Origin of the sequence: Lutibacter flavus (assembly GCF_900188355.1) — a bacterium.
In the GTDB taxonomy this organism is placed as follows: Bacteria; Bacteroidota; Bacteroidia; order Flavobacteriales; family Flavobacteriaceae; genus Lutibacter; species Lutibacter flavus.
In genome coordinates, this window is sequence record NZ_FZNX01000001.1 from 263,013 (window position 1) to 320,683 (window position 57,671).

Here is a 57,671-nt window from a genome sequence, read left to right on the forward strand (position 1 = left end):
ACCCAATTATCTAGTTTAAACACACAACTTACAGGTGATACTGAAATTTTAAGTGTTTTAAAGGATACTATTTTTATTGAAATAGGAAAAAATATAACTAAAAAAGTTCCTGTAAATGCAAAAATTGAAATTCAATTTAAATTAGGTTATAATTTTATTGAAAAATTGAAAGTTACTCCTGATTCTATACTTATTTCTGGACCTGAAAAATTTATTGATTCAATAAAGGAAATTTCAACTGGCATTTTTAAAATGAATGATGTTTATGAAAGCATAAATGAAGAATTAAGTTTGGTAATGCCAAAAAAAGCTAAGAATGTTTCACTATCAACTAATAAAATTAAAATTAAAGGTGAAGTAGATAAATTTACTGAAGGTAGATTTGTGATACCTGTAACTTTTATAAACGAACCACCTGAATTAAAAGTTAATCCTTTTCCAAAAGAAATTGAGGTTACTTATCAGGTTGGACTTTCAAATTTTGGTAAAATAAATGAGAATAGTTTTTTAATAGTTTTTGATTATAACCAATATAAAAATGATACTACAACTCAATTTTTAACTCCAATAATAAAGCAAAAAAGCGAGTATATTTCCTCATTAAAAATAAATCCAAGTCAAATAGAATTTTTAATACAAAAATGATAATTATAGGTTTAACAGGCGGAATTGGAAGTGGGAAATCTACGGTATTAGAAATGTTTAAAGGCCTTGGAGTTGAAACGTATATTGCAGATGTTGAAGCTAAAAGATTAATGAATACCAATCCTGAATTAATTACTGATATAAAAAAGCTAATAGGGGAAAAGGCATATATTGATCAGAAACTAAATAGAGCTTTTATTTCAAACGTGGTTTTTAATAATAAGGATACATTAACTGCACTTAATGCATTAGTTCATCCTAAAGTGCGGTCGGATTTTAAAAATTTTATTAAAAAATCAAGTTCTAAAATTATAATTTATGAAGCGGCTATTTTATTTGAAAGTGGCAGTGATAAATTTTGTGATTATATAGTTACTGTTTCTGCAAACTTTGAAGATAAAATAAAAAGAATTATTAAAAGGGATGGTGTTTCAAAAGAACAGGTTTTAGAAAGAATGCAACATCAACTCAATGATGAAAGTAAAATAAGAAAATCACATTTTGTTGTTAATAATTCAAATTTATCTGATACTAAAATACAAGTTGAAACCATTTTCAATATTTTAGTGAAATTGGATAAAAAATAGTATATTTCTTAATATAGTGTTAAAAAATTATATTTATTGTTAACTTTAGTTAAAAAAGAATCTTATTAATGTTAAAAGTTTAATTTTGAATAATGGGAAAGAGGATATTTATACTTATCATTGTATTAATGAGTATTGCATTGATAGGTATTATAACAGTGCAGGTTTTTTGGATAAAAAATACAATTCATATTACTGAAGAACAATTTACCTCAAATGTTCGATTTGCATTGGCAAAAGTGTCAGAAGATATAAAAGAACATGAATTTAATGAGTTTTATATTGATATAAGTGAACGATTTAAAGATGAAGGGAAAAAGCTGAAATATACGGATGTTAGAAATTATATTTATGAAAAAATAGATACCACTAACAAGGAGCGTTTCACCTATTCACAAAGTATAATTGAAGAGAATTATAAAGTTCCTTCTGAGTTCTTTGAAAATGATTCTGTAGATTTTAAAGAAATATTCAGTAAAGAAGAAATTGTAATTGTAAAAGATCAAACAATTGATAACCAAGTAAATGGGGTTGAAGCTCCTGAGGAGAGATACGTTAAAATTGGAAGATTTGATGGTGCAGAGAAATCTCAATTAGAAAGAGCTTTTGACATTTCTAGAAGTAAACTTCCAGTACATCAAAGAGTTAGTAATAAAGAAATTTCTTACAGGTTGGACAGGGAGTTGAAAAGTAAAGGAATTGATACGGATTTTAAATATGGTATTTATAGCAACGGATTAGCAACGCAAGTAAAGTCGGGATATTTTAGAAAAGAATTAGGTAAAAGTTATATGGTGCCTATGTTCGCAGATGCCGAAGGAAATAGTAATTTTCAGTTATTTGTAACATTTCCAGAAAAAAAAGATTATATATTATCTTCAATTTCTAAGCTTTTATTATTATCAGCATTTTTTATTTTAATAATAATTATAGCGTTTGTTACTGCATTGTATCAATTAATTAGGCAAAAGCAAATATCGGAGATAAAAACTGATTTTATTAATAATATGACTCACGAGTTTAAAACGCCAATTGCAACAATAAATTTGGCTTTGGATGCAATAAAAAATCCAAAAATTATTGGAGATGAAGAAAAAGTGAAGCGTTATGTTAAAATGATTCGTGATGAAAATAAGCGTATGCATACGCAAGTTGAAAACGTTTTGAGAATATCTAAACTGGAAAAAAACCAGTTAGATGTTGAAAAAGAAATGATTGATATGCATGACATAATTGATGAAGCTATTACTCATGTGGAATTGTTGATAAAAGATAAGGGAGGTTATATTAAAACACATTTTAAAGCAGGTTTTACTGAGGTATTTGGGAGTGAATTCCATCTAACAAATGTGATAGTTAATATATTAGATAATGGAATTAAGTATTCTGAAGAAGCTCCTAAAATTGATATTTCAACGGATAATTCAGAAAAATTTGTTGTTATAAAAATTAAGGATCAAGGTATTGGAATGAACAAAAATGTTCAAAAACTTGTATTTAAGAAGTTTTATAGAGAAGAGAAAGGAAATATTCATAATGTGAAAGGACATGGCTTAGGACTTTCATATGTTAAAAAAATAGTCGAAATTCATCAAGGAGAAATTTATGTTGAAAGTGAAAAAGGAATTGGAAGTACTTTCACTCTTAAATTACCCCTAATTTAATTTAAAAGAATATGGAAAATAATAGAATTTTATTAGTAGAGGACGATCCAAATTTTGGTACGGTTTTAAAGGATTACTTATCGTTAAACGATTACAATGTGACACATGCAAAAGATGGGTTAGAAGGATTAATTATGTTTAAAAATGATGATTTTGATCTTTGTATTTTAGATGTAATGATGCCGAGAAAAGATGGGTTTTCTTTAGCAAAAGATATACGCGCTACAAATTCTGAAGTGCCAATTATATTTTTAACTGCTAAAACTATGAAAGAAGATGTGTTGAAAGGCTATCAGGCGGGAGCAGATGATTACTTAAATAAACCATTTGATTCTGAGGTTTTATTGTATAAAATTAAAGCAATTTTACAGCGTAAAGAGTCTGAGCAAAGTATAGAAGAGGATACATTTGAATTTAAAATTGGTAAGTTTGAGTTCAATTCAAAATTAAGACATCTTTCTTTTGATGGACAAGAACCTCAAAAGCTTTCACCTAAAGAAAGTAAATTATTAAAAATGTTAGCTGTTCATAAAAATGATTTAATGCCTAGAGAATTAGCACTTACCAAAATTTGGAGAGATGATAATTATTTTACTTCTAGAAGTATGGACGTTTACATTGCAAAGCTTCGTAAATATTTAAAAAGTGATGAGAATGTTGAAATTTTAAACATTCATGGAGAAGGCTTTAGACTAATTGAGAAGACTTAGAAATTATAAATTTTTTTTAAAAAAAAGTCATTTTATTTTATTAGAATGACTTTTTTGTTATTGAAATTAGAAATGTTTTACTATAAAATTTTCTAATTTATTATAAGTGTCAGTTAACGCTGGACCTTCCCACCCGTGACCTTCGTTTTCGTATAAGGTAAATTCATTTATTATACCTAACTCATCTAATTTATTATGTAAGTCTATTCCTTGTGAAATTGGGACAAGAGGATCCATTCCACCATAAAACAATATTGTTGGAGGCGAACTTTCACTTGCAACATAATAAGGACTTAAAATACTGTAATATTCTGGATTGTCTATATAGTTAACTCCGGTTATAAGTTGAATTCCACTAATAATATCTGTAAAATCAGGATTATCATAATAATTTTGATCTAAAAAATTGGTAGGACCAATAATACTACAAACCATTTCAACATTATTTAATTCATCAAAACCGTAAGCGTATAGCATTCCTAAATGTCCGCCAGCGCTAATTCCAATAATCCCAATTCTAGTTGTTATTTCATATTCAGTTGATTTTGATTTTAAATGTTTAATAACTAACTGTATATCATTTATTTGCATAGGAAAAGGAGACTTTTCTAATGTAGCCAATTGATAGTTAATATTTACAATAGCATAATTTGGATTTTTATTTTTTAAGTAGGTTACTAAATAATTTAAATCATTTTTATCTCCACTAATCCAGCTACCACCATGAATTAACATAATTACTTTAGTAGTTGTAACTGATCTATTTTCGGGTAAATAAATATCGTATTTTTGTAGAGATGTAGCTCCATACGAAACATTTATTATTTCTTTTGAAGCTGTAATTTTTGGAACATCAATATAATTGCTGTTTATACAGGAATAAGTACAAATAACAATTATCAATAGAATAGTAAATTTATTTATTAGGTTTAATGTATATTTCATGCCGGTTAAAAGTAGATAAAAAAGATTATAAAAGATGGCAGAATTTATTAAAATATATGATGAAAATCCTAATGAACGAGAAATAGATAAAGTTGTTTCAGTTCTAAAAAAAGGAGGATTAATAATTTACCCAACCGATACAGTTTATGGTTTGGGGTGTGATATAACAAATATGAAAGCAATGGAGAAAGTTGCTAAAATAAAGGGTGTTAAATTAGAAAAAGCTAATTTTTCATTTATTTGTTACGATTTAAGCAATCTTTCTGATTATGTAAAGCAAATTGACACTTCTACCTACAAAATATTAAAAAAGGCCTTACCAGGTCCTTATACTTTTGTGTTGCCAAGTAATAATAATTTGCCAAAAGCCTTTAAAAGTAAAAAGACAGTTGGTATTCGTATTCCAGATAATAATATTATTAGAGAATTGGTAAAAAAATTAGGGAATCCAATTGTTTCTACATCTATTTATGATGAAGATGATTTGATAGAATATACAACTGATCCGGAATTAATTTTTGAAAAATGGGGTAATATTGTTGATGTTGTTATTGATGGAGGTTATGGAGACAATATACCATCTACTGTTGTAGATTTATCCGATGGTGAAATAACAGTTTTACGTAAGGGTAAAGGAAGTATTGATGATTTCTAAATTATAATTTATTAATAATATCATTATATTTTTTCTTTCCTAAAACAAAATGTTGCCAAACAATACTTTTAACTCTGTAATAATCAGTTATTTGATATTGATCTTTTCTTTTATGTAACATGTTGTTTAACTGGGAATAAAAACTAATATGGGCTTTTAAAATTGAAAAAGTATGAATTGGACGCATTTCAATTAAAAATTTTATTCCTGCAATTCCATCCAATACTAAACGTGTAAAAATAATAACAAATAATTGTTTTTTTGGTAAGTTTTTAACCAAAGTAAATAAGCTATTTCTAAAATTTAAAAAAGTTTTTTTAGGACTTTCTTCTTTTAAAGTTGCACCTCCAACATGAAAAACTGTTGAAGCACCTACATATTTTATAGTTTTGTTGGTGTTTTTGGCTCTCCAACATAAATCAATTTCTTCCTGATGTGCAAAATAATCTTCATCAAAACCATTTAGTTCATGAAAAACTTTAGATCTAATAAAAAAACAAGCACCTGAAGCCCAAAAAATGTCTTTTGTATCGTTAAACTGTTGATTGTCTTTTTCTAATTTTGAAAAAATGCGTCCTCTACAAAACGGATAGCCGTATTTATCTACAAATCCTCCACCAGCGCCAGCATATTCAAACAGCTCTTTATTTTTAAAATCTAAAATTTTTGGTTGAATAATTGCAGTATTTTCTTCATTCTCAAAGGCTGCTATAATTGAATTTAGCCAACCCTCAGTAACTTCTATATCTGAATTTACCAACCCATAAATATCAGCATTAATATGCTTTAAAGCGTCATTATAACCTTTTGCAAATCCGCCATTTTCTTTATTTTGAACTATTACAATGTTAGGGTAATTCTGTTTTATAAAATCTACAGAATCATCAGTTGAAGCGTTGTCAGCAACATAAATTTCAACATTGATTAAGTTACTGTATTTTACAATAGATGGAAGGAATTTTTCTAACAACTTTTTCCCATTCCAGTTTAATATGACGATGGCTATTTTCACAAGTACAAACTTAATTTAAAAATTGTAGAATCAAATTAATATTATCTTAATTATCTTTATAATTAGGTATGTTTTTTAAAAAAATATATTGCTCATTTTCGGTATCCATTTTACAATAAAAATGTTCTAAACCATTTGTAGTTATTAAATAATTTGCTTCAAGTTTTAAATTATATCTGGCTATCTGATCAAAAGTATCTTGAGTTATTTTTATTGAAGGTGCTTTACATTCAACAATAATATGTGGCAAGCCTTCCGAAGTGAATACCAAAATATCCGTTCGTTTGGTAAGTTTATTAATTGTAAGTTTTTTTTCAACAGCAATTAATGAAATTGGATAATTTTTTTCTTCAATTAAATATTGAACAAAATGTTGACGTACCCACTCTTCTGGAGTTAAAACAACATATTTTTTTCTGATGATATCAAAAATAAAATACTTATTTTCACTACTTTTGATTCTGAATTTATATATAGGTAAATTCAATTGCTGCATAGGGCAAAAATGCTAATTTTTTTTTATAAATGAGTGACGTTACTAAAATAGTTTCTGATATTAAAAACGGAAATATTAAACCTATCTATTTTTTAATGGGTGAGGAGCCATATTATATAGATAAAATTTCAGAATTTATTGAAAAAAATATATTGGCTGAAGAAGAAAAAGGCTTTAATCAAATGGTTTTATATGGTAGAGATGTTGCAATTGAAGATATTGTAGACAATGCTAAAAGATTTCCGATGATGTCTGATAGACAGGTGATTATTGTAAAAGAAGCCCAAGATTTGTCTAGAACAATCGAAAAATTAGTTTCCTATGTAAACAATCCTCAGCCTTCAACGGTTTTAGTTATTTGTTATAAATATAAAAAAATAGATAAACGAAAGGCTCTTTATAAAGCAGTTCAAAAGGTTGGATTGGCATATGAAAGTAAAAAGCTTTATGAAAATCAAGTAGCGGACTGGATTAGGAGAGTTTTAAGTGGTAAAAGATACACCATTGAAGCCAAAGCCACTTTAATGCTGGTTGAGTTTTTAGGAACAGATTTAAGTAAAATAAGTAACGAACTAGATAAATTAATGTTGGTTTTGCCAGCAGGCTCTGTAATTACACCAAAATCTATTGAAGAAAATATTGGAATTAGTAAAGACTATAATAATTTTGAACTTCGAAAAGCAGTTGGAGAAAGAAATGTTTTTAAAGTAAACAGAATTATAAATCATTTTGCTCAAAATCAAAAAGCGAATCCTATGGTAATGTCAATTTCGTTATTGAATAGTTTTTTTACACAATTACTTATTTTTCATAGCCTAAAGGACAAGTCTAAAAATAGTGTTGCAAAAGCATTAGGAGTGAATCCATTTTTTGTTTCAGATTATTCTATTGCTGCAAAAAATTTTCCAATGCGTAAAGTTTCTCAAGTTATTGGATTATTGCGTGATGCAGATGTAAAAAGTAAAGGAGTAGGTGCAAATGCTTTACCTGCAGGGGATATTTTAAAAGAATTATTATTTAAAATTATTCATTAATTTTTTTTGAATTATGTCATTCCTGTATTCACTGGAATGAAAAAAAATTAAGTTGTCATTCCTGCACAGGCATGAATCTGTTTTGTACATTATTAAAAATTCTTATTTTTCTGTGAATTTAATACTAATCTTGGTTAAATTTATATTTTCTAAAACTTTGGGTTTTTAAACAACGTTGTATAGATTCCTGTTTTCACAGGAATGACATTAAAGTAACAATTCGATGCAAAATTAATAATTACTTTCTTTGCCAACAGCCAACAGCCAACAGCCAACAGTCAACAGTCAACAGCCAACAGTCAACAGCCAACAGCCAACAGTCAAAAACTACTTATCTACAACAATTCTATTTTCTCTATTAGCAATTTCCCAAGCTGTATAAAAAATTAATTGAGTTCGTTTTTGCAAAATTTCATAATTAATTTTATCCGGAGTATCAGATGGTCTATGATAATTATCATGAGTTCCGTTAAAGTAAAAAATTATTGGAATATTATTCTTGGCAAAATTATAGTGATCTGAACGATAATAAAAACGATTTGGATCCTCTTCATCATTATATCTATAATCTAAAATTAAGTTTGTAAATCTTGAATTTATGTCTTCGGATAAAGAATGCAATTCTGAACTTAGTTTATAAGATCCAATAACATACACAAAATCAGGATTGTTTTCATGTGCATCATCAACACGACCAATCATATCTATATTTAAGTTTGTAACCGTATTTGCAAGTGGAAATACAGGGAAATTTGTATAAAACTTCGATCCTAATAAGCCTTTTTCTTCACCGGTAACATGTAAAAATAGGATTGAGCGTTTTGGCCCGTTTCCATTTATTGCTGCTTTTTTAAATGCTTCAGCAATTTCCATAATAGCTACATTTCCAGACCCATCGTCGTCAGCTCCATTATAAATTTCTCCATCTCTAATTCCAAGGTGGTCATAATGTGCAGATATTACGAGTATCTCTTCAGGTTTTTCAGAACCTTCAATAAATGCCAATACATTTTCAGAAGGATTCAAATCAGGTTTTAAATGTGCGGTTGGAATTTCTTGAAAGTAATCATCACCGCCAAAAGGTGAAGAAATATTTTGAGAAATATAAAAGTTTTTTAAATATTCTGCAGCTTTCTTTTGCCCAGGCTCTCCAGTTCCTCTTCCTTCAAATTCATCTGAAGCTATTATATATAAATGTGTTTTTAAATCGGAGGCAGTAATTGTATTAGCAAATTGAGTTGCTGTTGCACCTGTAACCTCCTTAACATCTGTAATATGGTTATTGCTTCCACAACCAAAAATTACAAAAGCGAAACCTAAAAGAATTAATTTTTTCATGTTTTTAATTAAAAGAATTTCAAATATATTAAAATATTTAAGAGTTGGTTATTGTAAACTGTTTTAAAGATTTATTAAAACTAATTAGTTTGGAATCAAATAGTTGATCTAATTCGTTTTTTTCAATAAGTTCTTCTGTTTTTCCGCTTACAAATTTTGATGGTGACATTAACCACAATTCATCCGCGAGTTGCAGTGCTAAATTGGCTTCATGTGTTGAAATAATAATGGTTTTATTAAATTCTGAAGCAAGGTTTTTTAATAATGAAAATGTATTTACAGTATGGTGTAAGTCTAAATGCGCAGTTGGTTCATCTAATACAATAATGGGTGTGTTTTGCGCTAATGCTCTGGCTATTAATACTTTTTGCAATTGTCCATCGCTCAATTCATAACATTTTGAATCCATTAAATGTTTTGTATTGGTTTTTTCAAAAGCCGATTGGATTATTTCCATATCTTCATTTGTTAAATAACCAATCCAATTTGTAAATGGCTGACGGCCTAATGCTACAAGTTCAAAAACAGTTAAACTGCTATCTGGTAATCGTTCAGTTAATACCAAACTTAAAGTTTTAGCTAATTCGTTATTGGTAAGTGTTTCTAATTTTGAGTTATTTATAAAAATTTCACCGTTTAATTCAGGTTGAACCTTTGTTAATGTTCTAAGTAAAGTAGATTTTCCTATCCCATTTTTACCAAGTAAACAAACCAAATTACCAGCATTTAAATTGATGCTTAAATCGCGGGCAACAGTTAATGTATCTTTTTTTGAAGTATAACCAATGCTTAAATTTGACGCTTTTATAATGTGTTTAGAAGTCTGTTTCATTAATAATAAATCTTACGTTTCCTAACCAATAACCAAATAATTATTGGAGCTCCAAATAGTGAAGTTATGGCATTTATTGGCAATGTAAATTCGCTAGTTGGTAATTGTGCAATGCTATCGCAAATTAACATAATTATTGCACCACTAATAGCAACTGCGGGTATTAAGGTTTTATGATTTGAGGTATTAAATAATAATTTTGTTAAATGTGGAACAGCCAAACCAATAAAAGCAATGGGCCCGGAAAAAGCAGTAATTACACCCGTTAATAAACTAGTTGAAATTAAAACAAAATTGCGAGTCCTTTTTACATTTACACCCATACTTTTTGCATAATTTTCACCTAAAAGCAAACTGTTTAGTGGCTTTATTATAAATATGACGAAAGAGATTCCAATAAGAAAAGTAACTAAAAGTGCAAGAATTTCATTCCAGCTTAAATTACCTAAACTACCAAAACTCCAAAACATGTATTGTTGTAATTGGCTTGCACTACTAAAATAAGCTAAAATGCTAATAACAGCTGAAGTTAAACTACCAAACATTAACCCAATAATTAATATCGACATAGTATTTCTAACTTTTATAGCTGCTAACATTACTGCAGAAAGCACTAAAAATGCTCCTAAACTTGCAGCAAACGCCAATCCAAAATTAGTAAATGCATAACTGGTAATATTTGCTCCAAAAAATGAAGCTCCTAAAATTAAAATGGCAACACCTAAACTTGCCCCAGAGCTAATTCCTAATACAAACGGACCAGCAAGTGGATTTCTAAACAAAGTTTGCATTAATAAACCACTTATTGATAATCCAGAGCCAACAATAATTGCTGTAATTGCTTTTGGTAGTCTGTAATTTAATACAATAGATTTCCACGATTCTTTTTCAACTTCTCCATTAAAAAGAGATGCAATTATTTGTTTTAGAGGAATATAAACAGAGCCTAAACTAATATTTACAAACCATATTAAAACCAACGTAAATAGTAGGATTATAAAAGTATTTCTATAAGATTTGGTTGGATTTATCAAGAATATGAATTTAAAAAAGTGATTAATTTACTAATTGCTTTTCCTCTATGGCTTATTTGTCCTTTTTCGCTCATTTCCATTTCTGCGAACGATTTATTAAAGCCATTTGGCATAAAAATAGGATCGTATCCAAAACCACTATCACCTTGTTTTTGTTTTAAAATTTCACCTTTGCAAATCCCTTCAAAAATAAATTGTTTCCCTTCAATATTAAGAGCAACAGCTGTTCTAAACTGTGCATTTCTATTGGTGTTTTCTCCAAGTTCACGTAATAATTTATTCATATTCTTTTCAGAATTGTTTTCTTCTCCCGCATAACGTGCTGAAAAAACTCCAGGAGCATTATTTAAAGCTTCAACTTCCAAACCAGTATCATCTGCAAAACAGTTTAAACCAAATTTTTCAGTAATGTAATTTGCTTTTAAAATAGCATTTCCTTCTAAGGTTTCAGCAGTTTCAGGAATGTCTTCAAAACAATTAATTTCAGCTAAACTAACTATTTCAAAATTGGTTAGCATTGCCTGTACTTCTTTTAACTTATTTTTATTATTGGTAGCAAATACCAATTTTAGTTTATTCATGATGATATGGTTCATTTTTTAAGATAGTAAATGCTCTATATACTTGTTCCACAACAAATAATCGAATCATTTGATGAGAAAACGTCATTTTTGAAAATGAAATTTTTCCTTTTGATTTTTTATAAACTTCATCAGAAAAACCATATGGTCCACCAATTACAAAAATCAATTGTTTAATTCCCGAATTCATCTTCTTTTGAAGATATTTTGAAAATTCAATAGATTTAAATTCTTTACCGTTTTCATCTAATAAAATTAGCTCATCCGTTGGTGCTAATTTTTTAAGGATTAATTCACCTTCTTTATCTTTTTGTTGCTGTTCACTTAAATTCTTAACATTTTTAATGTCGGGAATCACTTCTAACTGAAAATTAATATAATGTTTCAACCTATTTTGATAAACTTCAATTAAGGTTTGTAAATTTTTGTCATCTGTTTTACCAATGGCAAGTAGTTTAATTTTCATTCTGCAAATATAAAAAGAATTAAAGATGAATTTTTTGAAAATAAAAAAGTTATTTTTGTTTGAAAATACGAGTAAAATATGATTAGTAAAGAACAATTTGAAAAAGAACTTGATATAATAATTTCAAACGCAATTAGAGAAGATGTAGGTGATGGAGACCATAGTTCACTGGCGTGTATTCCAAAAAATGCTCAGGGAAAAGCAAAATTACTTGTAAAAGAGGATGGAATTATTGCCGGAGTAGAAATGGCGAAGAAGGTTTTTGCTTATGTAGATGCGGATTTAGGAGTGGAAACATTAATAAATGATGGTGAATTAGTTAAATATGGAGATATCGTATTTTATGTGACTGGGAAATCTCAATCAATTTTAAAAGCCGAGCGTTTAGTGCTTAATATAATGCAACGTATGAGCGCCATTGCAACTAAAACTAACCAATTTGCAAGGTTGTTAGAAGGTACAGAAACAAAGGTTTTGGATACTAGAAAAACAACTCCAGGAATTAGAGCTATTGAAAAATGGGCGGTTGTAATTGGAGGTGGAGAAAACCATAGATTTGCTTTGTATGATATGATAATGTTAAAAGACAATCATATTGATTTTTGTGGTGGTGTTGCCAAAGCGATTAACAAAACAAAAGATTATTTAAAAGCGAATAATTTAGATTTAAAAATTATTGTTGAAGCTAGAAGTATTGAAGAAATAGATGAAATATTGGCCTGCGGTGGTGTTCATAGAATTTTAATTGACAATTTTAATTATGATGAAACTCGCAAAGCTGTAAAAATAATTGGAGATCAGTGTCAAACCGAATCTTCTGGTGGAATTAATTTGGAAACTGCAAGAAAATATGCTGAATGTGGTGTTAATTATATTTCATCTGGTGCATTAACACACTCTGTTTATAATATGGATTTAAGCTTAAAGGCCATTTAATGTCTAAAGAAGTAGAAGACAAATTACTTAAAGTACCAATACTAAATTGGTTTGTAAAACTTGGAAAAAAGATAAAAATTCCTGGTTTACTGGGTATGTCACTCTACGATATTATTAAAATGTATTTTATTGGAATTGTAAAAGGTGCTTTAACATCAAGAGCGGGTGGTATCGCTTTTAGTTTTTTTATGGCGCTATTTCCTTTTATTTTATTCATTTTAACCTTAATTCCATATGTTCCTATTGAAGGATTTCAAGAAGATTTTTTGGTAATGATAGAACAAATGTTACCTCCAAATACAGCCGAATCTGTTTCTGAAGTAATAAATGATATTGCAAATAACCGTTATGGAGGATTGCTTTCATTTGGGTTTATTGCCTCAGTTTTTTTAATGACAAATGGAGTAAATGCCATTTTAGGCGGATTTGAATATTCTTACCACGTAACCGAAATGCGCAATATTTTACGTCAGTATTTTATTTCAATGGGAATGTCAATTTTACTTTCATTAATTTTAGTTGTAACTGTCGCAATAACTTTATATTTTGAAATTGGAATAAACGATTTAAAAGCAAAAGGTTGGCTGGAAGATGACGTTTTTTGGATAAAACAAGGACAATTTTTATTTTTTGTATTATTAATATTTGTTTCTGTTTCATTATTATATAAATATGGAACTAAAACAGTAAAACACTATTCTTTTTTTACGCCAGGGTCTATCCTAACAACAATTTTAACTATTGTAATGTTTAGGTTGTTTTCAATATATGTTTTAAAATTTGCAACGTATAATGAGCTTTATGGCTCTATTGGAACCCTATTAGTAATAATGCTTTTCGTTTGGATAAATTCTATAATTTTATTGTTAGGTTTTGAACTGAATGCAAGTATTAATAGTCTTAGAAGAATTCATTCCATAGAAAAAGATTTATAAATTGAGCTGGCTAAAAAGTTTATCATTTAAAGAAATGACAAATAACCAAAAGCATGTAACCATTAAAAAAGAATAATAGAGACTCATGAAAATAGTAGCAATGATTCCAGCTCGTTTTGAAGCTAGTAGATTTCCAGGTAAATTAATGAAAGATTTAGCAGGAAAATCGGTTATTTTAAGAACCTATGAAGCAACAAAAAACGCTGATTTATTTGATGAAGTTTATGTTATAACTGATAGTGATATTATTTTTAATGAAATTTCGTCAAATGGAGGAAAAGTTATAAAAAGTAAAAAAGAGCACGAATCGGGTAGTGATAGAATTGCTGAAGCAGTTGAAAATTTAAACGTAGATATTGTTGTAAACGTGCAAGGAGATGAGCCTTTTACGCAAACTAAACCTTTAAGAAATTTATTAGAGGTTTTTAAAAATGATGTTGATAAGCAAATAGATATTGCTTCATTAATGATTAAAATGGATGATTTAGAAGAAATAAATAATCCGAATAATGTAAAAGTAGTTACGGATGAACAAAATTTCGCAATGTACTTTTCACGTTCACCAATTCCTTTTCCAAGAGATGCATCAAAAGCAATTTATTACAAGCACATTGGAATTTATGCGTTTAGAAAAGAAGCCTTAATAAAATTTACTAAATTGCCAATTAATAATTTAGAAGCTGCAGAGAAATTAGAAAACCTTCGTTTTTTGGCACACGGTTTGAAAGTGAAAATGGTAGAAACAAATCAAATTGCTATTGGAATTGATACGCCAGAAGATTTAGAAAAAGCCAATGCAGTTTTTAAAAACAAAAACTAAATGAATTTAACGCCCGAAATAATAATTAGTATTTTAATAGGAATTGGGTTAGCAGCATCCGTTGGTTTCAGAATTTTTGTACCGTTATTTGCGCTAAGTTTAGCTTCCCATTTTAATATTATTCCATTAAATGAAAGTTGGCAATGGGTTGGCAGCTCTGTTGCAATTGTAACTTTAGGTGCTGCAACAATTGTGGAGATTTTAGCATATTTTATCCCATTTTTAGATAATTTATTAGATACAATAGCTGTTCCTTTGGCAGCAATTGCAGGTACAGCAGTAATGGTTGCCACAGTAAGTGATTTAGATCCGGCAATAACCTGGGCGTTAGCTATTATTGCAGGTGGTGGAACCGCAGCAGCTATAAAAGGCTCAACAAGTACCACACGTTTGGCATCATCAGCAACAACTGCTGGTATAGCAAACCCTGTAATTTCAACCGTAGAAACTGGAACGTCAATTGTAATGTCTGTTTTTTCAATTTTTATTCCTGTGCTAGCAATAATATTGGTTGCTTTTATATTTTGGTTGCTATTCAAAGTTTTTAAACTATTTAAACCTTCAAAATCAATAAAATGAATATTACAAATCAACAACCAAAAGACTTCATAAAATCTATGCAAATTATACATATTGCTTTAATGGCAAGTGTAGTTTTATTTGGTTTATATGTAGTATACAACGCAAAAGATGTATTGTATTTTTCTACTGAAGGAGATAAAATGTTTCTTTATTTAGCTATTCTTATCTCATTTTCGGGAAATTTGGCAAGTAAGTTTTTATATAAAAAAATGATTAAGCAAATACCTGATAAAGCAGATTTAAACGAAAAAGTTGTAAAATTTAGTTCAGCGCATATTTTTAGATTGGCAATGCTAGAGTTTCCAGCTTTTATGTGCGTCTTTTTTGCAATGCAAACTAACAATAGCTTTTATTTTATATTAGTTGGAATTTTAGTTTTTATGATGATTGCAATTTATCCAACTAAAAGTAAGTTTGAAAATGATGTGCCACTAACAAGTAAGGAAAAATCATTTTTAGAAAAGCTTTAATTAGTTTTATAATTTTCAGATATTTGCAAACTAATTTTAAAAAATGGCACAAAAACCAAGCATACCAAAAGGAACACGTGATTTTTCACCTACAGAAGTAGCTAAAAGAACCTATATTTTTTCAACAATAAAGGAAGTTTTTGAGGTATATGGATTTCAACCTATTGAAACACCTTCGTTTGAAAATTCTTCAACTTTAATGGGGAAATATGGGGAAGAAGGAGATCGCTTGATTTTTAAAATTTTAAATTCTGGAGATTTTTTAAAAAAGGTTGATGAGAGTTTATTAGCATCAAAAAATAGCTTAAAAGTTATTTCAAGTATTTCCGAAAAAGCCTTACGTTACGACTTAACCGTGCCTTTTGCACGTTATGTTGTGCAACACCAAAACGAAATTGAATTTCCTTTTAAACGTTACCAAATGCAACCTGTTTGGCGTGCAGACAGACCACAAAAAGGTCGTTTTAGAGAGTTTTACCAATGTGATGCAGATGTTGTTGGAAGTAAAGGTTTATGGCAGGAAGTTGAGTTTGTACAATTATACGATGCAGTTTTTAGTAAGTTAAAACTAACTGGTACGACTATTAAACTTAACAATAGAAAAATATTAGCTGGTATAGCTGAAATTATTGGGGCAAAAGATAAATTAATTGATTTTACAGTTGCACTTGATAAATTAGATAAAATAGGAGCAGAGGGAGTTACAACAGAAATGTTGTCAAAAGGGATTTCAGAAGAAGCAATTGAAAAAGTACAACCACTTTTTAATTTTTCTGGTAGTAATCAGGAAAAACTAAACCAATTACAAAATATGTTAGCTGAATCTGAAGAAGGTTTAAAAGGTGTTGAAGATTTAAGATTTGTAGTAAGTAATATTGAAGAGTTAGGGTTGGAATCTGCTAAATTAAATTTAGATGTAACTTTAGCAAGAGGTTTAAATTATTATACAGGAGCTATTTATGAAGTTTCTGCACCAGAAGGAGTTAAAATGGGCTCAATTGGTGGAGGAGGACGATATGACGATTTAACAGGGATTTTCGGACTGCCAGACGTTAGTGGTGTTGGTATCTCATTTGGTTTAGATCGTATTTATTTGGTGTTAGAGGAATTGAATTTATTTGATGTTGTAGAGTTACCAAAACCAAAAGTATTGTTTGTTAATTTTGGTAAAAACGAAGCAGCATATTGTATGAAAGCTTTGACTGAATTAAGAAAAAATAATATAAAATCTGAGTTGTATCCTGATAGTGCGAAAATGAAAAAACAGATGAATTATGCAAATAGAAGAGAAATTCCATTTGTTGTAATTGTGGGTTCAACAGAGGTAGAAAATAATAATTTCACATTAAAAAATATGCAAACTGGTGATCAGCAAGTATGTAGTTTAAAAGAATTACTTGAAATCACACTTTAATTTAAAAAACTAAGTTGTAAATTTGCAGGCTAAAGAATAGAAAATGTTTGAAGGTAAAGACATAATGACTAATAAAATTGATGAAAGAGGAGACGACCATGTTGGGTCTTCTGCTAAAACACCGTTAAGAGCAGATGCTTTTGATATATCGGACCTAGAAAAAGTAAAACGTATTCAAGAAAGTGTAAAAGATATTTTGGAAACATTGGGTATGGATCTTGAAGATGATAGTTTGAAAGGCACTCCTAAAAGAGTTGCAAAAGCTTTTGTTAATGAACTTTTTTCTGGTTTAAACCCAAACAATAAACCAAAATTATCAACTTTTGATAATAACTATAAATATGGTGAAATGTTGGTAGAAAAAAATATAACTGTTTATTCTACTTGCGAACATCATTTATTACCAATTGTTGGTAGAGCGCATGTAGCTTATATTTCAAGCGGTAGGGTTATTGGATTGTCTAAAATGAACCGTTTAGTAGATTACTTTGCCAAAAGACCACAAGTACAAGAGCGTTTAACAATGCAAGTGGTACAAGCGTTACAATTGGCATTAGGTACAGATGATGTAGCTTGTGTAATTGATGCTAAGCATTTATGTGTAAATTCTCGTGGAGTTCGTGATATTGAAAGTAGTACTGTTACTTCAGAATTTGGTGGAAAATTTAAGGATAAAGAAGTGCGAAGAGAGTTTTTAGATTATATAAAAATGGATACTGATTTCGAATAAGATTTTGGAAAATATATATAAAAAAAGCACCCAGTTGGGTGCTTTTTTATTTTTGATAATAAGAGTCGTTATTCCTTTTCTACTAATTTTTTTGACAATGTAAATCCTACAAATAAACCAACACCGGCCATTAAAAATATAGAGCCGGTATAACCAACTTCAGGTTGGATTAAAGTATAAGCTTCTAATATTGAACCAATAAAAATTCCGGAACCAATACCCATTAATAAAACGGCTAAGTTTAGAATTAAAATTTTCCAAATAGGTACTGATTTTTTGTTTTGAGGTGCTTTGGCACTAAAAAAGATACTGGCATCAGCTCCTTTTTCAATTAATGATAATCGTTCTTTGTTTCTAGTTGAATAGTGTAGATAAAAAATTCCAAAAACCACTACAAATAGTGATATAAATACAAGTACTGCTTCCATAATATAAATTTTAGTTTTTAATGTGTTTCATCCATATGACGAAGATTGTTTTAGTGCGGTTACAAAAAATATTAATTAAATTTATTTTCTGTAAGATGTAACCATTACAGTTAAAAAGTCGTCAAACAGTTAAAATGAACAACAAACCCGACGAGTATTATATAAAACAAACGTTGAACGGAGACGTTAATGCGTATGCTTTTTTAGTTGAAAAGTATAAGCATATGGTATATACCCTAACTATTAGAATTGTGAAAAATAAAGAAGAAGCAGAGGAAGTTTCACAAGATGTTTTTGTTAAAGCATATAAGAATTTAAAAAACTTTAAAGGGGAAGCAAAATTTTCAACATGGATTTATAAAATTGGGTATTATGCTAGTTTAGATGTTGTTAAAAGAAATAAAAGATATATAAATTCTGAAAATATTGATGAAATAAATGAAGGTGATATTGGAAATATGCAGGATGCAATTGTATATTTGGAAGATGAAGAACGAAAAAAAGTGATAAATGATGCGCTTTTAAAGTTAAATGAAGATGAGCGTACAATTTTAACATTGTATTATTTTGAAGAATTACCAATAAAAGAAATTACAAAAATTATAAATTTATCAGAAGATAATATAAAAGTAAAATTGTTTAGATCTAGAAAAAAATTAGCATCAATTTTAAAATATGTTATTGAACCAAGAACTATTGATTTAATATGAAGCAAGATAAAAACATAGAAGAATTTTCAAAATTCATTTTGAAAAAGGCTGGCACTGAGATGCCATCCAATGATTTTGTTAATAATGTAATGGATGCTATTAACTTGGAGAATTCTAAAAGTACAGTAACTATTTATAAACCATTAATTTCCAAACAGGGTTGGGGTTTAATTACAGTAAGTTTAATTGTACTAATTATTTTTATAATTACAAATACAGAAAGTTTATTGATGTTACCATCAATTGATTTTTCCTTTTTAAATAAATTTAATTCGATTAATGTATTTGAAAATATTAAATTTTCAAAAATCTTTACATTAAGTTTTGTATTATTTACTATTTATGTAATATTTCAATTGATAATTATTAAAAACTATTTTAGTAAAAGACATATTATTTAGATTCCATATCTATAATTTCTAAAAAAGGTTAATTTTGCATTCATAATTTAAATTATGAATGTAAAAACTCTTATTTGTATTTTATTAAGTTCTTTTTTGCTTAGTACTATAACTGCTCAAGAAAATAAAACAGAGAAAGAAACAATATTGGAAATGTTGAAATCCGATGGATCTTTAATTTTTGGAGGTATAAAGAATGCTTATACTAAACCATTCCAATGGAAAAAAGATGATTGGCTTACTTTTGGCGGAATTGCGGTTGGAACTTCATTAATGTATATCTATGATGAGCAAACAAGTGAGTTTTTTATTAATCAAGAAGAAAATGCTCCCCAAATGCTAAAAGAAATAGGCTGGTATTATGGAAGTCCACAAAATTTCTTTATGATTTCGGCTGGGATTTATGGATATGGCTTATTTGCTAAAAATGAAGAATTTAGGCATACTGGAGTTTTAATAATTTCTTCTGCTGTTGCAACCGGTTTAATACAAACAATTAGTAAAAATGCATTTGGTAGAGCAAGACCTTCTCAAGAAGTTGGAAGCAGAAAATTTAAATTTATGAGTAAAGAGTCTGGCTACCATTCATTTCCTTCAGGTCATTCAATTTTATCTTTTACAGCTTCACACGCAATAGCAAAACAATTTAAAAATATATGGGTTAAAGGTGGAATATACGCAGTTGGTTTAATTGCTCCAATTTCACGTTTATGGGCTGGTGCACATTGGTTAACCGATGTAACTTTAGGAATGGTTATGAGTGTTGTAATTGTAGATGGGATAGATAATTTTTTATCAGCAAAAAAGAATGAGGTTAAGGAGAAAAAAATAACTTGGAAAGTAAATGCAGGTGTTAGAACTATTGGGTTAGTTGGGGTTTTTTAGCTGAAATTATATTTCTTTAAAAAACGAGTTTAGCTGATGTAATTTAATAGCTTTTCTTGATAGCATAATTCCAACTAGTAATGATACAAATGCCCCAATTGCTATACCTGGAATAAAGTTTATAAATAAAAAGAAATCATAGGATCCGTGAAAAATAATGGCACCTAGTAACCCTATTAAATTCCATTTAGCCTTATTATTAGAAAACTTGGCTTTTCCCATATAATATCCCATAATAATAGCAAAAGTTGCGTGGGCTGGAATGGCTGTAAAAGCTCTTAATAAAGCTACGGATAATCCGCCTTCAATTACATAAAATATATTTTCAACTGCTGCAAACCCCATTGAAACCATTACAGCATAAATAATACCATCAAATGGTTCGTTAAATGCTTTTTTACGCTGTGTATAATAGCGAATAATGATGTATTTGCTAAATTCTTCAATTAAAGCAACCACAAAAAACGCTTTTAAAAATTGTTCGATTACGCTAAATTCATCCGATTTAGGTAAATATTTTTCATAAATATTGTAAAGCAATAAACTTATAATTACACTAAAAAAAGCTCCTAGTAGAAAGTTCTTCAAAAGAAATCTTTTAGACTCTTTTTCAAATTTATCTTTAATATATATGTATACAATTACTATAAATACTGGTGCTAATGAAGCAATTAATAAACTCATTTGGTATTTTTAATTAGATGCTAATATATTAAAAGAATACTAAGAAATGTTTTTAAACATTTAAATAACAATTAATGATCGTATCCAGTGTGTGTATTCGCTAAACTATAGAATGTTGCTTGTACATAATCGTTATCATCACCAGATTTGTTTTGATTGTAAACACCAGCTTTGTAATACATGTACTCATCAGCATAGTTACTACTGCTCATATCAATTTTTTTAGAAACATCACTTTTTCCTTCCCTACTAATGGTAACAGTTAGGTCATTATCAACAACTTTTATTGAATAACTGAATTTTTCATTTAAAGCAATACCATCCGAAGGATTTGAAGCGGAATTATCTTTGCTTCCAATTAACGCATGCCAGGATTCACTTCCACTTTCAGTTTCATGTGCAAAATAGATAGATCCATTAGAGTTTCCTTTTAATTTACGGTAGTATAAACGACAAGGTTCATTATTACTTGCGTGAATTTGACCAACAATTACACGACCAACTTGAGAATTATCACCGGTAGTTGTTACATAATTCACAGCTAATGTAGCAGTTAATTCACCATCATAACCTCCAGCTTTGGATTTATTACTTGAAGTAGAACTACCAAAAACCCAGTTGTTTAAATTAATTCCACTTGTAGAAATATTTGTATCACCTGCACGCATCATCTCTCTTAACTCAGTACGTGTATAAGAAGTGTTTGATGAGGTTTTATAACCAGCAATAGGGCATTTAAATACCATTCCACCATCTTCAGCAGTATAGAAGTATGCTGAATTGGAGTAATTGTTGTTTAATTCATTCTCTTTTATACTTGTGGCAACACCACTTCCATTGTTTTCGGGAATACTTAAATACCAGTCGCTTAAATCAAAGTTACCTGATGGACTTTTTGAAGGGTCTAAATCTGATGAAGTATCAACTTCCTCTTCTTCTTCTTTTTCTTCTGGACAACCATTTAATGCATTAGTACCAAAAATATTTGGACACTCATCATCTTTATCTAATATACCATCATTGTCAGTATCTAATCTTATTTCATTTTCTGTATCATCAATAATTTCATCTTTTGAACAGGATATTGACAAAATTAGAAGTAGAATTATTAGAAATTTTGAAACAATAAAAAGGGGCTCTTTTTTATAATTTATTTTGTTGAAAAATTCTTTATTCATTTTAATTAAAAATTTGTGTTTTATTAGTTTGTAAACATCAATAAAACTGGTTAACCAGTTTGGTTAATCAATTTTAAGGAATTTATTTGGGAATAAAAAATTTAACAAATAAAAAAGTATTCTATTTTTTAAACTATTTATTTAAATTAATATCAAGTATTTCTTAAGTTACCTATTGTCAGTGCTTTAAATGTGTTTTTCTACATATTATTAAAGGTTGGATAGAGATTTAAGTTTATGAAAATTTATAGTGTTTCTCTGTTAAAATCAAAGAAAGATTAAAAAGGAAGATATTTGATGTGTTCAGACAAAAAAATAAAATACTTATATTTTAATTAGGTGCTAAAATATTAAAAGGATAGTAAGGTATGTTTCTAAGTATCCAAAAAATAACTATAATAATTAATAAAAAAATAGGTGTTTTTGGATGATATAAATAATTATAAATGTTCTTTTTAAAAATTGAATTTAAACTTATAATAATTAAATGATATCCTAAAATAAGCAATCCAATTATATATAAAATATTTTGTTGAAGAACTCCAACAAAATTAAAATTTAAAAGGTGATGTGTTGCTCTTTGACTTCCACAACCAGGACAATAAATTCCTGTAGTTAGGTACAATGGACATTTAGGAAGGAAATTTACTTCACTTGGATTTATATTAAAATATAAAAAAGCTACTACTATTAGAAGTAATAGCAATCCAAGATATTTAAATTTTATATTTTTCAATTTAAAAATCTCCAATTCCTAAAATGGCTAAACCTCCAAGGGCAAACATAAAAACCAATGATAAAACAAATATTAATATTCCGGCTATTAGACCCCAATTCATCCAATTCCTGGCATTTTTTGATGCTTTTAATGCACCTTCATAATCACCAATCGAAAATTTTGAATTCACTTGTGATGCAAATACAATACCCACAATACCAAAAGGTTGACAGCAAAAGATAGTTACCAAAATTGATTCTACTAAGTAGTTCTTAGGTTGTTTTTGTTCCATTTTAGTTGCTATTTTAAAGATTATAGCTAAAAGTACAAAAAATATTAGATGGATTCTTTTATTAGCTTAAAAATAAAATGAATTTCCCCTGCAATTTGTTTACTTGCTTCTCTATACTTCTCAGCTTGGGATAAGGTACCATCGTAACTTTTTGGATCAGTGAATGGTAAGTGAAAACGTTTTATAGCATCTGGTATAAAAGGACAATTCTCATCTGCATTGGAGCAAGTTCTTATTGCTATAAAAGGTTTCGTATTATGCACATCATCATATATTTTTGAAAACCCAATAATGGGTTTTGTAAAATTATCATAACTAATTAAATATTTTGGATTTTGATGCGAAAACTCTAATATCTGAAAGTCAAAACCAACTTCTTGTAAAGTTTTAACCGTATTTCTGTAAAATGCCGTTACTGCTGTTCCTCCGGAAAAATTTTCAATATTTTTTAATTTATAAAAATGTGTGGCATAATTAGCCCAAACTTGGGATAATTGACTTCTTCTACTATTATGAGTACAAATAAAATTTAAATTAACTGTTTTGTCTTTTTTTAATTCATTAGAAATAAATAAAGCGATTTCACTTAATAATTCTCGTCTGCTTTTATTAATAATTAGTTCTTTTAAAGAATTTTTAAAAAATACCTCAGTTTTTATAGCTACAGTTTTAATCATATTCTATTTTTGTACAAAGATATAATTAAAACAAATTTTAATTATTTAGAAATAATTATTTAAAAGTTAACAAATGGATTTTAAAATTGGTGATACAGTTGCAGTGTTGGATGATGTTATAAAAGGAAAGGTAGTTGAAATTCATCAAAATAAAATAGTTATTGAATCTTCTGACGGATTTACGTTTGATTTTTTGCCAAAAGAATTAGTTGTAATTAGAGAGAGTCAATTTGAACTTTCAAAATATAGCGATATAAACAATGAAAGTTTAATGGAGAAAATAGCAGAAAGTTCAGCAAAAAAAAATGCTCCAAAATTTAAATCCAATTTAAAACCTGATGATATACCTGCAATGGAAGTTGATTTGCATATCCATCAACTAACAGATTCCACGAGAGGTTTGGATAATTACGATATGTTAAATTTGCAAATTGAAACTGCCAAACATAAACTGGAATTTGCAATTAGAAATAGAATTCCAAAAATTGTTTTTATTCACGGTGTTGGTGCTGGTGTTCTAAAAACAGAATTAGATTTTTTATTTAAGAATTATCATGTGGATTTTTATGCAGCTTCTTATAAAAAATATGGATTAGGAGCGACAGAAGTATATATTTACCAAAATCCTAAAAATTAGTTTTAATTAGGATATGCACCAAAATAAAAAGTTTCAAAGTAAATACGCTCATCATTATCTAAAAATAATAAATTAGAAATACTTATTTCGTATTTATAACCTGTAACAACGCCATCTTTTTTAATTTCTATAGTAGTTATAATAATATCACCTTCAACAGCATCAAGCTCTTTTAAAACTATAGGTGTTGCAGGTGGAATCTCCTGACAAAAGTAATCCGTTCCAATTTTTTCATCAAAAATCCTGTACGTTACTTTTAATGAAGTTGAAATAGAATGTGTTTTCTCACCAGCAGTTTCACCTAATTGTGTATTTGTTAATGAAAGCATTATGGCTTCTGTATTTTCTGAATTTGTTTTATATAAAAGATATTCTCCACAGCTATTAATTGTATCAGTAAATTCAAAAGCAGGAATATCAAAATCGCCATCATTACAAGAAAATAGTGTGAAAGCAATAAAAAGTGTAAATAATTTTTTCATTTTATAAATTTAATGGAACAAAAATAAATGTTTTATGTTATAGAGCGTTAAATGAAACAGTTTATTTTATTTACTTTTGCTTTTGATGAGAAATATTTATTTAGATAACGCCGCAACAACACCAATTTTACCAGAAGTTATTGAAACAATTTCTGAAGCTATGGCTACTGTCTATGGGAATCCGTCATCTATTCATCAGGTTGGTAGAAAGGCAAAGTCTTTAGTTGAAACCGCTAGAAAAAAAATCGCAAAACATTTTAATGCAGGGTCTTCTGAAATTATTTTTACAGCAGGAGGGAGTGAAGCAGATAATTTAATATTAAGAAATGCGGTACTAAATTTAGGTGTTAAAACTATTGTTTCATCAAAAATTGAGCATCACGCTGTACTTCATACCATAGATAATTTGGTGAAAGAATTTGGTATTCAAGTAAAATTGGTTGATTTAGATGAAAATGGAGCCGTTGATTATAACCATTTAGAAGATTTGTTAACAGAAACTAATGAAAAGAAATTAGTTAGTTTAATGTACATTAATAATGAAATTGGAAATATACTGGATGTAAAAAAAGTATCAAAATTATGTATTGAAAATGAAGCCTTATTGCATTCAGATGCTGTTCAGGCAGTTGGACATTTTAGTTTTGATGTGAAAGAAACTCCAATTGACTTTTTTGTTGCAAGTGCACATAAATTTCACGGACCAAAAGGTGTAGGCTTTGCTTATATTAAAAAAGGATTTGGGATTTTGCCTATTTTACATGGCGGAGAACAAGAGCGTGGAGCAAGAGCTGGTACTGAAAATATTCATAGTATTTTAGGTATGGAAGAAGCTTTAGAAATTGCATATTCTAATTTACCTGAAGAAACAGCTTATATTCAAAACCTTAAAAGTTATTTTATTAAAGAATTAAAAAATAATTTTGAAGGAATAATTTTTAATGGGTTTTCTGAAAGTGAAATCAATAGCACTTATATTATATTAAATGTTCGGTTTCCAAAAGAATATCCAATGCTACTTTTTAACTTAGATTTAAAAGGGATTTCAGTTTCTGGTGGAAGTGCCTGCCAAAGTGGAAGTAATAAAGGATCTCACGTTCTAAATACAATTTTACCGGAAAATGAGCAGCTTAAAACTTCTGTTAGATTTTCATTCAGTAAATTTAATACCATTAAGGAATTAGATTATGTAATTGCTACGTTGAAAGAATTAATTAAATAATAAATTAAATAGATTATAATTAAAAATGAATAAAATTCTTCAAAATACACACCTATTAACTTCTAAAAAGTTAGTTGGAGATGTTGTTTCGATTAAAAATGACGCTGCAACAGTGTCTCTTAAAATTACTAAAGAAATGGTTGTAGATCAATACAATCTTGCACATGGAAGTTTTGTTTTTGGCTTGGCAGATTATGCTGCTATGGTTGCTATAAACGAGCCAACTGTTGTTTTAGGAAAAGCAGAAGTAAAATATTTAAAACCTGTTGTTCTAGATGATGTATTAACTGCTGAGGCAACAATTACAAATAAGACAAATGGAAAAAAAATAGAGGTTACAGTTATTGTATCTAATAGTGAAAACAATGTTGTTTTTGAGGGTAATTTTATATGTTTTGTGTTAGAAAAACATATTTTGGAGACTTCTAAATAATATTTACTTCAATTTCAAGAGGAATACCAAAAGTTTCTTTAACAGTTTGTTGAATATTTTGAGCTAACTCATAAATTTCCTTTCCGGTTGCATTGTTATAGTTTACTAAAACCAATGCCTGATTTTTGTGTACACCAGCATCACCAAAGCGTTTACCTTTAAAACCGCATTGTTCAATTAACCAACCGGCAGGAATTTTAATCTTATTGTTAGAAATTTTATAAAAGGGAATGTCCGGGTATTTTTCCTGAAGCTTATTAAAAGACTTTAAATTTATTATTGGGTTTTTAAAAAAACTGCCACTATTTCCAATCTCTTTAGGATCAGGAAGTTTACTTTCTCTAATTGAAATTACAGCATTGGAAATATCTTTTATTGTAGGATTTTTAATAGATGATAAAAATGCTGTTATAGCGCCGTATGAAGTATTTGTATTGTGATTTTCTTTTGTTAGTTTAAAAGTAACATTTACAATAATAAATTTTCCTTTAAGCTCATTTTTAAAAACTGAATTACGATATCCAAAATTACAGTCCTCTTTTTTAAAAGTTTTAATTTTTCCAGTTTCAATTTCTAATGCTTCTAATTGATAAAATGTATCTTTAATTTCAACACCATAAGCACCAATATTTTGAATAGGTGAGGTGCCAACATTTCCAGGAATTAAAGATAGATTTTCTAGTCCGCCATAATTTAGAGAAATACACCAAAGCACAAATTCGTGCCAATCTTCTCCTGCTTCGGCAGTAACAAAAACACTATTTTCAATAGTATCGTTAACAATAATTCCTTTTAAATTAAGATGAACTACTAATTTATTAATATTAGAAGTTAATAGCATATTGCTACCACCACCTAATAAAAAAATATCTTTTTCTTTAGAAATTATTTCTTTTAATTCTTGAATAGAATTTACCTCTATAAATCGTTTTGCAAGTACATCAATACCAAATGTATTGTAACTTTTTAAAGATATGTTTTGTTGAATGTTCAATTAATTTTGATTGTATTTTTTAAGTGCTTCAGCTAATATATTAACTGATTTTATTAAATCTTCTTTCTTTAAAACATAAGCAATTCTAACCTGATTTATTCCAAAACCTTGAGTAGAATAAAAACCTGCCGCAGGAGCAACCATTATAGTTTGATTGTTTAAATTATATTCTTCCAACAACCATTGCGCAAACTTATCGGCGTCATCTACTGGAAGTTCCACAACACAATAAAATGCCCCTTTTGGGGTCGCAACTTTAACGCCTTCGACTTTATTCAATTGAGATATTAAAGTATCTCGTCTATCTTTATATTCAACAATTACTTCATCAAAATAAGATTTCGGAGTTTCTAATGCGGCCTCGCTTGCAATTTGTGCAAATGTTGGCGGACTTAAACGTGCCTGAGCAAATTTTAAAGCTGTTGCAATAACATCTTTATTCTTTGATACTAAACAACCAATACGGGCGCCACACATACTGTAACGTTTAGAAACGGAATCAATTATAATTGCGTGATTTTCTAAGCCAAAATCATTTAATACAGATTGATGTTGAGCATTGTCATAAACAAATTCTCTATAAACTTCATCTGCAATTAGAAAAATATCATGTTTTTTTACAATTTTAGCTAATTTTTGAATTTCTTCTTTTGAATACAAATAACCTGTTGGATTTCCAGGATTGCAAATTAAAATAGCCTTTGTTTTAGGAGTAATTAATTTTTCAAATTCCTCAATAGGAGGCAATGCAAAATTATCTTCAATTTTTGAAATTACTGGCACAACGGTTATGCTGGATGCTGTTGAAAACCCATTATAATTTGCATAAAAAGGTTCAGGAATTATAATCTCATCTCCAGGATCAGTTATGCTACCCATTGCAAATAAAAGGGCTTCAGAACCACCGGTTGTTACTATAATTTCATTTGCAGTAACATTAATATTATTTTTTGCATAATAATTTGCAATTTTTTGTCGGTATTCTTCAGATCCTTCAGATCTACTATATGAAAGTACTTCTACAGTATTATTTTTAATGGCTTCAAGGGCGCAATCAGGTGTTTTAATATCTGGTTGCCCAATATTTAAATGGAAAACTTTAATTCCTCTTTTTTTTGCGTTTTCTGCAAATGGAACCAACTTTCTAATTGGAGATTCCGGCATCTTTTTTCCTTTAAATGATATAGAAGGCATCTTTTTTGATTTAATAAAAATTATAGAACAAAATTGCGAAATTATTTTTGAAATAGGCAATTTTTTATCGAAATTGTTAAAGGTTAAAGTTTTGCCAAAAGTTATGTATTATATTAACCATTTTGTAGTTTAACAAAACATATATAAAACGCATTGAAAAACAATTTTATACATATTTTTTTTTCTATTTTATTTTTGTTTAGTATAAATGATGGGTTTACTCAAAGTAATTTTAAATTTAGAAACAAAGTAAAAAAACAAACAGTTTCCTTTAAACTTTTAAGTAATTTAATCGTTTTTCCAATTGAAGTAAATGGCAAAAAATTAAATTTTATACTGGATTCTGGTGTTGGAAGAACTATTTTATTCAATTTAAATGCTCATGATTCTATCCCTTTAAATAATGTTGAGAAGATTAAACTTCAAGGGCTTGGAGATGAGGCACCTGTTGATGCAATACTTTCAAATGGAAACGTATTTAAGTTAAATAATATACAAAGTAATAGTGAGAAATTATATGTTATAGATAATGATAGTTTCGATTTATCTTCAAAATTAGGTTTAACTGTTAACGGAATTATTGGATATGAATTGTTAAAAGACTTTGAAGTTAAAATTAATTATGGTTCTAAAAAAATAATATTTTATAGAGGAGGAGAATATAATTACGACAAATGTAAAAAATGTGAAACTTTTGAATTAGAGTTCAATAAGTTAAAACCATATATAAATATTGAAGCTAGGCTATTGGAAAATGAAGATAGAATTACTCCAATAAAATTATTAATAGATTCTGGAGGAAGTGATGCAATGTGGTTATTTACAGGTAGTCATCCTGATATTGTAGCTCCTAAAAAATACTTTGATGATTTTTTAGGTGAAGGATTGAGTGGTTCAATATATGGTAAAAGAGCTAAAATTAAGTCTCTAATATTAGGACAATTTGAAATAAAAAACCCAACAGTATCCTACCCAGACTCTCTCTCTGTTGCTTTTGCACTTAATTTTACTGAAAGAAATGGAAGCTTAGGGGCATCAATTTTAAAGAGATTTATAGTTGTTTTTGATTATAAAAACAGTAAAATCACTTTAAAAAAGGGAAGCCATTTTAGGGAGCCCTTTAGATATAATATGAGCGGAATTGAACTTGTGCACAATGGAAAGGTTTTAGTGCAAGAAAAAGAGAAGAATAGTACAAGTTTTAGTTTAGAAGAGGAGTCAAATTCATTTTCAACTAATAAAATTATATTAAATTATAATTATAAATACACGTTTAAACCTTCCTATAAAATTTTAAAATTAAGAATCGGGTCTCCCGCCTACAACGCAGGTTTAAAAGAAGGTGATATTGTAATAAAAATTAATGGAAAATATACTTTTGATATGGAATTAGATGAAATTGTAGGTAAATTTTATCAAAAAGAAAATAAAAGAATAAGCTTAGTGATTGAAAGGGATAATCAAAATTATGATTTTCATTTTAATTTGAAAGATATGTTGAAATAAAAAAAGGGATTCAATTTGAATCCCTTTTTTTATATTGTTAAAAAGTGTTTTATTTTGAAGAAACTGCTGATTTTTCCTTAACTACAGGAGATTCAGGTTTTAAAACAATACCTTTAATTCTCAATTTTTTATTAGGTTCAGATGCATTAGAGAAAATGGTAATCATTTTGTTGAATCCACCTTGTCTGTTAGTTGCATATTTAACTTCTATTTCACCGGTTGCACCAGGCATAATAGGGTCTTCAGGTTTTTTTGGAACTGTACACCCACAACTAGATTGAATTCTAGTTATAACTAAAGGTGATTTACCAATATTTTTAAATTTAAAAATGCGAACACCGTCTGCGTTTAATTCTATTTTCCCGTAATCAATAACTTCGTTTTCAAATTCAAATACCGGGGCATTTGGATCAACAACAGTTTCGGTTTTCTCTTGAGCATTTATTGATAATGTTATAAAACCAATAAATAATAAAGTAATAATTTTTTTCATTTTGTTTAATTTAATAATGTAAAGTTAATTAATTTTTTAAGCTTTCAAAATATTTTATGATTAAGCCTTATAATTGTACATTTGCGAATTATTTATTACAAAGATTAGACCAAAATGAGTTTACCAACAAAATATAGTCCTCAAGATATAGAAAGTAAGTGGTATGATTACTGGATGAAAAATAATTATTTTCATTCAACGCCAAACGAAAAAGAGCCATATACAATTGTAATTCCACCTCCAAATGTAACTGGAGTTTTACATATGGGGCATATGTTAAATAATACTATTCAGGATGTTTTAATACGAAGAGCTAGACTTAAAGGATTTAATGCTTGTTGGGTACCTGGAACAGACCACGCATCCATTGCAACGGAAGCTAAAGTAGTAGCAAAGTTAAAAGAACAAGGTATAAATAAATCTGATTTAACGCGTGATGAATTTTTAAAACACGCTTGGGAATGGACTGATGAACATGGGGGGATAATCTTAGAGCAACTAAAAAAATTAGGAGCTTCTTGTGATTGGGAACGTACAAAGTTCACAATGGACCAAGATTTAAGTGAAGCCGTTACTAAAGTTTTTATTGATTTATATAAAAAAGGATTGATTTACCGTGGTTATAGAATGGTAAACTGGGATCCTTCAGCAAAAACTACTTTGTCTGATGAAGAAGTAATTTTTGAAGAAAAACAGGGAAATCTATATTATTTAAATTATAAAATAGAAGGAAGTGACGAAGTGCTAACAATAGCAACTACACGTCCTGAAACCATTTTAGGAGATACAGCTATTTGTATCAATCCTAATGATGAGCGTTTTAAACATTTAAAAGGTAAAAAAGCGATTGTTCCTATAGTTGGCAGAGTAATTCCTATTATTGAAGATGAATATGTTGATGTTGAATTTGGTACAGGTTGCTTAAAAGTAACGCCTGCTCACGATCAAAACGATAAAGTTTTAGGTGAAAAACATAATTTAGAAGTTATAGATATTTTTAATGATGATGCTACTTTAAATTCTTTCGGATTGCATTATGAAGGAAAGGACAGGTTTGTTGTTAGAAAGGAAATTACCAAAGAACTAGAAAGTTTAGGTTGTTTAGTTAAAATTGAGCAACATATGCATAAAGTTGGTACTTCTGAAAGAACAAAAGAGGTAATTGAGCCTAAAATTTCAGCACAGTGGTTTCTTAAAATGGATACAATTGTTAAACCTGCTTTAAAAGCTGTTTTAGAGGATGAAGAAATTCATTTTTTTCCAAAACATTACAATAGTACCTATCGTCACTGGTTAGAAAATATTAGAGATTGGAACATTTCTCGTCAATTATGGTGGGGACATCAAATTCCAGCTTATTTTTATGGAGATGGAGTAGAGGATTTTGTAATAGCTGAAACTAAAGAAGAAGCTTTAGAATTGTCAAAACAAAAAACAAACAATCAACAACTTACAATTGATGATGTTTCACAAGATCCAGATGCTTTGGATACTTGGTTTTCTTCTTGGTTATGGCCTATCTCTGTTTTTGATGGAATTAGACATCCAGATAATAAAGAAATTGAATACTATTACCCAACCAACGATTTAGTAACAGCACCAGATATAATTTTCTTTTGGGTAGCTCGTATGATTTTTGCGGGATATGAATTTAGAAATGAAAAACCTTTTACAAATGTATATTTCACAGGAATTGTTCGTGACGGTAAAGGTAGAAAAATGTCGAAATCGTTAGGAAATTCACCTGATCCAATAGAATTAATGGAGAAATACGGAGCTGATGGTGTTCGAGTAGGAATGTTATTGTGTTCGGCTGCAGGAAACGATTTGTTATTTGATGAAGATTTATGTGCACAAGGACGTAATTTTTCAAATAAAATATGGAATGCTTTCAGATTGATAAAAGGGTGGGAAGTTTCTGAAACTATTGAGCAACCAAAATCGGCTAAAATTGCCATTGAATGGTATCAAGCGAAGTTTCAACAAACATTGGTTGATTTAGAAAAATCATTTGATCAATATAGAATTAGTGAAGCCTTAATGAGTATTTACAAGTTAATTTGGGACGACTTTTCTTCTTGGTTCTTGGAAATGGTAAAACCAGCTTATCAACAACCAATTGATGCAAAAACATTAAAAGCAGTAATTTCATTTTTAGAAGATAATTTAAAGGTTTTACATCCTTTTATGCCTTTCTTATCAGAAGAAATTTGGCAACATATTTCAGAAAGAACACCAGAAGAAGCACTAATAATTGCTGAATACCCAAAAATGGTTTCAGTAAATGATAATTTAATTAATCAGTTTAAAGTAGCTTCAGAAGTAATTTCGGGAATTAGAAATATTAGAAAAGAAAAAAACATTGCCTTCAAAAATGAAATTGAATTTTCTGTTTTAAATAACGATAATTTAAATACTGATTTTGATGCAGTTATTGAAAAATTAGGAAATACCACTACGATTAACTATGTTAGTGAAAAAGTAGATGGTGCATTAAGTTTTAGAGTAAAATCTAATGAGTATTTTATTCCAATGGGAGATGCAATTGATGTGGAAGCTGAAAAAGCAAAGTTAGAAGAGGAGTTAAAATACAATGAAGGTTTCTTAAAGTCTGTTCAAAAGAAGTTGAGTAATGAGCGTTTTGTAAACAATGCTCCGGAGCAAGTAATTAAAATGGAACGCCAAAAAGAAGCAGATGCTTTGGCGAAAATTGAAACGATAAAAGCTAGTTTAAATAGCTTGTAAAAAACGGTACACTAGCTATGGCTGGCGAATGTACTTTAGAAAAGGGATGCTTATTTATAAGCGTCCCTTTTTGCTTTTTATTGATGTCATTTTGAGCTTGTCGAAAACTTTTAGTTTAAAGAATAATTATATGGTAGGTAAACACTAGGATAAGCTCAGTGTAACAGTATCATAATAACAATTCTTTATTTTAATACGCTCTCAATTTTCATCAATTCTTCTTTTGAAAATTGAGTATTATCAATTGCTTTTAAACTATCTAAAATTTGCTCAGTTTTACTGGCTCCAATTAATACCGAAGTAATTCTGTCATCTTTTAAAATCCAGGAAATTGCCATTTGAGCCAAACTTTGACCTCTTTCTTTTGCAATTTCATTCAACCCTTTAATTTTTACAAGTTGTTTATTAATTTGATCTGTGTTCAAATATCGTCCATCTTTTACAGCTCTGGAATCTTCAGGGAAACCATTTAGGTATTTATCTGTAAGCATACCTTGACTTAAAGGCGAAAATGCAATAGACCCAATTCCTTCTTTTTCAATAGTATCTAACAAACCATTTTCAACCCATCGTTCAAACATGTTGTATTTTGGTTGATGAATTAAGCAAGGTGTTCCTAAGTCTTTTAATATTTCCGAAGCTTTTTCAGTGTCTTCTGAACTATAATTTGAAATTCCAACATATAATGCTTTTCCCTGACGTACCATTAAATCTAACGCACCCATAGTTTCCTCTAAAGGTGTTTCCGGATCAGGTCTATGAGAATAAAATATATCTACATAATCCAACCCCATTCTTTTTAAACTTTGGTCTAAACTAGCCATTAAATATTTTTTTGAGCCCCATTCTCCATAAGGTCCAGGCCACATATCATAACCAGCTTTTGATGAAATTATTAATTCATCTCTATATTTTTTAAAATCTTTCTTTAATATTCTACCAAAAGTTGTTTCTGCAGATCCATAAGGAGGACCGTAATTATTTGCTAAATCAAAATGGGTAATACCGTTATCAAAAGCACATTTTAATAGGTTTCTTGCATTTTTAAAATCGTCATTTTTACCAAAATTGTGCCATAATCCTAATGATAATTCCGGTAATAATAATCCGCTTTTTCCAGTGCGTCTGTACTTCATTTTTTCATATCTAGTTTCGTTAGCTATGTATTTCTTCTTGCTCATATGTATTATTTTAATGCTTCTTTTAATAGTGTTATTGCGTGTTTACTTGTTCGTTTTGTTCCATCCTTTATTTGATGTCTGCAACTAGTTCCTGACGCTGAAATCTCTACAGTTTTATCAATATTTCTAATTTTTGGAAACAAGGTATCTTCTCCAATTTGCATAGAAAGGTCATAATGTTCTTTTTCATATCCAAAAGAACCAGCCATTCCACAACAACCAGTATTCATAATGGTTGGTTTATAATTTATTGGAATATTTAACATTGAAAAAGTAGCTTCGCTCGTACTTAATGATTTTTGATGACAGTGTACATGAACTTTTATTTCTTTTGGATTATTTGTAAAACTTGAAGATTTTATGTTGCCTATTTCAAACTCATTTTTAATAAATTCTTCAAAAGTAAATGTGTTTTTAGAAATTTTTGTTGCTGAAATTTTATCATCAGCCAATCTCAAATATTCATCTCTAAAACCTAATATAGCTGAAGGTTCAATTCCAATAAGTGGATTTTTTTCTGAAACTAGGTCTTTAAAAATTTCAATATTTTTATCAATTACCACTTTTGCGTTGTTTAAGAAACCTTTTGAAATAGCACTTCTACCGCTTTCTTCGTGATTAATTATTAATACTTTATATCCAAGTTTTGTTAATAATTCAATAGCATCTATTCCAATAGTAACATCGTAATAATTGGTGAATTCATCACAAAATAAATAAACCTCTCCATTTTTAAATTTAGTTGTATGAAGTCTTTTTGTATTGTTCTTATACCACTTTTTTAAAGTTGTTTTATACAATTTTGGAATGCTACGTTCCGTTGCTATACCTACTATTTTTTTAGTGAAATAATTGTTTAATGCAAGATTTGTAATAAAAGGAAACGAACTTCCTAATTTATTGTATTTTACATTTTCGGCAAACAATTTTGTTCGAAAAGAAGGTTTGTTTTCTTTATGATATTGAAATAAAAACTCAGCTTTTAATGCTGCAACATCTACATTACTTGGACATTCACTTGCACAAGCTTTGCAACTTAAGCACAAATCGAAAACGTCTTTTAGCTCCTCATAATCAAACTTATTTACTTTGTCTGAATTGGTTAAAAATTCGCGTAAAGCATTGGCACGAGCTCTTGTGGTGTCTTTTTCATTTTTTGTTGCTCTATAACTCGGACACATTGTTCCTCCTGCGGAAACTGGTTTTCTACAATCTCCAGAACCATTGCATTTTTCGGCAACTTTTAGAATTCCTTCACTGTCTGAAAAATCTTGAATGGTTTTAATTTCTGGTTCTGTTCTATCAATTTCATAACGAAGATTTTTATCCATAGGAAAAGCATCTATAATTTTTCCTTGATTAAAAATGTTCTTAGGGTCGAAAACAGCTTTAATTATTTTTAATAATTGGTAATTATTTTCACCAATCATAAATTCTATAAATTCTGCACGAACAATTCCATCCCCGTGCTCACCGCTAAAAGAACCTTTGTATTTTTTTACAAGTTTAGCAACTTCAGTAGTTATGGTTCTAAATAGAATAACATCATCGCTATCTTTTAAATTTAAAATAGGGCGGAGGTGTAATTCACCCGCACCGGCGTGAGCATAATAAACTGCATTTTGACCTAATTTTATCATCATTTCAGTAAATTCAGCAATGTAATTTGGCAAATCATTTAGTTCAACGGCAGTATCTTCTATACAAGCAACGGCTTTTTTATCTCCTATAATATTACCTAATAAACCCAATCCAGCACTCCGTAAATTAATTGCTTTATTAATGTCTTTTCCAATTAGCTTTGGAAAAGCATATCCAAAATTGTGTTCTTTTAAATCTGAAATAAGTGCTTCTGCTTGTCTGTGAGTTTCTTCAATAGAATTTGATTTTACTTCTAACATTAAAATAGCCCTAGGGTCGCCTTCTACAAAAAACCTATTTTTAGATTGTTCACGATTATTTTTGGTGCAATCTAAAATGGTTTTGTCCATTAATTCACACATATATAAATTGTGCTTCATTGCAATTTCAACGGCCTCCAAACTTTCTTGAATGCTATTAAAATGTGCAGCTACTAAAATACTTTCTGGTGGAGGTAACTCATCTAATTGTAAGGTTATTTCTGTTGAAAATGCGAGTGTTCCTTCACTTCCACACAATAATTTAGCGAGATTAATTTTTTCTTCAGAATTAGAAAAAACGGATGTTTTTATGAGTTCATCGATTGCATAACCTGTATTTCTACGGTGAATGGATTGCTTTGGAAACTCTTTCTTTATTTCTTGTTGAACAGTTCCAGAAGATAATTCATTATAAATTGTGTTATAAATTTTACTCTCTAAAGTGTTTCCAATTTTCTTTTGATTGAATGCTGCTTTTGTTGATTCGTTAAAAACAGCTTCAGTTCCATCACTTAATATTGTTTTTAGTTGAATTATTTTATCTCGAGTAACACCATATTGTATAGATGTTGTTCCAGATGAATTGTTACCTACCATTCCTCCAATCATACATCTATTACTGGTGGAAGTATTTGGTCCGAAAAATAAACCAAAAGGCTTTAAAAATAAATTTAGTTCATCTCTAATAACACCAGGTTGAACAGTAACTGTTTTTAGGTTTTCATCAAAACCTCTAATGTTTGTAAAGTGTTTAGAAAGATCTACAATTAAACCATCTCCAACACATTGGCCTGCTAAGGAAGTTCCTGCAGCTCTTGGAATTAAAGTGATGTTGTTTTTTGTTGCAAAAAGGATTAATAATTTTAAGTCTTCACTGTTTTTTGGAAAAGCAACTGCTAGTGGGATTTTTCTATAAACTGAAGCATCAGTTGCATAAATACTTTTGTGAAGATTATCAAATAATAATTCACCACTTATTAAATTAGAGAGTTCAGTTAATTGTTTTTTAATCACAAATAGAAATTTTAGCTTACCTGTTCACCGTTTTTTAAACTTGATTTTGAAGCTTTCAGCAAAACTACCTGATTTTTACTATTAACAACACCTAATATTAAACATTCACTTAAAAAATTAGCTATTTGTTTGTTTTTAAAATTAACAATTGCCAAAATTTGTTTATTAATAAGTGATTCTTTACTGTATAAATCTGTTATTTGCGCACTCGATTTTTTTATACCTATTAAACCAAAATCAATAGTTAATTGGTAGGCGGGTTTATGTGCTTTTGGAAAATCATTAATTTCAATAATAGTTCCTATTCTTATATCGAGTTTGCTAAAATCTTCAAAGTTAATTGCTGGTTTAATCATATTAATTTTCAATAATTACAAACTCAGTTCTACGGTTTAATTGGTGTTCTGCTTCAGTACATTTAACGCCATTAGAACATTTATTAATTAACTTAGTCTCACCTAATCCAATACTTGCTAATCTGCTTGAATCTATTCCTTTTGAAATAATATAATCAACAACAGATTGAGCTCGTCTATTTGATAGGTTTAAGTTATAATTATCAGGTGCTCTGCTATCTGTATGAGATTTAACTTCAATTTTTAAAGCTGGATTTCTTAACAAGATACTTACAACTTTTTCTAGTTCTAAAATTGCCAGAGGAGTAATTTCAGCCTTATCCAAATCGAAATAAATAGGATTTGTTTTAATCATTTTTTGATTGCGAACTATTTCAAATTCTTCAACTGGAGTTAAGTAAATAGTTTTATTAAATTCTTCATTGTAATTGTTTGTAGGATTTACATTCCAAACGTTATTTTGATAATTAGCGGATGAAGCAACTATTTCATATTGAAGTTTACAATCCAATTCAAAATTAAAATTAGCATTTTCATCAAGTTTTATAGTTTCTAAAATTAATTGGTTACTATAAATAGAAATAATAGCGTTAGGTATTGGTAAACTGGTGTTTCTATCTAAAATTTTACCTGATACAATTTGTGTGCATTTTAAAGGAGTTAATAGTATTGTTTTTGAAATACTAGCATTATGAATTGAATTTGTTGATAGTTCAAGTTCTGCATCCAAATAATTTGTTTTGTTAACTACAATTTTATAAGATTCATTACAATCAACATCAAATTTGAATTCTAAATTTCTTAGTGTAATTGTTTCTTTTAAAACATTGTTTTGGAATAATGAAATATCTAAATTATTCAATCGCTCTTTTGTATTTTCGTCAACAATAACTCCAGTTATAACTTGATTGCATTCTAACGGAATTAATTCAATATTTTTAACTTGATTAAAATCATTTCGAATGTCTGTTTTTAACTCAATTTCAGCATTTACAAATCCTTCTTTTATTGCAACAATTTTGTAATTCGAGCTACAATCAACTTTGAAATTATAGTTGTTGCTTGATTCAACTTCTTGACTATCAATTAAATTATTGTTTTCAAATAAATTTAGTGTAACCTGAGTTAAAGCTTCATTAGTTGTTTTATTTGTAATAACTCCTGAAATTAATTGATTGCAAATTATTGGAGATAATTCTATAGTAGTTTCAAAATTTAAATTTCTTTCGTTTGTTGTAATAATTTCTATTTCTGAATTTTGAAAACCTTCTTTTCCGGCAATTATTTTATAAGATTCTTCACAACTTAATTCTAATCTAAATTTACCATCATTACTTAATTTTTCGGTTTTAAGCAAGGAATTATTTTTGTAAAGGTAAACAGCTACATTAATAAGTTGCTCCCCAGTTTCCTTATTAGAAACTGTTCCTGATAGTAATTGATTACATTCTAACGGAATTAATTCAATATTTTTAACTTGATTGAAATCATTTCTAGTATCCGTTTTTAACTCAATTTCCGAATTTTTAAATCCTTCTTTTATTGCAATAATTTTATAATTCGAGCTACACTCAACTTTAAAACTATAATCATTACTTGATTCAACTTCTTGACTGTCAATTAAATTATTGTTTTCAAATAAATTTAACGTAACCTGAGTTAAAGCTTTATTAGTTGTTTTATTTGTAATAACTCCTGTAATTAATTGATTGCAAATTATTGGAGATAATTCAATAGTAGTTTCAAAATTTAAATCTCTTTCGTTTGTTGTAAGAATTTCTAATACTGAATTTTGGAACCCTTCTTTTTCGGCAATTATTCTATAAGTTTCATCACAATTTAATTCTAATCTAAATTTACCGTCACCACTTAATTTTTCGGTTTTAATTAACGAGTTATTTTTGTAAAGGTAAACAGCGACATTAATAAGTTGCTCCCCAGTTTCCTTATTAGAAACTGTTCCAGCAAGTAATTGATTACATTCTAACGGAATTAATTCGATATTTTTAACTTGATTAAAATCATTTCGAGTATCCGTTTTTAACTCAATTTCGGTATTTAAAAATCCTTCTTTTATTGCAACAATTTTGTAATTCGAGCTACAATCAACTTTGAAATTATAGTCGTTTCTTGATTCAACTTCTTGACTATCAATTAAATTATTGTTTTCAAATAAATTTAGTGTAACCTGAGTTAAAGCTTCATTAGTTGTTTTATTTGTAATAACTCCTGAAATTAATTGATTGCAAATTATTGGAGATAATTCAATATTAGTTTCAATATTTAAATCTCTATCATTGGTTGTTAGAATTTCTATTTCTGAATTATGGAAACCTTCTTTTTCGGCAATTATTGTATAAGTTTCATCACAACTTAATTCTAACCTAAATTTACCATCATTACTTAATTTTTCGGTTTTAATTAACGAGTTATTTTTGTAAAGGTTAATCGCTACATTAATAAGTTGTTCGCCAGTTTCCTTATTAGAAACTCTTCCAGCAAGTAATTGATTACATTCTAACGGAATTAATTCGATATTTTTTGTTAGTTCAGTTTCATAACTGCCATTTGTATTAATTTTAATTTCTGATGGATTAAACCCTACTTTAACAGCAATTATTAAATAATTTGTGCTGCATTTTAAATCAAAATTATAAGAACCATCATTTAAGGTAGATTTTGTAGTTATAATTTCACCATTTTCATAAAGTTTAACGGTTATATCTTCTAATAAATCATTGGTTAATTTATTAGAAACAACTCCACCAACTAATTGAACACAATCTATTGGTGTTAATTCTATATTTTGAGAAATTTCAAATGCAATTGTTTCATCAGTTTCAAGTTCAATTTCTGATGCGATAAAATGTTCCTTTTCAGCGGTAATTTTATAATTAGCGTTACACTTTAAATCGAAACTATAATTTCCTGTTTTATTGGTTGTTAAAGTTTTAAGAAGTTCTTCATTTTCAAAAATTGAAATTATGGCATCACTAACATTTTTTTTGCTTTTCTTATCTACTATTAGCCCAGTAATTAGTTGAGTACATTCTATTTCTTTTTCAACCATTTTAAAACCATAAATATCGGCATCTCCCTCACCACCTTTTCTAGTTGAGGTGAAAAAACCGGTATTAGAATTGGTGTCTATAACAAAGGCAAAATCGTCTTTTTTGGTATTAATGGGATCTGGTAATTGTTCAGTTTTTTGATATTCACCATTTTTAAACTGACTTCTAAAAATATCATATCCGCCTTTTGAATTATGGCCATAAGAAGAAAAATAAATGGTATTGCTGGCATCTACATGAGGGAATTCTTCTGAATATGGAGAATTTACATTTGGACCTAAATTTCGTGGTTCACTATACGTTCCGTCATTATTTATATCTACAACATAGATATCAGATTTCCCATATCCATTTGGCATATCAGAAACAAAATAAAGCTTTTTTCCATCCTTACTTAGTTCAGGGCTTTTAATTGTATATTCCTCACTATTAAAAGGTAAATCTGTTATGTGGGAGATTTCAAAATCAGGATTTATGTCGGCTTTTACAATGTGTAATGTTTGCCATTTTGCAGAATCTTTTCTACTTGTTGTGTTGTAAAAATTATTCCAAGTAAAAAAAGTAGTTTTTAAATCGGATGAAAAAGTGATGTCCGAAACATAAAACTTATTATTAATTTCGTTGGTAAATTTTTTTGAGCCAACTAAATCTCCCTCAGAATTAATATTTGAAATGTATAAATCAACAAATAATTGTCTATTATTTCTTCGTCTATCTGCTACAAAAGATTTATCGTTTTCTGTCTTTTTTGAAGAAGCAAATAAAGCATTATCAGTTCCAAAATAAGTAACACCTAATTCAGCATATTTTGAATTTATGGAAGTGTTAAATACTTCAAATTCTAATTGTTGTGAATAAGTTATGCACGTTAATAGTAATATGTATAATTGTAAAAGTTTTTTCATTTAAGTTGTAATCTGTTTTTTTGAAAGTTTTTCAAACACCCAAGCCGGGCCAATTAATAAAAATTGTAAATCTTTAAAAAATGATGGCTTTACACCTTCTATTTTATGACCATAAAATTGCCCAATCCAAGCAATTACAAAAATAGCCAAAGAAGCATAGAATAACGATAAATTTTCACCTAAATAGTAATTTCCTATAACACAAATTACTGAAAATAGAAACATTCTTATAAAAGTACTAAAAGACATTCGTAAATAAAAAATATGAATTAAAATAAGTATGAAAACTGCCCAATTTTCAATAATGGGACTATCTAAATTTAACGTATTTGAAATTAATTTATTTGGTATGCACATTAATAAACCTACAATGCTAAAAAATATTGCAGGAACGCATATAAAATGAATTAACTGATTTTTTTCGTTTTGATGACTTATTGAATATTCTGCAAACCATTGTTCCTTTGTTTTCATATTTAATGTGTTAACACTCATTAACTTTAATTAACGTTTAATTAAGCGAATTTATTTTTATTTATAGCAATTTTGTATAGTATTAAACTGATTTTAAAGGTATAAAAATAAGACTTTTAAATAAAGGTTTAAAAAACAAATTACTCATGATAAAATTTTGTAATAAAATAGGATTAATTCTAATGGCGCTTATTTTTCTTATGTCATTACAAATAACCTATTCTCAAAGTATTAGAGGAATTGTTTTAGATGAAGATAAGTTACCACTGGAATTTGTTTCTGTTGCAATATTACAACCAAATGACTCTTTGTTAGTTCAATATACATCTACAGGAGCTGATGGAAAGTTTAATATTTCTGGATTTAAAGAAGGAAGTTACATGCTTCAGGTTTATTTAATGACTTATCAAGCAGATCAAAGGATTTTAACTATTGGGAAATCGGATCTTGATTTAGAACCTATAACCTTAAAAAAAGAAGTTAACTTATTAGATGAAGTTATAATAAATGTAATTATTCCAATTAAAATTAAACAAGATACTGTTGCTTTTAATACAAAGGCATTTAAAGTAAAACAAGACGATAATGTTGAAGATTTAATTAAAAAATTGCCAGGAGTTCAAATAGGAACGGATGGAACTGTTAATGCTCAGGGAGAAGATGTAACAAAAATATTAGTTGATGGAAAGGAATTTTTTAATAATGATATGACAATTGCACTTAAAAATTTAAATGCAGATGCTATAAAAAGCGTACAGATTATAGATGAAGAAAGTGACGATACCAGAACTACAGGGATAAAAGATGGAGAAAAAGCTAAAATTATTAATCTAGTTTTAAAGGAAGGTAAAAAATCTGGATATTTTGGTAAAGTGGGAGCTGGAATTGGAACTAATGATAGGTTTACATCAAATTTTGATTTAAACAGATTTACAAATAGTTCTCAATTAGCGCTGTTTGGAAGCCTAAACAATATCAATAATACTGGAGCAACTGTTTTTAGAAGAGATGGAAGTAGAGGAGGAAGTAATAGTGGATATTTAACAACAGGAACCGCCGGTGCAAACTATAATTATGAGTTTAAAAAAGACCTGAATTTTAATTTGGATTATCATTATGGTTATTCAGATAGAGAAGAAGAAGAGTCATCTAAAAGAACTGAATTTACAGAAGATGAGTCTTTTACTTCTGAAAGAGAAAACGATAGCCAGAATATTTCTAATAACCATAATATTAATTTTAGTTTAAGAGATCGCTCAAAAGAAGGAGAATATTTGGAGTTTAGAGGTAGCTTTAAAAATGATAAACGAGAATCTGACAGTAATAATTCTACGGTATATTTTAATGAAAACAATAGCGAAGATACAAACAGTGACAGAACAGTAAGAAGTGAAGATGATAGAAATAATGGAAGTTTAAATTTTTCATTTCGAAAAAAATTAAATGAGAAAGGAAGAAATTTAAGAGTTCGAAGCGGAATTTCTTTTTCTGATAATACTGATATGAATTTTCAAAAATCATTAAATAAGTTCAATATATCAAACAATACAAATTATTCTGAATCTAATGAAATTACTACAAGAGATGAAAAAAATAAAGGGCTAAATTATAATGTTTCGTTTAGATATATGGAACCTATAATTGAACACCATTTAATTAGTTTTTCATCAAGTGTTAGAAATGAAAAGGATGATGAAAGTTTAGATCAAACTAAAACCATAAATGACATTGTACAAAACCCATTTATTTATCAGTTAGATTATAATAAACAAGTGTACAATAATCAATTAGGTTATGTTTTTAGTAAAGATAAAATTCAAGTTTATCTTTCGGGAGGTTTAGAAACAATGAAACAAAAATTAGATGTTGATAATGATTCTTTTATTGATAATAACTATAATAATTTTTTACCAAGAGCTACAGTTAGTTACGAATATAAGAAAGGTAAAAGAGTACGTTTTAGATATGAGAAAGAAACGTCATTGCCAAGTGCAAATCAAGTAACACCAATTGTTAACGACTTTAACCCTCTATATGTTTCAGTTGGAAATACAGGTTTAACACCAGAAAAAGAGGATAGCTATAGTGTTATGTTTTATTCACACGAATTTAAACGAGCAACTAGTTTTTTTACATATATAGGTTATACAAAAACTACAAATGCCATAGTTACAAGCAGAAGTATAGATGATAATTACATACAATACTCAACTTTTGAAAATTATGGAACTAAGTCTAATTTTAGAGGTCATCTTAATTTAAGTAAAAAAATAAGTAATATTGGATTAAGATATACGCTTAGAGGTGGTGCTGATTTAAATGATTATACTACAATTATTAATAATGCTAATAATGATACCAAAAGTAAGGGTTGGAATGTTGGATTAAGTTTAAGTAACGAAAATAAAAATAAAGTTGATTTAACAGTTGGTGCTAAATTCGATTTTAATAAAACAACGTACTCGTTGCAAGATAAAGACAGAGATTATTTTATGCAAAATTATTATACGAAATTTGATTGGGATTTTACCAATAGTTTAACTTTTGATACCCAATTTGATTTTTCATTATATACAGATAATAATTTTGATTCTCAATCAATTCCTATTTGGAATATGGGAGTAGAGTATGCATTTTTGAAAGCTAAAAGAGGAAATTTGAAATTTCAAATATTTGATATTTTAGATAAAAATTTAGGAATTGAAAGAACAAGTTCTGACAATTATTTTGAAGAAACGTTTAAAACTAATTTAGGTACTTATGCAATGTTAAGTTTTACTTATAGTCTAAAACCACCAACTGGAAAAAGCAGTAAAAGGGATTCAGGTAATAGAAGATGGGGAAGAAGACACTAAAAAAAATTATACCCACTGTTTTGTTTTCATTAAATTATAAATGTGAGCAAAATGATGGTTACAATGCCAGGCATAAATACCAATGTTTGTTTCAAGGCTTACAAGTTCATTTCCATCCGGATGAATAAATTCTTTTTTCAATTCTTCAGGTTTTAGACCGTTTAACAAATAAACCCATTTAGCATGCAGCGCTTTTAGCATATTTAAAGATAAATTAATTGGAGCCGATTTAGTATCAAACAATTCGGCCCATCTATCTTCATAATATGCCTTAATTATAGGCTTATCTTCAGTTAAAGTATATTTAAAGCGGATATAACTGTTTTGATGGCTATCAGCGCAATGATGAATAACCTGTCTAATGGTCCAACCACTTTCTCTATATTGAGTGTCTAATTGATCTTTAGTTAAATTCTTTACTAAGGCCTCAAGTTTTAGAGGGAAATTTTCCAAAGTGTTAATCCATTCTGTAAGTTCATTCTTTGTTATAATTGATGGAATAACAGGTTTGCCAATTGGGTATTTTAATTTTTCTAGCATCTATTCTTTTTTATCATATTTTTCTACAAAACTTTTGGCTCTTCTATTTCCAGAATCTAATTTTAATGATTTTTTATAATAAATAATAGCTTGTAGCGTGTCTCCTTTTACTTTTAAAGCATCTGCATAACTATCATAAACATTTGAACTGTTTGGGTAAAGCATCATATTAATTTTGAATATGTTAAGGGCGTTTTCAAAATTATTTTTACGTAATTCTTTATATCCTAATGAATTAAAGTTGTTTTCATTTAGAGAGTTATCTAAAGAATCATTCTTTTTAATGTTTAAATATCCTTCAAGTGCTTTATCAAATTCATTATCTTTTAAATATTCACTTGGTATTTTTTCGTTAACTGCAAGCTTTCTAAAGTTATTAATAATGGTGTCGTTATCATCTTTTGGAACTAAAGTTAAAAATTGGTTTTTACTTGAAGAATCAGTTGAAAATTCAATTTTCTCATTCATTTCTTTAACAAAAAACTGTTGGTTCCCAACATTCATTGGTTTAATACTGTTTGCTCCACGCCATTTTAAAAAGAGTTCTTCATTTTCAAAATACACTTCAATAACTTCATCTGAATTGTATAAATATCTACCTGTAGTTTTTTTAATAAATTCAGGACTGTTGGCAGGTGATGAGCAACTAATAAAGAGTGTTAATATTGATAAGAAAAAAAAGTTTCGATACATCATAATTTTTGGTTGAATTGTAAAAATAAAAAAAATCGTCTAAAAGATATCTTTTAGACGATTTTATAAACTATTTGTTTCAATTTAAAATATAGATTATCCTAATTTGCTTATCTGAACTAGCTTTTTTCTATTTAAAATTTCAATTTTTCTATCAGCAACTTTAAGAATTCCTTCTTTATTGAATTTTGATAATGTATTAATTACACTCTCCTTAGAATATCCTAGCATATTAGCTATTTCTTTTCTCACTATTGGAAGTACAAATGTGTCAGATTTATAAATATTGGCAAAGTCAAGTAACAATATGCACAAAGCTCCATCAATATTTTTTTGAGATAATGTGGTAATTCTATGAAATAAACCATTTGAAACACCAGACATATGTTTTATTAAGTCTAGGGCAAAATCACCATTAGTTTTAATAAATTTCTCAAATATTTCTTTATCTATAAAACTTACTTTTGTTTTTTCTAATGCGGTTGCTGTGAAATCAAATTTTTTAAATGCAAAACAGCATATTATACCAATAAATGAATGTGATTGGATTAAGCCAACAGTGCAAGGTTTTCCATCGTTAATAATTTCTAATTTTACTAAACCATCAATTAAATAAAGAATATTACTAACTAAAAGTCCTCTTTTAATAATGGTTTCTCCAGGCTCAAATTCAATGTCAGTTTTATGCTTTATGAGTTCTTCTTTTTCTTTGATGGTTAACTGGTTTAAACATTCTTTTGCATCTAAAAAATTATAGTCAAATTTATATTCTTTTTTTAAAAAATCGGGCATAGGAATTATTTGTAATTGCAATGAATTAATATTCCATTATAGGTAATGTAAAATTACATTATTATATTATAAAAATTAAACCAGACTGTATAAAATTTGCTGACTCAAATAAATAGTTATAATAAGTATTGTAAAGTAAATTTGTATGATGAGAAAACTCATTCAATTTAAAAATTGTTGGGAAATTTTTAAAGTTGTTTAATTTTAATTCTGTTATGTTATGAAGGCAATTGCAATTAAGTTACTAATTATAATGTCTGCACTTCTTTTTGTAGATTTTATAATAATGATACTAGTAGGATGTACTAGTTGTTTGTTTACACCAAGTATAAATTTTTATGAATGTACATATTGTACTATTGGGAAGGTAACTCTATTACTTTCCAGTGTTCTCTTTTTTATCATAGTTTTTTTAAACTTTAATCTATTATTAAAGTCTAATTATCAAATGATAATTTAATATAGACCTTCATAATTGGTTGTTGTTTTATTTAATTATATTCAAAAAAAGCATTGGCTTTATGCCAATGCTTTTTAATATTTATGTAATGTATTATTATTTTACATCAACCAATTCAACATCAAAAATTAATGTTGCATCAGGAGGAATAACACCACCAGCACCTTGACTTCCATATGCTAAATCCGAAGGAATAACAAATCGAGCTTTGTCTCCAACTTTTAAAAGTTGAATTCCTTCATCCCAACCAGGAATCACTTGTCCAATACCAATAGTAAAATCAATTGGTTGTTTACGAGTATATGATGAATCAAAAACAGTTCCATCAACTAACTGACCTTTATAATGTACAGAAACACCACTACCTTTACTAGCTTGTTTCCCAGTACCTTCTTGTAAAATTTTATAACGTAACCCACTAGGAGTTTCATCATAACCAGCAGCAATTTTATCCATTGCTTCTTTAGCAGCTAATTTAGCTTCTTCTTCTCTTTTTGCTCTTGAACCTTCAAAAACTCTAAAAGCTTCAACAGCATTAAAGTTCTCAGCATCTTCACCAACTCTTACTATTTCAATTGATTCTAAGATATCATTTTGAGCAATTGCATCAACAACATCTTGTCCTTCAACAACTTTTCCAAAAACAGTATGTTTATTATCTAACCAAGGAGTTGCAACGTGAGTTATAAAAAACTGACTTCCGTTAGAAGCAGGACCTGAGTTCGCCATTGATAAAATACCAGGAACATTATGTTTTAATTCTGGATGAAATTCATCATCAAAACTATATCCAGGAGACCCAGTTCCAGTTCCAAGTGGACATCCTCCCTGAATCATAAAATCAGCAATTACTCTATGAAATTTTAATCCGTTATAATATGGAGTTCCTTGTGGTTTTGAGTTGTTTTCTAAATTTCCTTCAGCTAAAGCAACAAAGTTACCTACTGTACCAGGAGTTTTTTCAAATTCTAAGTTTACTAATATCCCACCTTTTGAGGTGTTAAATTTTGCGTATAATCCGTTTTCCATTTTCTTATTTTTTAAACGTTGCAAAGATACATACTTTCATTTGATATGAAAGTAATATGCTCATTTATTGAGTTTAGTATTTAATATTAAAATTACTCAAAAACGGATATAATATTTTTTAAACAGATTTTATCTATTTGGCTTCAGCAATAATTTCAGTTTGAGGTAGTGTTGTTGTAGTATTTTGAATTTTAGAGGCATCACTAGTTAATCCGCAACCTTTTGAAGATCCGCATGAAGCAAATAAAAGCAACATAAACGTAATTGCTAAAGAAGAAGTTATTAATTTTTTCATTTTAATATGGGGTTTTATTAATTTTGAACGACGAAATATACAAAATATTTTAAACAGATAATTTATTTAAAGTATATATAATTAATTCTTCAACTGGCTTATAAGGGTTTTCGCTAAAAGTTCCGTTTGCTCTATTAGCAATTATAGCATTCATAGAACAAGCATTATGACCTAATAATTTTGACAAACCATATATTGCAGAAGTCTCCATTTCTAAGTTTGTAATTTTAATACCATTAAATTCAAAACTATCTATTTTACTATTTAGTTTTGGGTCTTGTAGGGCTAAGCGCAAAACTCTTCCTTGTGGACCGTAAAAACCAACTGCAGTAGCTGTTACTCCAATAAAGACTTTATCACTGGCAAGTTTTTTTTCAAGAATCTCACTATTTTTTACAATGTAAGGTCTTGCTTTTCTTGGACTCCAATTGGTATGTTTAATAAAAGCATCTTCAAAGTCGGCTTCTAAAATATGCTCGCAATCATAAGAATGCAACATTCCATCAAAACCTAAACCAAATTTTGCTAAAACAAAACTATCAACTGGAATGTGTTTTTGCAAAGAACCAGAGGTTCCAATTCTAACAATATTAAGTTGCACATGTTCTTTTTTAACGGTTCTATTTTCCAAATCAATATTAACCAACGCATCTAATTCGTTCATTACAATATCGATATTATCCGGACCAATACCAGTAGATATTACTGACATACGAGTTCCTTTATAGACTCCTGTTATTGTTCTAAATTCTCTTTTTTGAGTTTCAAACTCTATAGAATCAAAGTATTTAGTAACTTTTGGAACTCTATCTTGATCGCCTACAAAAATTATATTTTGAGCTACGTTTTCAGGTTTTAAATTTAAGTGATAAACACTTCCATTTGGGTTCAGAATTAATTCTGAAGATGCAATTTTATTCATGTGTCAATATTATTTTTTTAATGGTCACATGCTGTTCGCTATTTATCATTTTATTGGATGATAAACTTTTTAGCATGCTCGTTTCATAAGTTATCCTCCAACTCTTTTTACGTTATATCCTTCTTTTTTAAGGATTTCCATTATTTTATCTCTATAATTCCCTTGAATTATTATTTCATTTTCTTTTACGCTACCACCAACACCACATTTGGATTTTAGTAATTTCCCAAGAACTTTTAAATCAGATTCAGAACCTACAAAACCAGTAATAACTGTTACAGTTTTACCACCTCTTCCTTTGTTTGAAAAGTGTGCCTCTAAAAATTGTTGATTTGGTTTTAATGTTTCTTGATTTTCTTCTTGGTTGTATTCAAAATTATCATTTGTAGAAAATACAAATCCACCTAAATCTTCTAAACTGCTTAATTTCTTTTTTCCCATATGAAATTGGACTTATTTTTTAATTTTTTTCCAGATAAATAATAAACCAGCTAAAAGTTCAAAAACCAGTCCAATGGCTAAAACTAAACTTGCTTGAGGATTATTTGTGAATTTTAAAATTGAACCAGCAATTATTAAAAACACACCAAAAGTGAACAATGTAATTACTTTATTAATTTTCATTTTAACAGGCCTAATTCTCTTAAACGTTCATTTAAAAACTCACCAGCAGTAATATCTTCATATGCTTTAGGATGCATATTATCTATACATTCTGGCAAACAATTAAGTGGCATTTCACCAATTGGATGTGTGAAAAATGGAATTGAAAACCGTGATTTCCCCCAATCTTCTTTAGGAGGATTTACAACCCTATGTATGGTTGATCGCAGTTTATTATTAGTTAAACGCTCTAACATATCGCCAACATTTATTACCAATTGTTCAGGTAAGGCTGTTACCGGAATCCATTCTCCTTTTTTATTTTGAACCTCTAAACCAGATGCCGAAGCTCCCATTAATAATGTTATTAAATTTATATCTCCATGTGCTGCAGCTCGCTCAGCTCCTTTGGGTTCACCTTTAATTGGAGGGTAGTGGATAGGGCGTAAAATACTGTTGCCATTAATAACAAACTTATCAAAATAGTTTTCTTCTAAGCCAATATATAAAGCCAATGCTCTTAAAACATAGATTGCGGTTTTTTCTAACTTTTTATAAGTTTCCATTCCTACTTTGTTAAAATTAGGAATTTCATTTACAAGCACATTTTTTGGGTATTCAGCTTTTAATTTTTCATTTCCAATAACTTCTTGTCCAAAATGCCAAAACTCTTTTAAATCTCCTTCTTTTTTACCTTTGGCACTTTCTTTACCAAAAGAAGTATACCCTCGTTGTCCGCCAATCCCTTCAATTTCATATGACTCTTTAATTTCTTCTGGTAAATTAAAAAAGTTTTTCACTTCTTTATATAAGCTTTCAGTTAAATCGTCTGAAAGAAAATGACCCTTAAGAGCTACAAAGCCAATTTCTTCATAGGCTTCGCCTATTTCTTTAATGAATTTTTGTTTTCTTTTAGAATCATCAGATAAAAAATCAGATAAATCTACACTTGGTATATTTTTCATAAAAAATTATTTAACTCTTAAAAATACTAAAAAATTATTTGTACTTATTAATTATTGGAATATTATAGCTTATGGTATAATTAAAACCAACACCTAAATCATTTGAGGAAACTTGATTAAATCCTGGGACATATAGGTTTTTAAAATTTTCAGGCTCTTTAGAACTTATCATTTTTTTAATACTGAATTGCGCTCCTAAATATAGATTCTTAAATGTTTCGACTTTCATTCCAAATAGAAATTCTATCCAGTGTGCATTTAAATCTTTAAACTCTGTATTTGGTGTAATTTCTTCAGCATTAAAATAGATTCCGCTGTAATTTGGAGTGTAACTATTTAGTGTTTGACTAAATAAACTAAAAGCATAACGAGTACCAACATAAATTTCGTTGTTCATTCCTTTCCAATTTTCATAGGCATTGTAATTAACACCTATTTTTATAAAAGAACCTTTAGCAGTATAATTAAAATAATCTTCAGTTTTTAACGCATCTTCGTAACCTAATTCTACAGCAGCATAATAATTATTAGAAAATTTAATATCACCAGTTAATTCTAAACCTTTATTATCACTATCTATAAATGAGATTATTGGTTTGCTTATGTCAACTCCAACTCTAATACCGTAACTAACTTTGGTTTTTAAGGAATCCTGTTTTTGCTGAGAATTTGCCGTAAAATTGATAATAATACTAATGATAAATATTAATATGTGCCGTTGTGTCATTGTCAATAATTGTATTATTAATATTAAATCCTTTTATCCAGTTATTTGTGAAACTATCAATTTCTATATTTTCAAATATTGTTTTATAACCACAAGATCTAGATATAAAAATATCATTTCTTTCATAGCTAAAATAAATTGTGTCTACAATTTTGTTAGAAACAAGTTTGTAATTGGTTTTATTTAAATTAAAATCGAGTGGAATAATTATAGAATCAAAAGGTTTATCTAAATAGATAGTATCTAATTCATTCGCCCAAACAGTTAGTGATGTAACGGGTTTTGCTAACGTATCATTATTTATATCATAAAATTTTAAAACTAAGTTTGGCGTAGTGTTCTCTAAACAGATATCATCTTTTTCACAACTCAATATTAAAATAAGAGCTAAAATTATGGTTATTGAAAAGTATTTCTTCATAATTATTTTAATTCTAATAGTACCACATTTTCTACATGATGCGTCTGGGGAAACATATCAACAGCTTGTGTTTTAATAATAGTGTACTGTTCCTTCATTAATGATAAATCACGTGCCTGAGTTGCTGAATTACAACTAACATAAACAATGCGTTTTGGTGCTATTTCTAAAATTTTAGCAACCACATTTTTATGCATTCCATCTCTTGGTGGATCTGTAATAATAACATCAGGTTTACCATGAGTTTTAATAAAATTATCATTAAAAACATCTTTCATATCACCTGCATAAAATTCAACGTTTTCTATGTTATTAAATTGTGCATTTAATTTGGCATCTTCAATAGCTTCTGGTACAGATTCAACACCAATTACTTTTTTTGCTTTTTTAGCAACAAATTGGGCGATAGTTCCTGTTCCTGTATAAAAATCGTAGACAGTTTCATTTCCTGTTAAACCAGCAAAATCTCTTGTGATTTTATAGAGTTCATATGCCTGTTCTGAATTTGTTTGATAAAATGATTTTGGTCCAATTTTAAATTTTAAGCCTTCCATTTCTTCAAAAATATGATCTCTGCCTTTAAATAGAATAATATTTTGATCATATAAAGTATCGTTTCCTTTTCCATTAATTACATATTGAAGCGATGTAATTTGAGGGAATTTTTCAGAAAGAGCGTTTAATAAACCTTCTAGTTTTACTTTATCTTCTTTAAAAAACTGGATAACTACCATAATCTCTCCAGTTGAAGATATACGAAGCATTATTGTACGTAAAAGACCAGACATTTCTCTTGGATTGAAAAACTCTAACCCGTTTTCAATTCCATAATCTTTTATAAAATTACGAATATCATTTGAAGGATCTTCTTGTAAATGACATTTTTGAACATCTAAAATTTTATCCCACATTCCAGAAATATGAAATCCACAAGCATTGCGATTGTCAATTTCTTCACCTGAATTTATTTCTTCAAGAGTTAACCATCTGCTATTTGAAAATGAAAACTCCATTTTATTTCTATAAAAATAAATGTTTTTGCATCCTAAAATTGGTGTAATTTCGGGTAAATCTAAATGCCCGATTCTTATTAAGTTATTTTTAACTTCATTTTCTTTATATGCTAATTGATGATTATAGCCCATATTTTGCCATTTACAACCACCACAATGCTCAAAATGTTCACAAACAGGTTCTACACGTTTATCTGAGTATTTATGAAATTTAATTGCCGTACCTTCATAATAGGCTTTCCTTTTTTTACCTGTTCTAATATCAACAACATCACCTGGTACTGTGTTTGTTAAAAATATAACACGACCATCAGGTGCTTTTGCAACTGTTTTTCCTCGAGCTCCAGCATCTATTACTTCTATATTTTCAAAAATAGTTGGTGTTTTTTTTCTTGCCATTTTGCAAATGTACTATTTTAACATAAAAAAAGCATCTCTATTTTAGAGATGCTTTTAAATATATTTTTTGATAAATTATTTTATTGAACGCATATAAGCCGCCAATGCAGCAAGTTCATTACCAGAAAGGTCTTTTACAAAACCATCTAAATTAGCTTTCATTATTGCAACTTGCCCAGGATCTGTATCAACAATTGCTTCAGCTTCTCCTTTTAAAAATTTTACAATGTTACCACCTTTTTCTGCATATACTTTGTTAATGTCTTTTATTGAAGGACCAATAACTTTAGCATCAGCTTGGTGACAAGTTGTACATGTTTTATCAGTAAACAGTTGTTTACCTAAAACCACGAAATCATCAGAATTCATAACTTTTTCTTTTGCTACCTCTTTTGTGGTTTCAACAGGAGTTTCAACTTCTTTTTTAACTTCTTCTTTCTTTTTTTCTCCGCAGCTTGTTAAAAACAATGCGATTAAACCTAATACTAAAACAGATTTTTTCATTTTTTTAAATTTAATTATATGATTACTACAAATTTATTCATTTATTATTAAGATTGTGAATTTTATGTCAAAAATATCAAAGAAATTAGTGAGAGTTGCAAAATATTTTTATAAGTAGGTAATATTATATCATATTGAGTTAGTCAAATTCAATTTTAGCTCTTCAAATATCTAATATATTTTGTAATTTGCGGCCTAACAAGGATGATTTCTCTCCTTAAAATGAGGAATTGATAATTTTCAATTTTTAATTTTTTAAAAGATGGTTTCAGAAACAATTTCATCGCAACAAGCAATAGATTTAGAGGATAAATATGGAGCTCACAACTACCATCCATTACCTGTAGTTTTAAATAAAGGGGAAGGAGTGTATGTTTGGGATGTAGAGGGTAAACAATATTACGATTTTTTATCAGCTTATTCGGCTGTAAATCAAGGGCATTGTCATCCTTCAATTATTAATGCTTTAAAGGAACAAGCAAGTGTTTTAACATTAACCTCACGTGCTTTTTATAACGATGTTTTAGGTAAATATGAAAAATTTGTAACCGAGTATTTTGGTTTCGATAAAGTTTTACCAATGAACACGGGTGCAGAAGCAGTTGAAACAGCAATTAAATTATGCAGAAAATATGCATATGAAAAAAAGGGCATTGCAGAAAATAAAGCAGAAATTATAGTATGTAAAAATAATTTTCACGGACGAACAACTACTATTATATCATTTTCTAATGATGAGGATGCACGTAAAAACTTTGGTCCGTTTACAGCAGGTTTTATAAAAATTGATTATGATAATTTACAAGCATTAGAAGATGCTTTGCAATCAAGTAATAATATTGCAGGTTTTTTAGTGGAACCAATCCAAGGTGAAGCTGGTGTTTATGTTCCTTCTGAAGGATATTTAGCAAGTGCAAAAGCATTATGTGAAAAATATGGTGTTTTATTTATTGCTGATGAAGTTCAAACAGGTGTTGCCAGAACTGGAAAATTATTAGCTGTAGATCACGAAAATGTAAAACCAGATATTTTAATATTAGGTAAAGCTTTGAGTGGAGGGGTTTATCCCGTTTCTGCAGTTTTTGCAAATAATGAAATAATGAATGTTATTAAACCGGGTCAACACGGTTCTACTTTTGGAGGTAATCCATTGGCTTGTGCTGTTGCAATTGCTGCTTTAAATGTGGTTAAAGATGAAGCTCTTGCAGAAAATTCGGAAAAACTAGGTGAATTATTTAGAAGTGAAATCCAAAAATTTGCAGACTCTAATGATTTAGTAAAATTAGTTAGAGGTAAAGGGTTGCTTAATGCAATTGTAATAAACGATTCAGAAGATAGCTCAACTGCTTGGGATATTTGTATTAAATTAAGAGATAATGGCTTATTAGCAAAACCAACTCACGGAAATATTATTCGTTTTGCACCTCCTTTGGTAATGAACGAAGCGCAATTGTTAGATTGTGTTTCAATAATTAAAAAAACAATTTCAGAATTTTAATATTTTGAATAGCATTTATAAAAAAAAAGCGGCAATTAGCCGCTTTTTTTATTTGTTGTTAAAGGAATTTCATTATTAATAGGTTGAATAGCAATAGTTTAAATTATAACTTTATTAATTTTAACTATTAATAGAGTATGTATTTTGTATCAAATATGGCACTATATTTGAAAATAAATCTATAGGTCTAAAAATTAATTTAATAATGAAAAAACAAGTACTTTTCAGTTTTCTTGTCTGTCTATTTTCGGTATCAATTTTTTCTCAAGAATTGAGTAATCGGTATATTAAAGAGCAAATAGCAACTTTCAAAAAAGAATTAAGAGGTCCTTATAAAGATATTCGTTGGTTTTGTAAAGATGGAAGTATAAGAATGCCAAAAGATCCTTGTCCGGATTCTATTGGTTCTGGTGTTCAACATGCACGATATAAAGATATTGTTGAGAATATTGGTGAAAATAATCATGTGTTTTTAGGACAAATTTTAGCTTATACTTCAAATAAAGAATTTTGGGATTCTCAAAATCACAATTCGCGTTTAAAACAATATCAATTAGATAAGTACTTAAGAAGTGTTGATGATGGTTGGATTTTACAAAAAGCGCAATATTACAGAGGTGCTGTTCAGGTTGAAGATGAAGAGACTTGGGGAGTATATTTTTATAAATGGTTATTAACGGGAGATACGAGCATCACTAAAAATTTCTTTTTAATTCGTCAGTCTTTAAAAGATATTCCTCATAAAGGAGATGATAATGTTGCTCAATTAATGAGAAGTCAATCGAAGGTTTTGTCAGATTCATTTCCTCAATTTATGGATTTACGAGTGAAAATTCACGGACAACCAGAATTTGTTGATATTGAAAAAGTAAAACAATTTAAAACCAAAAATGCTTCAAAATTAACCACTGCGTTAAATTTGAAATTTGATGAGTTACTTGTGACAATGAATAATTATTACAAGCCAATAGATATAAGTGCTTTACCTCAAAAAACAAGTTTTGTTAAAAACACACCAATTGGAAGTGTAATAAAGGAATTTTCAGTAAAAAATGGAGCAGAAATAAATCCTGCTATTTTGGTTTCGGAGTCGGCTAAGTTGTTATTAGAAATTAGAAAAGCAATTTTGGTTGAAAAGAGAGCATTAGCAAGAATTCAATTATTAGATGCTTCTCTAAAATTAGAAGAAGTTGTTTTTAAAAATGCATCGCAATGGCAGCCAAAGGATATACAAGAATTATTGAGTAAAACCTATTATTTAGGAGTGGCAACTGCTGGAGCTGGTTACATTGAACTTTGGGAATGGAATAAAATTGAATCCGTTTTAAAACCGAAAAATTCAACCTCACTTAGTTTAAATGAGCTAACAACAATTTTACAATCGGCTAGGAGTGAAGTAGAGTGGAGCGCATCTATGGTAAAAGCAACCTATGAAGAAATTGTTAATGTTTATAATGGTTTTGAACCAAAATCTTATGGTTTTATTGA

The 57,671-nt window shown here is 28.6% G+C and carries 60 protein-coding genes (2 of these 60 cut by a window edge); 24 read left to right on the plus strand and 36 right to left on the minus strand.

Annotated features, from left to right (window positions below):
• The 4 genes from CHB63_RS01105 to CHB63_RS01120 all read left to right on the plus strand — a co-directional run.
• Nucleotides 1-645, plus strand: partial view of a CdaR family protein gene (locus CHB63_RS01105; RefSeq protein WP_089376595.1) — the 3' portion only. Its footprint begins 324 nt before the window's first position; 645 of the gene's 969 nt are visible here — the last part of the coding sequence; the start codon falls outside the window, past its left edge; the stop codon is at nt 643-645.
• Nucleotides 642-1,232, plus strand: a complete 591-nt coding sequence (gene coaE, locus CHB63_RS01110; RefSeq protein WP_089376596.1) for a dephospho-CoA kinase — start codon at nt 642-644, stop codon at nt 1,230-1,232. The genes CHB63_RS01105 and coaE overlap by 4 nt, the downstream gene beginning before the upstream one ends.
• A gap of 92 nt (nt 1,233-1,324) precedes the next feature.
• Nucleotides 1,325-2,896, plus strand: a complete 1,572-nt coding sequence (locus CHB63_RS01115) for a sensor histidine kinase (protein WP_089376597.1) — start codon at nt 1,325-1,327, stop codon at nt 2,894-2,896.
• An 11-nt stretch (nt 2,897-2,907) separates the two neighbouring features.
• Entirely contained in the window at nt 2,908-3,606 is a 699-nt protein-coding gene (locus CHB63_RS01120) for a response regulator transcription factor (protein WP_089376598.1), read from the plus strand.
• Between the two features lie 66 nt (nt 3,607-3,672).
• On the opposite strand, the gene CHB63_RS01125 is transcribed toward CHB63_RS01120, so the two are convergent.
• Nucleotides 3,673-4,551, minus strand: a complete 879-nt coding sequence (locus CHB63_RS01125; protein ID WP_089376599.1) for an alpha/beta hydrolase — start codon at nt 4,549-4,551, stop codon at nt 3,673-3,675.
• A 34-nt stretch (nt 4,552-4,585) separates the two neighbouring features.
• Here CHB63_RS01125 and CHB63_RS01130 point away from each other — a divergent pair, with 34 nt between their 5' ends.
• Nucleotides 4,586-5,206, plus strand: a complete 621-nt coding sequence (locus tag CHB63_RS01130; protein ID WP_089376600.1) for an L-threonylcarbamoyladenylate synthase — start codon at nt 4,586-4,588, stop codon at nt 5,204-5,206.
• 1 nt (nt 5,207) lies between these two features.
• Here the strand turns inward: CHB63_RS01130 and CHB63_RS01135 are convergent, their stop codons facing one another.
• Nucleotides 5,208-6,218, minus strand: a complete 1,011-nt coding sequence (locus CHB63_RS01135; protein WP_089376601.1) for a glycosyltransferase family 2 protein — start codon at nt 6,216-6,218, stop codon at nt 5,208-5,210.
• Between the two features lie 46 nt (nt 6,219-6,264).
• Nucleotides 6,265-6,714: a type I restriction enzyme HsdR N-terminal domain-containing protein gene (locus tag CHB63_RS01140; protein WP_089376602.1), complete on the minus strand. Its 450-nt coding sequence runs from the start codon at nt 6,712-6,714 to the stop codon at nt 6,265-6,267.
• A 29-nt stretch (nt 6,715-6,743) separates the two neighbouring features.
• Between CHB63_RS01140 and holA the strand changes: the two genes are divergently transcribed.
• Nucleotides 6,744-7,748 carry a DNA polymerase III subunit delta gene (holA, locus tag CHB63_RS01145; RefSeq protein WP_089376603.1) on the plus strand — a complete coding sequence of 335 codons (1,005 nt, stop codon included), beginning with the start codon at nt 6,744-6,746 and terminating at the stop codon, nt 7,746-7,748.
• A 327-nt stretch (nt 7,749-8,075) separates the two neighbouring features.
• Here the strand turns inward: holA and CHB63_RS01150 are convergent, their stop codons facing one another.
• From CHB63_RS01150 to rlmH, 5 genes are read right to left on the minus strand one after another with little or no spacing between them, the layout of a single operon-like run.
• A complete protein-coding gene (locus tag CHB63_RS01150) occupies nt 8,076-9,086 on the minus strand; it encodes a M28 family metallopeptidase (protein WP_089376604.1) in 1,011 nt (336 codons plus the stop codon).
• Nucleotides 9,087-9,123: 37 nt separating this feature from the next.
• On the minus strand, nt 9,124-9,918 hold the full coding sequence (locus tag CHB63_RS01155) for an ABC transporter ATP-binding protein (protein WP_089376605.1): 795 nt from the start codon (nt 9,916-9,918) through the stop codon (nt 9,124-9,126).
• Nucleotides 9,918-10,949, minus strand: a complete 1,032-nt coding sequence (locus CHB63_RS01160) for a FecCD family ABC transporter permease (protein WP_089377539.1) — start codon at nt 10,947-10,949, stop codon at nt 9,918-9,920. The genes CHB63_RS01155 and CHB63_RS01160 overlap by 1 nt, the downstream gene beginning before the upstream one ends.
• Nucleotides 10,949-11,533: a non-canonical purine NTP diphosphatase gene (locus CHB63_RS01165; RefSeq protein ID WP_089376606.1), complete on the minus strand. Its 585-nt coding sequence runs from the start codon at nt 11,531-11,533 to the stop codon at nt 10,949-10,951. The genes CHB63_RS01160 and CHB63_RS01165 overlap by 1 nt, the downstream gene beginning before the upstream one ends.
• Nucleotides 11,526-11,999 carry a 23S rRNA (pseudouridine(1915)-N(3))-methyltransferase RlmH gene (gene rlmH, locus CHB63_RS01170; RefSeq protein ID WP_089376607.1) on the minus strand — a complete coding sequence of 158 codons (474 nt, stop codon included), beginning with the start codon at nt 11,997-11,999 and terminating at the stop codon, nt 11,526-11,528. Before rlmH ends, CHB63_RS01165 begins: the two co-directional genes overlap by 8 nt.
• 78 nt (nt 12,000-12,077) lie before the next feature.
• Between rlmH and nadC the strand changes: the two genes are divergently transcribed.
• The 7 genes from nadC to folE all read left to right on the plus strand — a co-directional run bounded on the left by nadC (nt 12,078) and on the right by folE (nt 17,886).
• Nucleotides 12,078-12,935, plus strand: a complete 858-nt coding sequence (nadC, locus tag CHB63_RS01175) for a carboxylating nicotinate-nucleotide diphosphorylase (protein WP_089376608.1) — start codon at nt 12,078-12,080, stop codon at nt 12,933-12,935.
• Nucleotides 12,935-13,870 carry a YihY/virulence factor BrkB family protein gene (locus tag CHB63_RS01180; protein ID WP_089376609.1) on the plus strand — a complete coding sequence of 312 codons (936 nt, stop codon included), beginning with the start codon at nt 12,935-12,937 and terminating at the stop codon, nt 13,868-13,870. Before nadC ends, CHB63_RS01180 begins: the two co-directional genes overlap by 1 nt.
• 85 nt (nt 13,871-13,955) lie before the next feature.
• The gene (gene kdsB / locus CHB63_RS01185; protein ID WP_089376610.1) at nt 13,956-14,690 is read left to right on the plus strand and encodes a 3-deoxy-manno-octulosonate cytidylyltransferase; all 735 of its coding nucleotides are present in this window, start codon (nt 13,956-13,958) and stop codon (nt 14,688-14,690) included.
• Nucleotides 14,691-15,269, plus strand: a complete 579-nt coding sequence (locus tag CHB63_RS01190) for a DUF4126 domain-containing protein (protein WP_089376611.1) — start codon at nt 14,691-14,693, stop codon at nt 15,267-15,269.
• Nucleotides 15,266-15,742, plus strand: a complete 477-nt coding sequence (locus CHB63_RS01195; RefSeq protein ID WP_089376612.1) for a hypothetical protein — start codon at nt 15,266-15,268, stop codon at nt 15,740-15,742. Before CHB63_RS01190 ends, CHB63_RS01195 begins: the two co-directional genes overlap by 4 nt.
• Before the next feature lie 43 nt (nt 15,743-15,785).
• Nucleotides 15,786-17,156 carry a histidine--tRNA ligase gene (gene hisS, locus CHB63_RS01200; protein ID WP_089376613.1) on the plus strand — a complete coding sequence of 457 codons (1,371 nt, stop codon included), beginning with the start codon at nt 15,786-15,788 and terminating at the stop codon, nt 17,154-17,156.
• 43 nt (nt 17,157-17,199) lie between these two features.
• Nucleotides 17,200-17,886 carry a GTP cyclohydrolase I FolE gene (gene folE, locus CHB63_RS01205; protein WP_245856727.1) on the plus strand — a complete coding sequence of 229 codons (687 nt, stop codon included), beginning with the start codon at nt 17,200-17,202 and terminating at the stop codon, nt 17,884-17,886.
• Nucleotides 17,887-17,954: 68 nt separating this feature from the next.
• Here folE and CHB63_RS01210 read toward each other — a convergent pair whose 3' ends face one another.
• The gene (locus CHB63_RS01210; RefSeq protein ID WP_089376614.1) at nt 17,955-18,314 is read right to left on the minus strand and encodes a DUF6249 domain-containing protein; all 360 of its coding nucleotides are present in this window, start codon (nt 18,312-18,314) and stop codon (nt 17,955-17,957) included.
• 134 nt (nt 18,315-18,448) lie between these two features.
• On the opposite strand from CHB63_RS01210, the gene CHB63_RS01215 reads away from it, so the two are divergent.
• The 3 genes from CHB63_RS01215 to CHB63_RS01225 are packed head-to-tail and all read left to right on the plus strand — an operon-like array spanning nt 18,449 to nt 20,310.
• Complete coding sequence (locus tag CHB63_RS01215; protein ID WP_089376615.1) at nt 18,449-19,024, plus strand: RNA polymerase sigma factor; 576 nt, start codon at nt 18,449-18,451, stop codon at nt 19,022-19,024.
• Entirely contained in the window at nt 19,021-19,425 is a 405-nt protein-coding gene (locus tag CHB63_RS01220) for a hypothetical protein (protein ID WP_089376616.1), read from the plus strand. The genes CHB63_RS01215 and CHB63_RS01220 overlap by 4 nt, the downstream gene beginning before the upstream one ends.
• 54 nt (nt 19,426-19,479) lie before the next feature.
• Nucleotides 19,480-20,310 (plus strand): phosphatase PAP2 family protein, encoded by an 831-nt coding sequence (locus tag CHB63_RS01225; RefSeq protein WP_089376617.1) that lies wholly within the window; start codon nt 19,480-19,482, stop codon nt 20,308-20,310.
• A gap of 6 nt (nt 20,311-20,316) precedes the next feature.
• On the opposite strand, the gene CHB63_RS01230 is transcribed toward CHB63_RS01225, so the two are convergent.
• The 5 genes from CHB63_RS01230 to CHB63_RS01250 form a co-directional block, all read right to left on the minus strand.
• Nucleotides 20,317-20,994, minus strand: a complete 678-nt coding sequence (locus tag CHB63_RS01230) for a PrsW family intramembrane metalloprotease (RefSeq protein ID WP_089376618.1) — start codon at nt 20,992-20,994, stop codon at nt 20,317-20,319.
• A gap of 71 nt (nt 20,995-21,065) precedes the next feature.
• Entirely contained in the window at nt 21,066-22,172 is a 1,107-nt protein-coding gene (locus CHB63_RS01235) for a polysaccharide lyase family 7 protein (RefSeq protein ID WP_089376619.1), read from the minus strand.
• Nucleotides 22,173-22,503: 331 nt separating this feature from the next.
• The gene (locus CHB63_RS01240) at nt 22,504-22,878 is read right to left on the minus strand and encodes a DUF2752 domain-containing protein (protein WP_217898391.1); all 375 of its coding nucleotides are present in this window, start codon (nt 22,876-22,878) and stop codon (nt 22,504-22,506) included.
• A 31-nt stretch (nt 22,879-22,909) separates the two neighbouring features.
• Nucleotides 22,910-23,182: a CD225/dispanin family protein gene (locus CHB63_RS01245; RefSeq protein ID WP_089376621.1), complete on the minus strand. Its 273-nt coding sequence runs from the start codon at nt 23,180-23,182 to the stop codon at nt 22,910-22,912.
• A 44-nt stretch (nt 23,183-23,226) separates the two neighbouring features.
• The gene (locus CHB63_RS01250; protein WP_089376622.1) at nt 23,227-23,859 is read right to left on the minus strand and encodes a low molecular weight phosphatase family protein; all 633 of its coding nucleotides are present in this window, start codon (nt 23,857-23,859) and stop codon (nt 23,227-23,229) included.
• Nucleotides 23,860-23,932: 73 nt separating this feature from the next.
• Between CHB63_RS01250 and CHB63_RS01255 the strand changes: the two genes are divergently transcribed.
• A complete protein-coding gene (locus CHB63_RS01255; RefSeq protein WP_089376623.1) occupies nt 23,933-24,496 on the plus strand; it encodes a DNA mismatch repair protein MutS in 564 nt (187 codons plus the stop codon).
• A 2-nt stretch (nt 24,497-24,498) separates the two neighbouring features.
• Here the strand turns inward: CHB63_RS01255 and CHB63_RS01260 are convergent, their stop codons facing one another.
• Complete coding sequence (locus tag CHB63_RS01260; RefSeq protein ID WP_089376624.1) at nt 24,499-24,978, minus strand: hypothetical protein; 480 nt, start codon at nt 24,976-24,978, stop codon at nt 24,499-24,501.
• 85 nt (nt 24,979-25,063) lie between these two features.
• Here CHB63_RS01260 and CHB63_RS01265 point away from each other — a divergent pair, with 85 nt between their 5' ends.
• Nucleotides 25,064-26,200: a cysteine desulfurase family protein gene (locus tag CHB63_RS01265; RefSeq protein WP_089376625.1), complete on the plus strand. Its 1,137-nt coding sequence runs from the start codon at nt 25,064-25,066 to the stop codon at nt 26,198-26,200.
• A 25-nt stretch (nt 26,201-26,225) separates the two neighbouring features.
• Nucleotides 26,226-26,633 carry a hotdog domain-containing protein gene (locus CHB63_RS01270; RefSeq protein ID WP_217898392.1) on the plus strand — a complete coding sequence of 136 codons (408 nt, stop codon included), beginning with the start codon at nt 26,226-26,228 and terminating at the stop codon, nt 26,631-26,633.
• On the opposite strand, the gene murB is transcribed toward CHB63_RS01270, so the two are convergent.
• Complete coding sequence (gene murB, locus CHB63_RS01275) at nt 26,626-27,627, minus strand: UDP-N-acetylmuramate dehydrogenase (protein WP_089376626.1); 1,002 nt, start codon at nt 27,625-27,627, stop codon at nt 26,626-26,628. The genes CHB63_RS01270 and murB overlap by 8 nt on opposite strands.
• The gene (locus tag CHB63_RS01280) at nt 27,628-28,821 is read right to left on the minus strand and encodes a pyridoxal phosphate-dependent aminotransferase (RefSeq protein WP_089376627.1); all 1,194 of its coding nucleotides are present in this window, start codon (nt 28,819-28,821) and stop codon (nt 27,628-27,630) included.
• Nucleotides 28,822-29,016: 195 nt separating this feature from the next.
• Here CHB63_RS01280 and CHB63_RS01285 point away from each other — a divergent pair, with 195 nt between their 5' ends.
• Nucleotides 29,017-30,327 (plus strand): PDZ domain-containing protein, encoded by a 1,311-nt coding sequence (locus CHB63_RS01285; RefSeq protein WP_176420181.1) that lies wholly within the window; start codon nt 29,017-29,019, stop codon nt 30,325-30,327.
• A 49-nt stretch (nt 30,328-30,376) separates the two neighbouring features.
• On the opposite strand, the gene CHB63_RS01290 is transcribed toward CHB63_RS01285, so the two are convergent.
• On the minus strand, nt 30,377-30,820 hold the full coding sequence (locus tag CHB63_RS01290) for a DUF1573 domain-containing protein (RefSeq protein ID WP_089376629.1): 444 nt from the start codon (nt 30,818-30,820) through the stop codon (nt 30,377-30,379).
• A 114-nt stretch (nt 30,821-30,934) separates the two neighbouring features.
• Between CHB63_RS01290 and CHB63_RS01295 the strand changes: the two genes are divergently transcribed.
• Nucleotides 30,935-33,565, plus strand: a complete 2,631-nt coding sequence (locus tag CHB63_RS01295; protein ID WP_089376630.1) for a valine--tRNA ligase — start codon at nt 30,935-30,937, stop codon at nt 33,563-33,565.
• A 185-nt stretch (nt 33,566-33,750) separates the two neighbouring features.
• Here the strand turns inward: CHB63_RS01295 and mgrA are convergent, their stop codons facing one another.
• From mgrA to CHB63_RS01320, 5 genes are read right to left on the minus strand one after another with little or no spacing between them, the layout of a single operon-like run.
• Complete coding sequence (gene mgrA / locus CHB63_RS01300) at nt 33,751-34,746, minus strand: L-glyceraldehyde 3-phosphate reductase (protein WP_089376631.1); 996 nt, start codon at nt 34,744-34,746, stop codon at nt 33,751-33,753.
• 5 nt (nt 34,747-34,751) lie between these two features.
• Entirely contained in the window at nt 34,752-37,661 is a 2,910-nt protein-coding gene (locus CHB63_RS01305) for an FAD-binding and (Fe-S)-binding domain-containing protein (RefSeq protein ID WP_089376632.1), read from the minus strand.
• An 11-nt stretch (nt 37,662-37,672) separates the two neighbouring features.
• Entirely contained in the window at nt 37,673-38,014 is a 342-nt protein-coding gene (locus CHB63_RS01310; RefSeq protein ID WP_089377542.1) for a tRNA-binding protein, read from the minus strand.
• Between the two features lie 4 nt (nt 38,015-38,018).
• A complete protein-coding gene (locus CHB63_RS01315; RefSeq protein WP_089376633.1) occupies nt 38,019-41,993 on the minus strand; it encodes an OmpA family protein in 3,975 nt (1,324 codons plus the stop codon).
• Nucleotides 41,994-42,467, minus strand: coding sequence for an Mpo1 family 2-hydroxy fatty acid dioxygenase (locus CHB63_RS01320; protein ID WP_089377543.1), 474 nt, complete (start codon nt 42,465-42,467; stop codon nt 41,994-41,996).
• A gap of 200 nt (nt 42,468-42,667) precedes the next feature.
• Between CHB63_RS01320 and CHB63_RS01325 the strand changes: the two genes are divergently transcribed.
• The gene (locus tag CHB63_RS01325; RefSeq protein ID WP_176420185.1) at nt 42,668-45,322 is read left to right on the plus strand and encodes a TonB-dependent receptor; all 2,655 of its coding nucleotides are present in this window, start codon (nt 42,668-42,670) and stop codon (nt 45,320-45,322) included.
• A 6-nt stretch (nt 45,323-45,328) separates the two neighbouring features.
• On the opposite strand, the gene CHB63_RS01330 is transcribed toward CHB63_RS01325, so the two are convergent.
• From CHB63_RS01330 to CHB63_RS01380, 13 genes are all read right to left on the minus strand, one after another.
• Complete coding sequence (locus CHB63_RS01330) at nt 45,329-45,862, minus strand: YfiT family bacillithiol transferase (RefSeq protein WP_089376635.1); 534 nt, start codon at nt 45,860-45,862, stop codon at nt 45,329-45,331.
• Nucleotides 45,863-46,558: a tetratricopeptide repeat protein gene (locus CHB63_RS01335; RefSeq protein ID WP_089376636.1), complete on the minus strand. Its 696-nt coding sequence runs from the start codon at nt 46,556-46,558 to the stop codon at nt 45,863-45,865.
• Between the two features lie 93 nt (nt 46,559-46,651).
• The gene (locus CHB63_RS01340; RefSeq protein WP_089376637.1) at nt 46,652-47,347 is read right to left on the minus strand and encodes a Crp/Fnr family transcriptional regulator; all 696 of its coding nucleotides are present in this window, start codon (nt 47,345-47,347) and stop codon (nt 46,652-46,654) included.
• 556 nt (nt 47,348-47,903) lie between these two features.
• Nucleotides 47,904-48,836, minus strand: coding sequence for a peptidylprolyl isomerase (locus CHB63_RS01345; protein ID WP_089376638.1), 933 nt, complete (start codon nt 48,834-48,836; stop codon nt 47,904-47,906).
• Nucleotides 48,837-48,969: 133 nt separating this feature from the next.
• Nucleotides 48,970-49,131 (minus strand): hypothetical protein, encoded by a 162-nt coding sequence (locus tag CHB63_RS17075; protein ID WP_176420188.1) that lies wholly within the window; start codon nt 49,129-49,131, stop codon nt 48,970-48,972.
• Nucleotides 49,132-49,180: 49 nt separating this feature from the next.
• Nucleotides 49,181-50,053: a nucleoside phosphorylase gene (locus CHB63_RS01350; RefSeq protein WP_089376639.1), complete on the minus strand. Its 873-nt coding sequence runs from the start codon at nt 50,051-50,053 to the stop codon at nt 49,181-49,183.
• 90 nt (nt 50,054-50,143) lie between these two features.
• Nucleotides 50,144-50,494 (minus strand): translation initiation factor, encoded by a 351-nt coding sequence (locus CHB63_RS01355; RefSeq protein ID WP_089376640.1) that lies wholly within the window; start codon nt 50,492-50,494, stop codon nt 50,144-50,146.
• Between the two features lie 12 nt (nt 50,495-50,506).
• Nucleotides 50,507-50,677 carry a gliding motility protein GldL gene (locus tag CHB63_RS17030; RefSeq protein WP_141107235.1) on the minus strand — a complete coding sequence of 57 codons (171 nt, stop codon included), beginning with the start codon at nt 50,675-50,677 and terminating at the stop codon, nt 50,507-50,509.
• The gene (locus CHB63_RS01360) at nt 50,674-51,621 is read right to left on the minus strand and encodes an isopenicillin N synthase family dioxygenase (protein WP_089376641.1); all 948 of its coding nucleotides are present in this window, start codon (nt 51,619-51,621) and stop codon (nt 50,674-50,676) included. The genes CHB63_RS17030 and CHB63_RS01360 overlap by 4 nt, the downstream gene beginning before the upstream one ends.
• A 34-nt stretch (nt 51,622-51,655) precedes the next feature.
• Nucleotides 51,656-52,348: a DUF6048 family protein gene (locus CHB63_RS01365; protein ID WP_089376642.1), complete on the minus strand. Its 693-nt coding sequence runs from the start codon at nt 52,346-52,348 to the stop codon at nt 51,656-51,658.
• Nucleotides 52,314-52,769, minus strand: coding sequence for a DUF6452 family protein (locus tag CHB63_RS01370; RefSeq protein ID WP_089376643.1), 456 nt, complete (start codon nt 52,767-52,769; stop codon nt 52,314-52,316). Before CHB63_RS01370 ends, CHB63_RS01365 begins: the two co-directional genes overlap by 35 nt.
• A 2-nt stretch (nt 52,770-52,771) precedes the next feature.
• Nucleotides 52,772-54,181, minus strand: a complete 1,410-nt coding sequence (gene rlmD, locus CHB63_RS01375) for a 23S rRNA (uracil(1939)-C(5))-methyltransferase RlmD (RefSeq protein ID WP_089376644.1) — start codon at nt 54,179-54,181, stop codon at nt 52,772-52,774.
• A 75-nt stretch (nt 54,182-54,256) separates the two neighbouring features.
• On the minus strand, nt 54,257-54,685 hold the full coding sequence (locus tag CHB63_RS01380) for a c-type cytochrome (RefSeq protein WP_089376645.1): 429 nt from the start codon (nt 54,683-54,685) through the stop codon (nt 54,257-54,259).
• Between the two features lie 262 nt (nt 54,686-54,947).
• Here CHB63_RS01380 and rocD point away from each other — a divergent pair, with 262 nt between their 5' ends.
• Together rocD and CHB63_RS01390 are read left to right on the plus strand one after the other, a co-directional pair.
• Nucleotides 54,948-56,183, plus strand: coding sequence for an ornithine--oxo-acid transaminase (gene rocD, locus CHB63_RS01385; RefSeq protein ID WP_089376646.1), 1,236 nt, complete (start codon nt 54,948-54,950; stop codon nt 56,181-56,183).
• Between the two features lie 205 nt (nt 56,184-56,388).
• On the plus strand, nt 56,389-57,671 hold the start of the coding sequence (locus CHB63_RS01390; protein WP_089376647.1) for a PEP/pyruvate-binding domain-containing protein. It continues 1,624 nt past the right edge of the window; the window shows 1,283 of its 2,907 coding nt (coding positions 1-1,283); its start codon is at nt 56,389-56,391; its stop codon lies beyond the right edge, outside the window.

Coding starts and splice junctions, on each gene's coding strand:
- coaE (WP_089376596.1), top strand. CDS start 642: ATGATAATTATAGGTTTAACAGGCGGAATTGGAAGTGGGAAATCTACG.
- CHB63_RS01115 (WP_089376597.1), top strand. CDS start 1,325: ATGGGAAAGAGGATATTTATACTTATCATTGTATTAATGAGTATTGCA.
- CHB63_RS01120 (WP_089376598.1), top strand. CDS start 2,908: ATGGAAAATAATAGAATTTTATTAGTAGAGGACGATCCAAATTTTGGT.
- CHB63_RS01125 (WP_089376599.1), bottom strand. CDS start 4,551: ATGAAATATACATTAAACCTAATAAATAAATTTACTATTCTATTGATA.
- CHB63_RS01130 (WP_089376600.1), top strand. CDS start 4,586: ATGGCAGAATTTATTAAAATATATGATGAAAATCCTAATGAACGAGAA.
- CHB63_RS01140 (WP_089376602.1), bottom strand. CDS start 6,714: ATGCAGCAATTGAATTTACCTATATATAAATTCAGAATCAAAAGTAGT.
- holA (WP_089376603.1), top strand. CDS start 6,744: ATGAGTGACGTTACTAAAATAGTTTCTGATATTAAAAACGGAAATATT.
- CHB63_RS01150 (WP_089376604.1), bottom strand. CDS start 9,086: ATGAAAAAATTAATTCTTTTAGGTTTCGCTTTTGTAATTTTTGGTTGT.
- CHB63_RS01155 (WP_089376605.1), bottom strand. CDS start 9,918: ATGAAACAGACTTCTAAACACATTATAAAAGCGTCAAATTTAAGCATT.
- CHB63_RS01165 (WP_089376606.1), bottom strand. CDS start 11,533: ATGAATAAACTAAAATTGGTATTTGCTACCAATAATAAAAATAAGTTA.
- rlmH (WP_089376607.1), bottom strand. CDS start 11,999: ATGAAAATTAAACTACTTGCCATTGGTAAAACAGATGACAAAAATTTA.
- nadC (WP_089376608.1), top strand. CDS start 12,078: ATGATTAGTAAAGAACAATTTGAAAAAGAACTTGATATAATAATTTCA.
- CHB63_RS01180 (WP_089376609.1), top strand. CDS start 12,935: ATGTCTAAAGAAGTAGAAGACAAATTACTTAAAGTACCAATACTAAAT.
- kdsB (WP_089376610.1), top strand. CDS start 13,956: ATGAAAATAGTAGCAATGATTCCAGCTCGTTTTGAAGCTAGTAGATTT.
- CHB63_RS01190 (WP_089376611.1), top strand. CDS start 14,691: ATGAATTTAACGCCCGAAATAATAATTAGTATTTTAATAGGAATTGGG.
- CHB63_RS01195 (WP_089376612.1), top strand. CDS start 15,266: ATGAATATTACAAATCAACAACCAAAAGACTTCATAAAATCTATGCAA.
- hisS (WP_089376613.1), top strand. CDS start 15,786: ATGGCACAAAAACCAAGCATACCAAAAGGAACACGTGATTTTTCACCT.
- folE (WP_245856727.1), top strand. CDS start 17,200: ATGTTTGAAGGTAAAGACATAATGACTAATAAAATTGATGAAAGAGGA.
- CHB63_RS01210 (WP_089376614.1), bottom strand. CDS start 18,314: ATGGAAGCAGTACTTGTATTTATATCACTATTTGTAGTGGTTTTTGGA.
- CHB63_RS01215 (WP_089376615.1), top strand. CDS start 18,449: ATGAACAACAAACCCGACGAGTATTATATAAAACAAACGTTGAACGGA.
- CHB63_RS01220 (WP_089376616.1), top strand. CDS start 19,021: ATGAAGCAAGATAAAAACATAGAAGAATTTTCAAAATTCATTTTGAAA.
- CHB63_RS01225 (WP_089376617.1), top strand. CDS start 19,480: ATGAATGTAAAAACTCTTATTTGTATTTTATTAAGTTCTTTTTTGCTT.
- CHB63_RS01230 (WP_089376618.1), bottom strand. CDS start 20,994: ATGAGTTTATTAATTGCTTCATTAGCACCAGTATTTATAGTAATTGTA.
- CHB63_RS01235 (WP_089376619.1), bottom strand. CDS start 22,172: ATGAATAAAGAATTTTTCAACAAAATAAATTATAAAAAAGAGCCCCTT.
- CHB63_RS01245 (WP_089376621.1), bottom strand. CDS start 23,182: ATGGAACAAAAACAACCTAAGAACTACTTAGTAGAATCAATTTTGGTA.
- CHB63_RS01250 (WP_089376622.1), bottom strand. CDS start 23,859: ATGATTAAAACTGTAGCTATAAAAACTGAGGTATTTTTTAAAAATTCT.
- CHB63_RS01255 (WP_089376623.1), top strand. CDS start 23,933: ATGGATTTTAAAATTGGTGATACAGTTGCAGTGTTGGATGATGTTATA.
- CHB63_RS01260 (WP_089376624.1), bottom strand. CDS start 24,978: ATGAAAAAATTATTTACACTTTTTATTGCTTTCACACTATTTTCTTGT.
- CHB63_RS01265 (WP_089376625.1), top strand. CDS start 25,064: ATGAGAAATATTTATTTAGATAACGCCGCAACAACACCAATTTTACCA.
- CHB63_RS01270 (WP_217898392.1), top strand. CDS start 26,226: ATGAATAAAATTCTTCAAAATACACACCTATTAACTTCTAAAAAGTTA.
- CHB63_RS01280 (WP_089376627.1), bottom strand. CDS start 28,821: ATGCCTTCTATATCATTTAAAGGAAAAAAGATGCCGGAATCTCCAATT.
- CHB63_RS01290 (WP_089376629.1), bottom strand. CDS start 30,820: ATGAAAAAAATTATTACTTTATTATTTATTGGTTTTATAACATTATCA.
- CHB63_RS01295 (WP_089376630.1), top strand. CDS start 30,935: ATGAGTTTACCAACAAAATATAGTCCTCAAGATATAGAAAGTAAGTGG.
- mgrA (WP_089376631.1), bottom strand. CDS start 34,746: ATGAGCAAGAAGAAATACATAGCTAACGAAACTAGATATGAAAAAATG.
- CHB63_RS01315 (WP_089376633.1), bottom strand. CDS start 41,993: ATGAAAAAACTTTTACAATTATACATATTACTATTAACGTGCATAACT.
- CHB63_RS01320 (WP_089377543.1), bottom strand. CDS start 42,467: ATGAAAACAAAGGAACAATGGTTTGCAGAATATTCAATAAGTCATCAA.
- CHB63_RS01325 (WP_176420185.1), top strand. CDS start 42,668: ATGTCATTACAAATAACCTATTCTCAAAGTATTAGAGGAATTGTTTTA.
- CHB63_RS01330 (WP_089376635.1), bottom strand. CDS start 45,862: ATGCTAGAAAAATTAAAATACCCAATTGGCAAACCTGTTATTCCATCA.
- CHB63_RS01335 (WP_089376636.1), bottom strand. CDS start 46,558: ATGATGTATCGAAACTTTTTTTTCTTATCAATATTAACACTCTTTATT.
- CHB63_RS01340 (WP_089376637.1), bottom strand. CDS start 47,347: ATGCCCGATTTTTTAAAAAAAGAATATAAATTTGACTATAATTTTTTA.
- CHB63_RS01345 (WP_089376638.1), bottom strand. CDS start 48,836: ATGGAAAACGGATTATACGCAAAATTTAACACCTCAAAAGGTGGGATA.
- CHB63_RS17075 (WP_176420188.1), bottom strand. CDS start 49,131: ATGAAAAAATTAATAACTTCTTCTTTAGCAATTACGTTTATGTTGCTT.
- CHB63_RS01350 (WP_089376639.1), bottom strand. CDS start 50,053: ATGAATAAAATTGCATCTTCAGAATTAATTCTGAACCCAAATGGAAGT.
- CHB63_RS01355 (WP_089376640.1), bottom strand. CDS start 50,494: ATGGGAAAAAAGAAATTAAGCAGTTTAGAAGATTTAGGTGGATTTGTA.
- CHB63_RS17030 (WP_141107235.1), bottom strand. CDS start 50,677: ATGAAAATTAATAAAGTAATTACATTGTTCACTTTTGGTGTGTTTTTA.
- CHB63_RS01360 (WP_089376641.1), bottom strand. CDS start 51,621: ATGAAAAATATACCAAGTGTAGATTTATCTGATTTTTTATCTGATGAT.
- CHB63_RS01365 (WP_089376642.1), bottom strand. CDS start 52,348: ATGACACAACGGCACATATTAATATTTATCATTAGTATTATTATCAAT.
- CHB63_RS01370 (WP_089376643.1), bottom strand. CDS start 52,769: ATGAAGAAATACTTTTCAATAACCATAATTTTAGCTCTTATTTTAATA.
- rlmD (WP_089376644.1), bottom strand. CDS start 54,181: ATGGCAAGAAAAAAAACACCAACTATTTTTGAAAATATAGAAGTAATA.
- CHB63_RS01380 (WP_089376645.1), bottom strand. CDS start 54,685: ATGAAAAAATCTGTTTTAGTATTAGGTTTAATCGCATTGTTTTTAACA.
- rocD (WP_089376646.1), top strand. CDS start 54,948: ATGGTTTCAGAAACAATTTCATCGCAACAAGCAATAGATTTAGAGGAT.